The organism is Polaromonas sp. (assembly GCF_029945685.1).
In the GTDB taxonomy this organism is placed as follows: domain Bacteria; phylum Pseudomonadota; class Gammaproteobacteria; order Burkholderiales; family Burkholderiaceae_C; genus Polaromonas.
Genome location: NZ_JAQSDA010000009.1, coordinates 115011 through 170303 on the forward strand (window position 1 = coordinate 115011; position 55293 = coordinate 170303).

The 55293-nt window shown below is 60.7% G+C and carries 62 protein-coding genes (2 of these 62 running past the window's edge); 49 read left to right on the forward strand and 13 right to left on the reverse strand.

Annotated features, from left to right (window positions below; genetic code table 11):
* Both PSV26_RS07280 and PSV26_RS22665 read right to left on the reverse strand, forming a co-directional pair.
* Positions 1 to 135, reverse strand: the beginning of a protein-coding gene (locus tag PSV26_RS07280; protein WP_300569318.1) for a nucleotide kinase domain-containing protein. 1011 nt of this gene lie to the left of the window's left edge; the window shows 135 of its 1146 coding nt (coding positions 1–135); the start codon lies at positions 133 to 135; the stop codon falls past the left edge of the window.
* Complete coding sequence (locus PSV26_RS22665) at positions 132 to 464, reverse strand: helix-turn-helix transcriptional regulator (protein WP_366945975.1); 333 nt, start codon at positions 462 to 464, stop codon at positions 132 to 134. Before PSV26_RS22665 ends, PSV26_RS07280 begins: the two co-directional genes overlap by 4 nt.
* 961 nt (positions 465 to 1425) lie before the next feature.
* Between PSV26_RS22665 and PSV26_RS07285 the strand changes: the two genes are divergently transcribed.
* From PSV26_RS07285 to PSV26_RS07295, 3 genes are all read left to right on the forward strand, one after another.
* Positions 1426 to 2040 (forward strand): hypothetical protein, encoded by a 615-nt coding sequence (locus tag PSV26_RS07285; protein ID WP_300569321.1) that lies wholly within the window; start codon positions 1426 to 1428, stop codon positions 2038 to 2040.
* 243 nt (positions 2041 to 2283) lie between these two features.
* Positions 2284 to 2733: a hotdog domain-containing protein gene (locus PSV26_RS07290; RefSeq protein WP_300569324.1), complete on the forward strand. Its 450-nt coding sequence runs from the start codon at positions 2284 to 2286 to the stop codon at positions 2731 to 2733.
* A 580-nt stretch (positions 2734 to 3313) separates the two neighbouring features.
* Positions 3314 to 3619 (forward strand): DUF736 domain-containing protein, encoded by a 306-nt coding sequence (locus PSV26_RS07295; RefSeq protein WP_077595453.1) that lies wholly within the window; start codon positions 3314 to 3316, stop codon positions 3617 to 3619.
* A 52-nt stretch (positions 3620 to 3671) separates the two neighbouring features.
* Here PSV26_RS07295 and PSV26_RS07300 read toward each other — a convergent pair whose 3' ends face one another.
* Entirely contained in the window at positions 3672 to 4340 is a 669-nt protein-coding gene (locus PSV26_RS07300) for a hypothetical protein (RefSeq protein WP_300569329.1), read from the reverse strand.
* Positions 4341 to 4904: 564 nt separating this feature from the next.
* Between PSV26_RS07300 and PSV26_RS07305 the strand changes: the two genes are divergently transcribed.
* A complete protein-coding gene (locus tag PSV26_RS07305; protein ID WP_300569332.1) occupies positions 4905 to 5252 on the forward strand; it encodes a DUF2958 domain-containing protein in 348 nt (115 codons plus the stop codon).
* A gap of 45 nt (positions 5253 to 5297) precedes the next feature.
* On the opposite strand, the gene PSV26_RS07310 is transcribed toward PSV26_RS07305, so the two are convergent.
* Positions 5298 to 5588, reverse strand: coding sequence for a helix-turn-helix transcriptional regulator (locus PSV26_RS07310; protein ID WP_300569334.1), 291 nt, complete (start codon positions 5586 to 5588; stop codon positions 5298 to 5300).
* A 176-nt stretch (positions 5589 to 5764) separates the two neighbouring features.
* Between PSV26_RS07310 and PSV26_RS07315 the strand changes: the two genes are divergently transcribed.
* The 38 genes from PSV26_RS07315 (at position 5765) to PSV26_RS07500 (ending at position 40651) form a co-directional block, all read left to right on the forward strand.
* Entirely contained in the window at positions 5765 to 6106 is a 342-nt protein-coding gene (locus PSV26_RS07315) for a DUF2958 domain-containing protein (protein ID WP_300569336.1), read from the forward strand.
* A gap of 102 nt (positions 6107 to 6208) precedes the next feature.
* Positions 6209 to 6454, forward strand: coding sequence for a DUF6499 domain-containing protein (locus PSV26_RS07320; protein WP_300569339.1), 246 nt, complete (start codon positions 6209 to 6211; stop codon positions 6452 to 6454).
* 139 nt (positions 6455 to 6593) lie between these two features.
* Complete coding sequence (locus PSV26_RS07325; protein WP_300569341.1) at positions 6594 to 7007, forward strand: DUF2285 domain-containing protein; 414 nt, start codon at positions 6594 to 6596, stop codon at positions 7005 to 7007.
* A gap of 92 nt (positions 7008 to 7099) precedes the next feature.
* Complete coding sequence (locus PSV26_RS07330) at positions 7100 to 7405, forward strand: helix-turn-helix domain-containing protein (RefSeq protein WP_300569344.1); 306 nt, start codon at positions 7100 to 7102, stop codon at positions 7403 to 7405.
* A 25-nt stretch (positions 7406 to 7430) separates the two neighbouring features.
* Positions 7431 to 8282, forward strand: coding sequence for a replication initiator protein A (locus PSV26_RS07335; RefSeq protein WP_300569347.1), 852 nt, complete (start codon positions 7431 to 7433; stop codon positions 8280 to 8282).
* On the forward strand, positions 8279 to 8599 hold the full coding sequence (locus tag PSV26_RS07340; RefSeq protein ID WP_300569350.1) for a hypothetical protein: 321 nt from the start codon (positions 8279 to 8281) through the stop codon (positions 8597 to 8599). Before PSV26_RS07335 ends, PSV26_RS07340 begins: the two co-directional genes overlap by 4 nt.
* 20 nt (positions 8600 to 8619) lie before the next feature.
* Complete coding sequence (parA, locus tag PSV26_RS07345; RefSeq protein ID WP_300569353.1) at positions 8620 to 9369, forward strand: ParA family partition ATPase; 750 nt, start codon at positions 8620 to 8622, stop codon at positions 9367 to 9369.
* Complete coding sequence (locus tag PSV26_RS07350; RefSeq protein WP_300569356.1) at positions 9366 to 9629, forward strand: chromosome partitioning protein ParB; 264 nt, start codon at positions 9366 to 9368, stop codon at positions 9627 to 9629. The genes parA and PSV26_RS07350 overlap by 4 nt, the downstream gene beginning before the upstream one ends.
* Positions 9630 to 9694: 65 nt before the next feature.
* On the forward strand, positions 9695 to 10144 hold the full coding sequence (locus PSV26_RS07355; protein WP_300569358.1) for a DUF2840 domain-containing protein: 450 nt from the start codon (positions 9695 to 9697) through the stop codon (positions 10142 to 10144).
* Positions 10141 to 10674 (forward strand): S26 family signal peptidase, encoded by a 534-nt coding sequence (locus PSV26_RS07360; RefSeq protein WP_300569360.1) that lies wholly within the window; start codon positions 10141 to 10143, stop codon positions 10672 to 10674. Before PSV26_RS07355 ends, PSV26_RS07360 begins: the two co-directional genes overlap by 4 nt.
* Positions 10675 to 11046: 372 nt before the next feature.
* Positions 11047 to 12993 (forward strand): DUF3363 domain-containing protein, encoded by a 1947-nt coding sequence (locus tag PSV26_RS07365; protein ID WP_300569362.1) that lies wholly within the window; start codon positions 11047 to 11049, stop codon positions 12991 to 12993.
* A 491-nt stretch (positions 12994 to 13484) separates the two neighbouring features.
* Positions 13485 to 14108, forward strand: a complete 624-nt coding sequence (locus PSV26_RS07370) for a biliverdin-producing heme oxygenase (RefSeq protein ID WP_300569365.1) — start codon at positions 13485 to 13487, stop codon at positions 14106 to 14108.
* Between the two features lie 456 nt (positions 14109 to 14564).
* Positions 14565 to 15758, forward strand: a complete 1194-nt coding sequence (locus tag PSV26_RS07375) for a transporter substrate-binding protein (protein ID WP_300569368.1) — start codon at positions 14565 to 14567, stop codon at positions 15756 to 15758.
* Between the two features lie 398 nt (positions 15759 to 16156).
* On the forward strand, positions 16157 to 17338 hold the full coding sequence (urtA, locus tag PSV26_RS07380) for an urea ABC transporter substrate-binding protein (protein WP_300569370.1): 1182 nt from the start codon (positions 16157 to 16159) through the stop codon (positions 17336 to 17338).
* Between the two features lie 60 nt (positions 17339 to 17398).
* Positions 17399 to 18301 (forward strand): urea ABC transporter permease subunit UrtB, encoded by a 903-nt coding sequence (gene urtB / locus PSV26_RS07385; protein ID WP_300569373.1) that lies wholly within the window; start codon positions 17399 to 17401, stop codon positions 18299 to 18301.
* A gap of 2 nt (positions 18302 to 18303) precedes the next feature.
* Complete coding sequence (gene urtC, locus PSV26_RS07390; RefSeq protein WP_300569376.1) at positions 18304 to 19365, forward strand: urea ABC transporter permease subunit UrtC; 1062 nt, start codon at positions 18304 to 18306, stop codon at positions 19363 to 19365.
* A 17-nt stretch (positions 19366 to 19382) separates the two neighbouring features.
* Positions 19383 to 20150, forward strand: coding sequence for an urea ABC transporter ATP-binding protein UrtD (gene urtD, locus PSV26_RS07395; RefSeq protein ID WP_300569547.1), 768 nt, complete (start codon positions 19383 to 19385; stop codon positions 20148 to 20150).
* Positions 20151 to 20159: 9 nt separating this feature from the next.
* Positions 20160 to 20849: an urea ABC transporter ATP-binding subunit UrtE gene (gene urtE / locus PSV26_RS07400; protein WP_300569378.1), complete on the forward strand. Its 690-nt coding sequence runs from the start codon at positions 20160 to 20162 to the stop codon at positions 20847 to 20849.
* 27 nt (positions 20850 to 20876) lie between these two features.
* Entirely contained in the window at positions 20877 to 21914 is a 1038-nt protein-coding gene (locus PSV26_RS07405) for an aliphatic amidase (protein ID WP_300569380.1), read from the forward strand.
* A gap of 15 nt (positions 21915 to 21929) precedes the next feature.
* Entirely contained in the window at positions 21930 to 22736 is an 807-nt protein-coding gene (locus PSV26_RS07410) for a CbbQ/NirQ/NorQ/GpvN family protein (protein ID WP_300569383.1), read from the forward strand.
* An 80-nt stretch (positions 22737 to 22816) separates the two neighbouring features.
* Positions 22817 to 24340, forward strand: coding sequence for a VWA domain-containing protein (locus PSV26_RS07415; RefSeq protein ID WP_300569386.1), 1524 nt, complete (start codon positions 22817 to 22819; stop codon positions 24338 to 24340).
* Between the two features lie 61 nt (positions 24341 to 24401).
* Positions 24402 to 25556 carry a transporter substrate-binding domain-containing protein gene (locus tag PSV26_RS07420; protein ID WP_300569388.1) on the forward strand — a complete coding sequence of 385 codons (1155 nt, stop codon included), beginning with the start codon at positions 24402 to 24404 and terminating at the stop codon, positions 25554 to 25556.
* Positions 25557 to 25558: 2 nt separating this feature from the next.
* The gene (locus PSV26_RS07425; protein ID WP_300569391.1) at positions 25559 to 26200 is read left to right on the forward strand and encodes an ANTAR domain-containing protein; all 642 of its coding nucleotides are present in this window, start codon (positions 25559 to 25561) and stop codon (positions 26198 to 26200) included.
* Between the two features lie 200 nt (positions 26201 to 26400).
* Positions 26401 to 27270 (forward strand): LysR family transcriptional regulator, encoded by an 870-nt coding sequence (locus tag PSV26_RS07430; protein WP_300569393.1) that lies wholly within the window; start codon positions 26401 to 26403, stop codon positions 27268 to 27270.
* A 274-nt stretch (positions 27271 to 27544) separates the two neighbouring features.
* A complete protein-coding gene (locus PSV26_RS07435; protein WP_300569396.1) occupies positions 27545 to 29548 on the forward strand; it encodes a conjugal transfer protein TraG in 2004 nt (667 codons plus the stop codon).
* Positions 29545 to 30012, forward strand: coding sequence for a CopG family transcriptional regulator (locus PSV26_RS07440; protein WP_300569399.1), 468 nt, complete (start codon positions 29545 to 29547; stop codon positions 30010 to 30012). Before PSV26_RS07435 ends, PSV26_RS07440 begins: the two co-directional genes overlap by 4 nt.
* On the forward strand, positions 30005 to 31015 hold the full coding sequence (trbB, locus tag PSV26_RS07445) for a P-type conjugative transfer ATPase TrbB (RefSeq protein ID WP_300569550.1): 1011 nt from the start codon (positions 30005 to 30007) through the stop codon (positions 31013 to 31015). The genes PSV26_RS07440 and trbB overlap by 8 nt, the downstream gene beginning before the upstream one ends.
* Positions 31012 to 31344 (forward strand): TrbC/VirB2 family protein, encoded by a 333-nt coding sequence (locus tag PSV26_RS07450; RefSeq protein WP_300569402.1) that lies wholly within the window; start codon positions 31012 to 31014, stop codon positions 31342 to 31344. Before trbB ends, PSV26_RS07450 begins: the two co-directional genes overlap by 4 nt.
* A complete protein-coding gene (locus PSV26_RS07455; protein WP_300569405.1) occupies positions 31341 to 31613 on the forward strand; it encodes a VirB3 family type IV secretion system protein in 273 nt (90 codons plus the stop codon). The genes PSV26_RS07450 and PSV26_RS07455 overlap by 4 nt, the downstream gene beginning before the upstream one ends.
* Positions 31614 to 31620: 7 nt before the next feature.
* Positions 31621 to 34059 carry a conjugal transfer protein TrbE gene (gene trbE / locus PSV26_RS07460; protein ID WP_300569408.1) on the forward strand — a complete coding sequence of 813 codons (2439 nt, stop codon included), beginning with the start codon at positions 31621 to 31623 and terminating at the stop codon, positions 34057 to 34059.
* Positions 34056 to 34784: a P-type conjugative transfer protein TrbJ gene (trbJ, locus tag PSV26_RS07465; protein WP_300569411.1), complete on the forward strand. Its 729-nt coding sequence runs from the start codon at positions 34056 to 34058 to the stop codon at positions 34782 to 34784. The genes trbE and trbJ overlap by 4 nt, the downstream gene beginning before the upstream one ends.
* An 11-nt stretch (positions 34785 to 34795) precedes the next feature.
* Positions 34796 to 35062 (forward strand): EexN family lipoprotein, encoded by a 267-nt coding sequence (locus tag PSV26_RS07470; RefSeq protein ID WP_300569414.1) that lies wholly within the window; start codon positions 34796 to 34798, stop codon positions 35060 to 35062.
* Positions 35063 to 35065: 3 nt separating this feature from the next.
* Positions 35066 to 36433: a P-type conjugative transfer protein TrbL gene (trbL, locus tag PSV26_RS07475; protein ID WP_300569417.1), complete on the forward strand. Its 1368-nt coding sequence runs from the start codon at positions 35066 to 35068 to the stop codon at positions 36431 to 36433.
* Positions 36434 to 36442: 9 nt separating this feature from the next.
* Positions 36443 to 37156 carry a conjugal transfer protein TrbF gene (trbF, locus tag PSV26_RS07480; protein ID WP_300569420.1) on the forward strand — a complete coding sequence of 238 codons (714 nt, stop codon included), beginning with the start codon at positions 36443 to 36445 and terminating at the stop codon, positions 37154 to 37156.
* Positions 37153 to 38163, forward strand: a complete 1011-nt coding sequence (gene trbG, locus PSV26_RS07485) for a P-type conjugative transfer protein TrbG (protein WP_300569423.1) — start codon at positions 37153 to 37155, stop codon at positions 38161 to 38163. The genes trbF and trbG overlap by 4 nt, the downstream gene beginning before the upstream one ends.
* Positions 38164 to 38165: 2 nt before the next feature.
* On the forward strand, positions 38166 to 39446 hold the full coding sequence (locus PSV26_RS07490; RefSeq protein WP_300569426.1) for a TrbI/VirB10 family protein: 1281 nt from the start codon (positions 38166 to 38168) through the stop codon (positions 39444 to 39446).
* Positions 39443 to 39700 (forward strand): DUF2274 domain-containing protein, encoded by a 258-nt coding sequence (locus PSV26_RS07495; protein ID WP_300569429.1) that lies wholly within the window; start codon positions 39443 to 39445, stop codon positions 39698 to 39700. Before PSV26_RS07490 ends, PSV26_RS07495 begins: the two co-directional genes overlap by 4 nt.
* 48 nt (positions 39701 to 39748) lie before the next feature.
* Positions 39749 to 40651, forward strand: coding sequence for a nucleotidyl transferase AbiEii/AbiGii toxin family protein (locus PSV26_RS07500; protein ID WP_300569432.1), 903 nt, complete (start codon positions 39749 to 39751; stop codon positions 40649 to 40651).
* On the opposite strand, the gene PSV26_RS07505 is transcribed toward PSV26_RS07500, so the two are convergent.
* Positions 40628 to 41518, reverse strand: a complete 891-nt coding sequence (locus PSV26_RS07505; protein WP_300569435.1) for a hypothetical protein — start codon at positions 41516 to 41518, stop codon at positions 40628 to 40630. The two genes, PSV26_RS07500 and PSV26_RS07505, sit on opposite strands and share 24 nt — an antisense overlap.
* A 532-nt stretch (positions 41519 to 42050) precedes the next feature.
* On the opposite strand from PSV26_RS07505, the gene PSV26_RS07510 reads away from it, so the two are divergent.
* Together PSV26_RS07510 and PSV26_RS07515 are read left to right on the forward strand one after the other, a co-directional pair.
* Positions 42051 to 43217, forward strand: coding sequence for a hypothetical protein (locus PSV26_RS07510; protein WP_300569438.1), 1167 nt, complete (start codon positions 42051 to 42053; stop codon positions 43215 to 43217).
* A 233-nt stretch (positions 43218 to 43450) separates the two neighbouring features.
* Complete coding sequence (locus tag PSV26_RS07515; protein ID WP_300569441.1) at positions 43451 to 44794, forward strand: hypothetical protein; 1344 nt, start codon at positions 43451 to 43453, stop codon at positions 44792 to 44794.
* On the opposite strand, the gene PSV26_RS07520 is transcribed toward PSV26_RS07515, so the two are convergent.
* Together PSV26_RS07520 and PSV26_RS07525 are read right to left on the reverse strand one after the other, a co-directional pair.
* The gene (locus tag PSV26_RS07520) at positions 44781 to 45959 is read right to left on the reverse strand and encodes a GNAT family N-acetyltransferase (protein WP_300569444.1); all 1179 of its coding nucleotides are present in this window, start codon (positions 45957 to 45959) and stop codon (positions 44781 to 44783) included. The genes PSV26_RS07515 and PSV26_RS07520 overlap by 14 nt on opposite strands.
* A gap of 7 nt (positions 45960 to 45966) precedes the next feature.
* Positions 45967 to 46197 (reverse strand): hypothetical protein, encoded by a 231-nt coding sequence (locus tag PSV26_RS07525; protein ID WP_300569447.1) that lies wholly within the window; start codon positions 46195 to 46197, stop codon positions 45967 to 45969.
* 1248 nt (positions 46198 to 47445) lie between these two features.
* Here PSV26_RS07525 and PSV26_RS07530 point away from each other — a divergent pair.
* Positions 47446 to 47793 carry a metalloregulator ArsR/SmtB family transcription factor gene (locus PSV26_RS07530; RefSeq protein ID WP_300519719.1) on the forward strand — a complete coding sequence of 116 codons (348 nt, stop codon included), beginning with the start codon at positions 47446 to 47448 and terminating at the stop codon, positions 47791 to 47793.
* A gap of 9 nt (positions 47794 to 47802) precedes the next feature.
* On the opposite strand, the gene PSV26_RS07535 is transcribed toward PSV26_RS07530, so the two are convergent.
* The 4 genes from PSV26_RS07535 to PSV26_RS07550 all read right to left on the reverse strand — a co-directional run bounded on the left by PSV26_RS07535 (position 47803) and on the right by PSV26_RS07550 (position 51140).
* Entirely contained in the window at positions 47803 to 48327 is a 525-nt protein-coding gene (locus PSV26_RS07535) for a DsrE family protein (RefSeq protein ID WP_300519722.1), read from the reverse strand.
* A 13-nt stretch (positions 48328 to 48340) separates the two neighbouring features.
* Positions 48341 to 49618 (reverse strand): NAD(P)/FAD-dependent oxidoreductase, encoded by a 1278-nt coding sequence (locus tag PSV26_RS07540; RefSeq protein ID WP_300569450.1) that lies wholly within the window; start codon positions 49616 to 49618, stop codon positions 48341 to 48343.
* Positions 49619 to 49632: 14 nt separating this feature from the next.
* Positions 49633 to 49953, reverse strand: a complete 321-nt coding sequence (locus PSV26_RS07545) for a c-type cytochrome (protein ID WP_300519725.1) — start codon at positions 49951 to 49953, stop codon at positions 49633 to 49635.
* A gap of 92 nt (positions 49954 to 50045) precedes the next feature.
* Positions 50046 to 51140: a YeeE/YedE family protein gene (locus PSV26_RS07550; RefSeq protein ID WP_300569453.1), complete on the reverse strand. Its 1095-nt coding sequence runs from the start codon at positions 51138 to 51140 to the stop codon at positions 50046 to 50048.
* Between the two features lie 235 nt (positions 51141 to 51375).
* On the opposite strand from PSV26_RS07550, the gene PSV26_RS07555 reads away from it, so the two are divergent.
* Together PSV26_RS07555 and PSV26_RS07560 are read left to right on the forward strand one after the other, a co-directional pair.
* A complete protein-coding gene (locus PSV26_RS07555) occupies positions 51376 to 52239 on the forward strand; it encodes an MBL fold metallo-hydrolase (RefSeq protein WP_300519847.1) in 864 nt (287 codons plus the stop codon).
* Entirely contained in the window at positions 52239 to 52751 is a 513-nt protein-coding gene (locus tag PSV26_RS07560) for a thioredoxin fold domain-containing protein (protein WP_300569456.1), read from the forward strand. Before PSV26_RS07555 ends, PSV26_RS07560 begins: the two co-directional genes overlap by 1 nt.
* Positions 52752 to 52876: 125 nt before the next feature.
* On the opposite strand, the gene PSV26_RS07565 is transcribed toward PSV26_RS07560, so the two are convergent.
* The gene (locus tag PSV26_RS07565) at positions 52877 to 53815 is read right to left on the reverse strand and encodes an MBL fold metallo-hydrolase (protein ID WP_300519731.1); all 939 of its coding nucleotides are present in this window, start codon (positions 53813 to 53815) and stop codon (positions 52877 to 52879) included.
* A gap of 91 nt (positions 53816 to 53906) precedes the next feature.
* Positions 53907 to 54116: a hypothetical protein gene (locus PSV26_RS07570; protein WP_300519734.1), complete on the reverse strand. Its 210-nt coding sequence runs from the start codon at positions 54114 to 54116 to the stop codon at positions 53907 to 53909.
* Here PSV26_RS07570 and PSV26_RS07575 point away from each other — a divergent pair.
* Positions 54115 to 54432: a hypothetical protein gene (locus tag PSV26_RS07575; RefSeq protein ID WP_300519737.1), complete on the forward strand. Its 318-nt coding sequence runs from the start codon at positions 54115 to 54117 to the stop codon at positions 54430 to 54432. The genes PSV26_RS07570 and PSV26_RS07575 overlap by 2 nt on opposite strands.
* 316 nt (positions 54433 to 54748) lie before the next feature.
* On the forward strand, positions 54749 to 55293 hold the start of the coding sequence (soxC, locus tag PSV26_RS07580; protein ID WP_300519740.1) for a sulfite dehydrogenase. Its footprint extends 823 nt past the window's final position; the window shows 545 of its 1368 coding nt (coding positions 1–545); its start codon is at positions 54749 to 54751; its stop codon lies off the right edge, out of view.

Consider the following 55293-nt stretch of genomic DNA (forward strand, 5'->3'; position numbering starts at 1 on the left):
AGGCTCGGTACGCTTCACTATTGCGAGAAGGCCTTTCTGCTTCGGAGGTTTGACCGTCGAGTCCGACCGAACCGGCTTCACCGGCGCCTTCTCGGTTGGAATGCCTGCAATCAGGGATTGGTACATGGTCTTCATGATGCGGATCCTTCCGTAAGTACGACGTCTACTCCACCGCTGCCTCGTCTTCGCTGCGGTTTAACCGTAATCGTGATGTTCTGGTCGAGAGCGACGAGAACAGAAAACAGCTTCTCGATCGAAATTCCGCTAAGCCGGTAATTTCTGATCGCGGAAATCCTAGGCTGAGGCATACGGAGTTGCTCAGCTGCCGCGCGCTGAGTCATTCCCGATTTTGTCATCAGCTCATTCACGCACGAAGCCAGACGGACCCGGGGGTCGCCTGGCCAGGGTGGGCTGGCAGTCGAGCCTTCCTGGTGCGCTTTGTCGGGAGGTTTTGTTTTTGACATTTAATACGCAATTTTATCTTCATGAATTATATCAAAAATGTAATCAAATACATTTTGTCATCTGTCAGATGATATCTAAATTGTAATCAATCAAATGGTCGAACTCTGACAGATTTGGCTGACGGGCGCCATGGCACGCTCGCGCATGCTGCAGTTGGATGCCGCAGAAATTGTGTTCAGTGAGATGCAGCCAGCCAGAAGCGTTGATGCGGTTGCGGATTGAAATTCGATGAATCACCTCTGATAGAGAGGAGCGCTTAGTGGGCGTCTGCTCCTTGATTTGCGTCCCGGCGTCTCGCCGTCGGGCTCGCGGGTTGCCCCCCCCCGCGCCTCGTGCCGAGTCGCGGCCATGCGGCGCTGATCCCTGACGCCTCCGGCCCGCTGGGCCTGCGCGCTGCGCTTGCCCTCCAGGGGACTGGCTAAAGCCAATCCCCGCCGCGCAGGCTTGGCGCCCCTCGATACCGCCGACCAGGCGGCGCCTGATCGGTCGGCGCATGGTGCCGGTGCGCGCTGCGCGCGCTTGTTCACTTCCAGCTAGGCGTGCCCACAGCACGCGGGGGCGCTCGCCGCGCGGCCGTGGGTTCGTCGCTCCCCTGGCCGTTGGCCGGGTTTCCGTCTTTCCCCGCCTTCATCGCTGATCCCGCGACCGTAGCCGCCGGTGCCTGGCCGTCAAGGCGCGCAGGGCCGTGTCCTCGCCTGCGGCTGCGGGCCGCACCAACCCTGCGCTTGTTTCCTTGACGGCCCGTCCCCGCCAGCCCGGTTTTTCGCGGGCGATGAACTCAGGAAAGACGGCGGCAACGGCGACCAGCCCAGGTCACTGCGCCGAACCCACCGAAGCCAACACCGGGCTCCGAATCTTGGAATCCGGCTGGTGTGGGAAACCACAGGAGAGCCGCGCATGCAGACACCGACACCTTGAACCCATTCCCTCTTTCTTCCTTTTTTCACTGCCTTGGTCGCCGTGGCGCATCGGCTTGCATTGCGCGTCATTCATGACGCGCACTACGGCTCACCCATCAACATCACCGCCAATCCGCAGGACCGGCTGGAGCAGTACGCCCCGGACGTGGCAGAGGCTCCGGCTGCTGTGGGCATGCGGCAGGTGCGGGAGGCTTGGGCTGACCGCCTGCCCAGCGACCCGGAGGCGTTGTTCACCGAGTTGTTGGCGATGCCGCAGCAGGAACTGCTGTCTCTGCTGGCGGTGTGCGTGGGCTTCACGGTGACGGCCATCGCTTCGCGTGAGGACGAAGCCCCGGCAGCTGCGCTTGCGCAGGCCGTGGGACTGGACATGCACGCGTGGTGGACGCCGACCGCAGCGGGCTACTTCGACCACGTCTCCAAGGCCAAGGCCTTGGAAGGGGCGCAGGCCTTCGCACCGGGTGAAGTGAACCGGCTCGGCAAGCTCAAGAAGGCGCAGATCGCCAGCGAGGCCGAGCGGCTGGCGGCGGGTACAGGCTGGCTGCCCGCTATGTTCCGCGCCCAAGAGGCAGTAGCGGTTGACGTTGCAGGCGCTGAACCGCTTGCTGAGGGGCCGGCTGATGCCGAAGCCCAAGAGGACGCGCACGCAACGGCGTGATCCTCATGCATCCCCGGCCGCGAGGCCGGGGATCTGGAAATTCGGCGCGACGCGCGCGGCAGGTCTGCCGCGCGCGTTTTGACTTCCGGAACAGCCAGTCCTCTGTGCCTTGAAGGACGCCCTACGCCAGCGCTCGCTGCGGTGGGTTGGGAATGCCTACCGGACGCGGGAGCATCGAACAGCACCGATCGCCGGCAATCCAGCGCGCTGATCGAGCTTTCGACAACCCCACCCGGATACCCCATGAACCACCAAGGCGTCAGCGAGATATTTTTTGAAGAGTCCTATACCGTGCCGGCGGACCAGACGGCGAAGTCGCTTTTCTCGCAGCTTCCTCACGGAAGCGGGTATGCGGAGCGACTGATCGAATGTCTTGCCACCGGGTACCTGGTGGCGGTGGTCGAATCCATTTGCATTCGTGAGATGCAGCAGCACGTCGATGCCGCCGCAGAAGTGGTGGTCGGCCGTTCGATCCGTATCGGCCATCGAGGGCCGATCCTGCCGGGGTCGCCGCTCCGGCTGCGCGGATGGCTCGAACGGCTGGGAGAGCGGAGCGCCACCTTCCGCGTCCAGGCTCAGGATGCGCACAAGCTTGTCTGCGAAACCACTGTCACGCTGGTGGCGGTCCAGCGGACACAGATGGAGTCGCGCATCGCGACAAAGATTTTGGCACTCCAATGCCCTGGAACCTAAAAAAGAGGCGCTCCGCCGCTTGCGGAGAGCGGGCCACCATCAGCTCGCTGCACTCGACGGTCGTGCGTGCCGTCCTGAAGCGGGCAAACAGTCCGCCGTGACAGCGGTGGTGCGCAGCGGGCGTTCCACAGCGCGTTTCCTTCCACACTGCAATTGCCGATTTCTTGGCCAGCGCCGATGCGGTGGGATCGTTCTTCCTTGTCTCATTGCTCCGTCACCATGGAACTGGATCGCTGCGGGAGCAGTTCCGGAACGCTGTTGCAGCGGTGGCGGTTCTGGGGCCATGCGTCCTTTCGCGACAGGATCACACCCACAGCGGCCTTGTATTTGTCGTGAATCCTGGCGAGGGCACGGCGGCTCTATGTGCCGCCTCGGGCTTGTTCTCCGCAACCGTCCAGCCCGACAAATTTCCCCGACCTGCGGTCTTCCTCGCGAGGCAAATTTCTCGGGCCTCCCGGTCCTTCACTGCGTTGCGGCCCCTTCGCTTCGCTATGGGATGCGGCGCGCCCGGACCCTCACCCATCGGATCACGCCAAGGCCGCGATGGGCGCGACCTGGTTAACTTCAAAAGGACTTCATCATGGCCAACATCGGCACCTTCACCGCACAGAACGACAGCTACACCGGCACGGTTCGCACCCTGACGCTCAACGTCAAGGTCAAGATCGTGCCCAACAACAAGGAGAGCGAGAACGCTCCGGACTACCGCATCGTCGCTGGCAACTTCGAGATCGGCGCGGCGTGGAAGAAAGTGAGCAAATCGGATCGGCCCTACCTGTCGGCGACCCTGGATGACCCGTCGTTCCCGGCGACCATCTATGCCCGCCTGGTCGAAGGCGAGGATGGCGCGCATAACCTGATCTGGTCGCGCAGCAAGGGCGACTGAGCGTCGCCCTCGGCGCCCCGCCTCGGCGGGGCGCTGTTCCCCTGCCAGGCCGCTACTTCAATAGGTCGGGCAAGCAGTCTGCGAACGCGGGCTGAATCTTGCGCATGGGCTTGGCCACGGCCTCGTCCCACGTCAGGACCGCCAGGGCCATGGCGGTCATCGTGAGCAGCCCATTGGAATTGCGCAGGATCTGCAGGGCCAGGTGGACCGGGAAGCCCTCGGACTGGCGGCGCAGCGGATGGATGCCGCCATGCACAAAGGAGTTCAGGGAATGCCAGGACACGTCCTTGAAGTGCGCCAGCATCTGATGGGCGGCCGCGGGCACGTTTGGTCCGACGCGCTTGCCGATCTGCTCGATCATCTCGCTGGCCGAGGGGAGATTCTTTGCGGCCTGCTCGCTCTGGAGGGTCAGTGGTGCGCTGAGCTTCTCGATGGCCAGATCGCTGGCTGCATATTGCAGCCACATGGCGCGGGTCAAGGCCTCGAACTGAAGCCGCATTAGGCCGACTGCCGACGTGGCCAATCCCATCGCCATCAAGGCGCGCAGGCTGAGCCCATGCTCGAGCGCCACGGAGCACATGCCGAAGGCAGCCTCGCCACGAGGCGAGGGATCGAACTCGGTGCCGTCGAGCAGGTGCAGCAGCGCTTCGTGCAGCTCGTCGGATCGACGGAGCATCACTTCCAGGGGATCGTCCGAGGGTTGTTGTTGGGAAGCTTCCATACAGACATCGTATTCGCTCGGTGCCGCTTCTGCGCGTCAGCAGATGGAACGGGCTGGCACCTGACTAGCGGCTTTGTGGATGTTCCCAAATGAGTAGACCCGTATCTACGTCTGCTCGCCAATCCGCTTTCACGGCTTTGCGGTTCCACGGTTCAACGGCGATTCGTGAAGACGGCTTTGCGCTTCGGAGGGTTTGTTGAATGACGCATTGCGGACTTTACGAGTCTCCGTATATCCGTCACTGACGCGGAGAGTTTCCGTGCGTCTCCGGCGATGCCGGCCGCGCTGTCGTGCTGCGCATCGAGCCGCCGGTGGCGTCTCGCCCCTTCGGGCTTTCATCGCTGACGCCTTCGCACCTGTCGGCGCTGCGCACTGCGTTTGCAGGAGCGAGTGGGCTGGTTTGCTGTTCCCTTTACCGTATCACGCCGTTCTCGCCGTCAAGGTCTGCGCGTGCTGCACACGCTGGCGGCCTCGCGGCCGTCTGTCGAACCCTGACGGCTGCGCTGCGCTGTGCTGTTTCCGGTCTCGGGCAATCCCGCCCTGATTCCTTCCAAGGAGAAGACTATGACGAAGCTCATCACCGACGAACAACGCACGCAGTTGCTGGCCAACGGCCGGCAGTCCCTCGAACAAGAAAACTTCGATCCCGCCCCGGTGGTCAAGCTGTTCACCCCGGACGCCGGAGCGACCTGGCTGTTGACCGAGATCGACCCGGACGACCACGACCATGCGTTCGGGCTGTGCGACCTGGGTTTGGGTTACCCCGAACTGGGGTGGGTCAGTCTCGTAGAGATTGCGACGGTGCGCGGCGGGCTCGGACTTCCCGTTGAACGGGATCTGCACTTCGCACCGCAGAAGCGTCTGAGTGTGTATGCGCGTGAGGCGCGGTTCGCTGGACGGGTCGTGGTCTAGCGTCGGTCTATTGGCCGCCGGCGACTGCTGGCGGCCAGTCGTGCCTTAACCCTCTTCCTTGAGCAGACGTGCTTCGGTTTCCAGCATCAACTCACCTGCGCTGCGGCCCAACGCGCGGGCGATCTTCAAGATCATGGCCAAGGTTGGCATGTGCTCGCCGCGCTCAATCTTCCCCATGTGGGAGCGCTCAATGTCTGCCAAGTGAGCGAGCGTTTCCTGGGCGATGCCATCTTCGGTGCGAAGGGCGCGCACCGCATCGCCAAAGGCCCGTGCCGGGCCTGCTTCAAATGTCGTTGCGCCGGTCGGTCGCCCGCGCTGGATTCCTTGCTTCTGCATACACAGAAGCGTCGTGTTTCAAGTACATTAAAACCACGTTATCTTTAACTCATTAAATTGCGTCCATTCACCAAGCGCGGCAGCACCACAGATCACATTGCGTTCCTGGCCCCATCGCCGTGCCACTTGCGTTATGCGTGAGCCGAATTAGTATGTAACTACCTCACGAAGAAACCATGACATTTCTCACAGAAGAGCAACGAGGTCGGATGCTGGCCAACGGCGCCGCACGGGCGCGTGGGGAGACTCTTGACCCATTGCCCGTGGTCAAGCTCTACACGCTGGACGCTGGAGCCGCCTGGCTGCTGACCGAACTCGATGTCGATGGAGACAAGGCCTACGGCCTGTGCGACGCTGGAACCGGTAGCCCCGAGCTGGGACACGTCAGCCTCTCGGCCCTCGAAGGCGTGCACGGGCCGCGGGGCATGCGCATCGTGGCCGATCCGCACTTCAAGGCGCGCCAGCAGTTGTCTGGCTACCTAGCCGACGCACAGCGCGACGGTTCGATCAACGACTAACGCGAAGCTACAACGTCGCTGATTGCGCAACGGAGGGTCGCCGCAAAAGCTACCCTGTTTCACCTTGCCTGTGGCAGCGTTCCTCTTCCAAAGGAGGACTCTGTGACCAACCCCAATCTCGAAGATCTGCCCAGCGCGCCATGGGGCATCTCTGCCGCCTACCTCTACGTGCTGGATCTCGACGACCCAGCTCTCGCCTGGGAATATTTGCGCCGCCATCCGGGCTACCGCACGGATTGGGCACGCCGCAAGCGCGTGGTGTCTTTTGCCCGGTGGGGGTTGCGACAGCGCCGAAGATCCGGACGTAGACGGGCGCAATGCACAACCGCTCTGGCTGTCGTCTTCTGACGGCCTGCTGCATGTGCGTGCTGCGCATGCAAACAATGCATCAGCCCGCCGCTTCGACCTGTGGCGAATCCCTGGCCGCAAGCGCTTGGTGCTTGACGGTCCCGACCTGGCGCTGACTGCCGACCTCAGCGTCCAGCGGATGCGCTTGTCATTGTCGGGAGCCCTGGCCGACGGGGCTGGCTATGCCAGCGCTGCGCCGATGACACCGCGCCTGCGCGGCCAGCTTGACGGCTTCAACGCGCAGGCGCGCGCCCTGGAAGGCCATGCAACGCAGGCCGATCCTGCACGGCCGGTGACCCGCGCCGTGCTGCTGCACCTGCGCGCGCTGCAGGCGCTTGATGCCTCGCAGGCGGGCGCGTCGCATCGCGACATCGCCCAAGCCCTGTTCGGCATCGAAGCCGTCGTCCTGCGTTGGCATGAAGACGGGGAGTTGCGCGCGCAAGTGCGCCACCTGGTGCGACGGGCCCAGGCGTACATGGCTGGCGGTTACCTGGCCTTGGCCGGCGTATCGCATCCCGCAGGAGGGTGCACCGGAGACGAACCGATGCGCTGAATTTCTCCCTGCCCTGATCGGGCCTGATTCCCGAGACTGCCTCCATCGGGCCGCGAATGGTTTGCGGCCCATCGACAGCGATGGAGGTCGTCATGGCAGTTGGCAGTTCTTTCTCTTCCCGCACGGCGCCCAGGCCTGCGCCGCAACCCTCTGCGGCTTCGGCGGGGCCAGCGGCCCCCGCCAATCCCGAATTCCTGACCACCGACGAAGCCGGCGCGTTCCTGCGGCTGTCGCCGCGTACGCTGGAAAAGCAGCGCGTTCTGGGCGGTGGTCCGCGGTTCCGAAAGTTCGGCGCACGGGTGGTCTACGCGGCTGCCGACCTGCGTGCATGGGCCGACAGCCGCACCTACGGCATGACCTCAGACCCAGGCTACGTGCAGCGCGACTCCGTCCGCTGACTGACCGCTCCGAAGGCAACATCGCATGTCGAAGCGCTTGAGCGAACGCGAACAACTCACGCTGTTCCGCGCGCTGCCGCACGGCGACATGGCGCTGCGCGACTCGCAGGATCTGATGGCTTACCCGTTCTTCTCACTGGCCAAGTCGCCACGCATCGTCCCGATCCGCTTCGACGCCGGCGGCATGTCGCTCACCGTCGAGGGCGTGCCCGAGCACGGTATCGCCACCATCTGGGACGCCGACGTGCTGATCTGGGCCGCCAGCCAGATCATCCAGGCGAAGAAGGAAGGCATTGCGCCTTCGCGCCTGATGGTGGCCACACCCTACGAGATCCTGCGCTTTGCCCGGCGCGGGACCGGCCGCAGCGATTACTTGGCGCTGCGCGCTGCGCTGGACCGGCTTCAGTCCACCACTGTCGCGACGACGCTGCGCCAGCGCGAGCGCCCGAACGGGGCCACGCGAGTGCACCGCTTCTCCTGGATCAACGAGTGGAAGGAGTACATCCGGCCCGACGGCCGCTCCGACGGCATCGAGCTGATCCTGGCCGACTGGTTCTTCACCGGCGTGATGGAAGAAGCGCTCGTGCTCACGCTCGATCCCACGTATTTCCGGCTTTCCGGTGGCATCGAGCGCTGGCTGTACCGGCTGGTGCGCAAGCATGGCGGCCGACAGCCTGCGGGCTGGCGCTTCGAGATGCGCCACCTGCATTTGAAATCCGGGAGCCTGCAGCGCCATTCCGACTTCGCAATCCAGGTGCGCCAGCTTGCGCGGCGCCAGGCGCTGCCTGGCTACCAGTTGTCAATGGAGCGCAGCGGGGGCATCGAATGGCTCGCCTTTCGGCCCGGTTCGGCCGAACCTTCCGAAGGTGACTTATGAAATCCGGGAGCCTGCAGCGCCATTCCGACTTCGCAATCCAGGTGCGCCAGCTTGCGCGGCGCCAGGCGCTGCCTGGCTACCAGTTGTCAATGGAGCGCAGCGGGGGCATCGAATGGCTCGCCTTTCGGCCCGGTTCGGCCGAACCTTCCGAAGGTGACTTATCCACAGCTTCTGTTGAAGAACCTGTGGATGGCTTGGGGATGGGCTCGGTGGATCACCCGCACGACCCTCGGTGGATCGCCCGCAGAAGTATCGGTGGATCGCCCGCACCGATCGACCGGAAAGCCGCGCCCAGCAACGATTTCGGGCCGCCCTAAACATCTAAAGGAATACATAAATGGAAGTCACGCGCGCGCGAACAGAAGCTGCTCAAAAGTCGGGCACTGCCTTGCCTGAGGCAGTCCGAACACCCGAAAACCGTCTTCCAGGAAGACAAGGTCAGCCTGGCAAGGTGATCGCGTTGCTCAACCAAAAAGGCGGTGCGGGCAAGACCACGCTCGCCACGCATCTGGCGGGTGAGCTGGCCATGGCGGGAAGCCGCGTGACGCTGCTCGATGCCGATCCGCAGGGCTCGGCCCTCGACTGGGCGCAACGCCGTCTTCAGAACGGCCAGGGACGGCTCTACGGCGTGTTCGGGCTGGCCAGGGACTCGTTGCACCAAGAAGCGCCGCAGATCGCATTGGAGGCGGACTACGTCGTGATTGACGGCCCGCCGCGGGTCGCGGCCCTCGCGCGCTCCGCGCTGCTGGCCGCCGACCTGGTGCTGATCCCCGTGCAGCCCAGCGCCTACGATGTGTGGGCCAGCCACGAGATGGTTGCGCTCATTGCCGAGGCCCGGGTGTTTAGACCGCAGCTACGCGCGGCCTTCGTGATCAACCGCCGCGTGGTCGGCACGGTCATCGGCCGTGAGGCACGCGCCGCGCTGGCCGATCAACCCTTCGCGGCGCTGCAGGCCGAAGTCTCGCAGCGCATCGTGTTCGCCGACAGCGTGGCCGCAGGCCGGCTCGCATGCGAAGCCGCGCCAAAGTGCGCGGCCGCGCGCGAGATCGCGGCACTGGCACAGGCAGTGCAGGAGATGCTGCGATGACGGCATCCGCGTCATCTGCAGCGCCCAAGCGGGCACCCATCGGCCGCAAGCCGGCGGTCGACCCGGCTTCGACCTGGGTGCGGCAGGCCGATGCACCAGAGGGTGCCCCCAAAGCGTCGATCTACACCGCTCGCCTGACCATCGACGTGACGCCGTCGCTGCGCGGGCGCATCAAGGTCATCGCGTTCGAACGCGGCGACACGGCGGCCGAGATGTTGCGCGAGCTGCTGGAGCGCGAGTACGGCGCAGGTCAGCCATGACGCAGTTGCGACCCGTCACCGTGCAGGCTTGGCCCCAGGCTGTGCTTCCGCCACGGCCTGTCCATATGCGGGTCTCGCTCGCCTTCGTCGAGCATCGCGTGAACGTCTGGCTGCGCTTCGGCCAGCCCGTGCGCGAGTCGGTGCTGGACCGCTGGCGGCGTGTGGCGACATTCGAACCCAACGCAGTCTGTTGCCGTGTGAAGTGGATCGGCAATGACTACGGCACGGCGCTTTGGCAGCTCATGGTGCTGCGGGCGCCAATGCCGTTCGATGGCGCGCAACGCATCGCGGGCGTAGTGCCATCGGCGCGCATCTTGCTGCGCGCCGATGGCGAGCAGCAGGTCAAGGCCGTGCTCGAAGTGGTCGATGCCATCGAGGCGCTGGGCATCGAGCCGACCGCGGCTGCCGCAACGTACTGGCACACGGTCGGCAACCGGCTGGCAGCACGCCTGCCACTGCCGGACTACACCACCGAACGGCATGCGGCGCATCTTGCGCGAGGAGCGCTGAGATGAGTCGACGCGTGCTCTTCGCCGGCATGGGCATCGGCCTGGCTGCGCTGTGCGCGCCGGCCGTCATGACGATGTCGGCGCATGAGCGTGTGTTCGTGGTCTACAACCCGACGGACAGCGTGCCGCGCGGGTGGTACCGGGTCAGCAGCATCGACAACGCAGCCTCGCTGCACGTCGGCAGCATCGTGTTGGCTCGGCTTCCCGCCGGCGTGGCCGCGTTCGCGGGACAGCGCGGCTACCTTCCCAGCGGTGTACCAATTCTCAAGCGCGTTGGCGCCGTGGCGCCGCAAGCAGTGTGCGTTCGGGGACAGACTGTGCTCATTGACGGCGCAGCGGTGGCAACCACTCGAACGCATGACAGTGCGCACCGGCCGCTGCAAGCCTGGTCACCGTGCCGTCGCCTTTCCGATGGCGAACTGTTCTTGCTCAGCGACACGAACCCGGCGTCGTTCGACAGTCGCTACTTCGGCCCCATCGCGGCGTCTGCCGTGCTGGGCATCGCGCGGCCACTGTGGACCTGGAGCACGCCATGAGGCTTGCTCTATCGTGTCATCTAGCATGCCGCCGAACTGCAGCCGGGCATGCGCTCGCGCTGCACTCCGTCCTGCAGGGAGCCCGCTGCCAGCGTGCAGCTCGCGCTGCACCGCCGCTGCCTCACGGGCAGCGTTGCGCACCCGGTGCGCGGCTGGCGGCAGGTCGGAGCCGGGAGCGGGTGCGGAAGGCGGAGACGGAGGGCCAGATAAAAGGGGTGGCACGTCGCGCCCCTCCAAGCCAGTCTGCACGTGGGTTTGCGGCGGCACCGCAAGGGACCCTGCGCGTGCCGCTCAGAGGCTGGAACCCGCATGGCAGCGGGCTCTCCCGCGTGCTGTTTTCTATGCCGTGCGCCACCGTGCGCTGGAGTCTTCATGCCCGGCAATGACGAGGACCGCTTTCGCGTCAAGCCCGCGGCGCCTAAATCCCGTGGTGGACCGCGCTCGCAGCGCTTCGTTTCGCAGGTTCTCAAGCAGGTGTCGATGACGGGCGAAAAGCCCTTGAGTAAAAGCCTCGGCAGACCCGCCAATACGTTCGGCCGAGGTCGCGTCGCGGCCTCCATGGCCGGCCGGCGCTTGGGGCCGAACGCCCGCCGAATGGTCGTCAAGTCTCGCTTCGTCGTGCTCCGGCGCGCCAGTCCGAACTCGGTGGCCGTGCACCTGCGCTACATCGAGCGCGATGGTGTTACTCGCGATGGACAGAAAGGCCATGCCTACGGTGCAGCCACCGATGCGGCCGACCTCAAGACTTTTCAGGAACGTGGGCAGAACGACCGACACCAGTTTCGCTTCATCGTCTCGGCCGAGGACGGCCTAGAACTGGAGGACTTGAGGGGCTTCACCCGCCAACTGATGCGCCGCATGGAGATCGACTTGGAGGCGCGACTGGACTGGGTTGCCGTGGACCATTGGGATACAGACAATCCGCACACGCACATTGTGCTGAACGGCCATACGGGCGGGCCTGCCGGCGGGGAGGACCTCGTGATTGCCCCCGACTACATGGCGCACGGTTTGCGTCAGCGCGCCATCGAGATCGCCACCGAATGGCTGGGGCCGCGCACCGAGGCGGAAATCCGTCAAAGCCTGCTACGGGAGGTTGATCAGCAGAGGCTCACCGGCCTGGACCGGGCGCTGATCCGGCAAGCCGATGCCGATGGCATCGACCTGACCGGCAACCGGCAAGACCGGCAGCGTGAGAACGCTCTGCGAGCACGGCTGCAGCGGCTCGAAGGCATGGGCCTAGCTGAGAGGATGAATGCGAACCGCTGGAAGCTCCAGCCCGGAATGGCGGCCACACTCGACGCCATGGGCCAGCGCGAAGACGCGTTGGAGACGGTACGCCGTGCGCTCAAGGGCCAGCGGCGGGAATGCGTGCTCAATGAGCGTCAAACCACCCCCGTCAGCGGCCGGATTATGGGCAAGGGCCTGGCCGACGAACTGCATGACCGCGGTTACCTGGTGGTCGATGGCATTGACGGACGGGCGCACTACCTGAGGCTGCCAGGCGGTATCGACCTCGCAGAACTGCCCGTACATGGCATCGTGGAGGCGCGGCCGTCGGGGCAGGAGAAGCCTGTGGATCGCCACATCGCAACCATCGCGAGAGACGGCCTCTACAAGACTGCCGACCATGTAGTGCAACTGAAGCAGGCCAATGACCGCGACCCGCAATCCACTGTCGATGCGCACGTGCGTCGGCTCGAAGCGCTGCGCCGCGCCGGCATCGTGGAGCGCATCGCCGATGGCGTCTGGAAGGTGCCGCCGGACTTGCTGCGGAAGGCTCGGCAACATGATGCCCAGAAATCCTCCGGACTCGCGATTGAGCTACGATCGCATCTGTCCATCGATCAACAAATATGCGCCATCGGCGCCACTTGGCTGGACAAGCAGTTGGTGGGCGATGCTGCGGCCTTGGCTGACCAAGGCTTTGGGGATGAGGTGCGCGATGCGATGCGCGACCGGATCGATTTTCTTGTTACGCAAGGACTTGCTGAGTGGCGTGGCAAGCGGGCAGTTCTCGCGATAAATCTATTGGCAACCCTTCGTGGCAAGGACGTGGCTGCAGCTGGCAAGACGCTTGCAGACGAGACCGGACGCATATATCGCGCGACACATGACGGCGGGCAGGCTAGCGGCATCTATAGGAGAAGCATCCAACTCGCAAGCGGCCGATTCGCGATACTTGACGACGGATTGGGCTTCACTCTCGTGCCCTGGAGGCCAGTGGTCGAGCGCAGTTTGGGAAGACAGGTGTCAGCAATCATGCGAGGACAGTCCGTCACTTGGCAGTTGCAACGAGGGCGAAGCATCTCTATTTGATGCGATTGCCAAATGTTGTTCAGCCGCCCACGCAAACATTCAAATATGTGTGAGCGGGTTTATCAGTCGGCCTCAAACAAGTCAATATGCCTATCGGCGCGTTAGGAATATTCCGGTGTCAGCGGCGAGGACTTGTCCGTGCGGTTGACGATAGCGTTGAGAATTATCGCTGTATGAACTGTTTGATTTCCTGGCGGTGGACTGCCAATGCGCTATGTCACCAAGTGCGGCTTGGGCCGCCGTAGTTCAACACCCCCTTTGGGTTATATACTCCATTCCAACGAGAAATCGTTTTCATTTCGACGCCGACTGCCAATGTTGCCAGTCAGGCGTCCGGCAATAACGCCCGACCCGGTTCATAGCCGGTTCGGGCGTTTTTGTTTTCCGGGTACATCCCCCACTTGAGGAGCGAGTGCACGCCATTCAGCAGCTAAGCCTTCTTAGAAGACAGCCCGGAATGAACCGGCGGCGCAATTTTCATAGGCAGTCGAATGCAACCAGGTATTAAAAACACGGCTTCAGAGGAACCCCAGGCACTTTTGACATTGCGCGGTTCGACGCGCAATGAGCAAAAACGCGTCGAAATTTTGATGGGACTGGGCAAGAGTGTCGATCTAGATCGCTATGGTGGTCTTCTTGTCGCAATGACATTGTTCTTGGAGGCTTGGGAGCCTCGGGTCGTGCAGGCCATGCCGCCGGCCTGGCGCGTTTGGTTTGTCTGCCGTCGCAGGTCGGTGCTGCTCAGACGGGACTTGAACGCGCTTTCTCTGTCCGTGTCGCCGCGAAAACCCTTACTTAAGATTGATCTTGCCACGCCGTCCGCCGCATGGGGTTCCTTATATGCCATCGAAGGTTTAACGATGAGAAATCAAGAAATCGCCGCGCGATTGCACGAGGCGCACGGTATCGGCGCTCACAATGGCGGAGCGTACTTCGGCGCCCGGGGCGACGTGACCGGCACCCTGTGGCGTGAATCTTCCAAGGTAATACAGAGCATGTTGGAAGGGCCTAAGTCGCAAGCTGAGGCTTGCGCCGCTGCGGTGCAGACCTTTCACGCGTTAACAAAGGTGTTCCTAGATGTCCCGACCAAGCAGTTTGCGGCGGCCTACAACTGAGGGCCTCCATCCCTGTCGGCAGTAAGGACCCCAGCCACTTGTTCGCAAATTAGAGTCACTTTGCTGGATTTTGTATTCGACGAGCCAACTGGCGTAATTTCTGACGTCGACCCACCATCTAACTCAATTGTGTTTGCTTGCCACATGACTATATTTGTTGGCAATTAGCATTAACTCGCATTGAATGTAATTAACTGCGCGCCACACTTTCCCCACAACGAGAAATCGTTGCCAATCCATCGACACCGACTGCCAGTGCTGCCAGTCAGGTGTTGGGCAAGAAAGCCCGAACCGGTTAACCGCCGGTTCGGGCTTTTTTGTTTTTCGATCGCAAGGAACCACTTAAAAACGGATGCATGTCGCCGAGGGCGAAGCCTTGCCTGGAAGAAAGTAATTGGCAGCGGTTGCTTGTTGCAACAGTCAACTCTCCCAACATCGATCGCAAAAGGTTCAGCCATGACTCAATTTAACCGTCGTCAGCTTGTCAAGGCAGGCGGCACTCTATTTGCTCTTAATGCCGTCGGAAGCGTTACTCGGTTCGCTTCGGCACAACAAACCGTCAAGTTGGGCTTGCTCCACTCGCTATCTGGAACGATCGCTTTGGCCGAAGCATCACTCGTCGATGCCGAGAAGATGGCCATCGACGAAATAAATACTGCGGGTGGCGTTCTCGGCCGCAAGATTGAGGCAGTCATCGAAGACGGTGCAAGCGACAACTCGGTTTTCTCTGAAAAGGCAGTGAAGCTGCTGGAGCGAGATAAGGTCTCCGCGATCATCGGTTGCTATACCTCGGCCTCCCGAAAAGCTGTGCTTCCTGCTCTGCGCAGAGCCAATGGACTGTTGTTTTACCCCACCTACTACGAAGGCCAAGAACTGAGCTGGAACGTGGTCTACACCTCGCAAGAGGCGACACAGTCCGTGGTGGCCGCCGTGGAGTGGTTGGCGAGGGAGAAGGGCAAGACATTCTTTCTGGTCGGTTCCGATTACGTTTATCCGCAAACCTGCAACAAGATTGCCAGGTCGACCGTCATGAGGGCTGGTGGGAGAGTTCTGGGCGAAGAGTATGCGCCGTTGGGGCACACCGATTTTTCCTCGATTATCAACAAAATCAAGGCCGCGAAACCCGACTGCATTTACAGCACGGTGGTCGGCGGCTCCAACGTCGCGTTCTACAAGCAGTTGCGCGAGGCAGGCTTGGACGGAGCAAAACAGGTGCTGCTATCAACCGTGGTCTCAGAGAATGAAATTGAGGGCATTGGCAAAGAAAACGCCGCCGGCTACTACGCCTGCATGGGGTATTTCCAAAGCATCAAGTCAGCTGCCAACGAAAAGTTTGTGAAGGCATTCAAGGCCAAGTACGGCGCTGACCGAGTAATCGGCGACCCGATGGAGGTGGCTTACAACAGCGTTTACCTCTGGAAGATGGCGGCCGAGAAGGCCAAGTCCTTTGAGCCCTCACTGCTACGGACCTCGACCGCGAACCTGGTGCTAGAAGCTCCGGAGGGTAAGGTGCGCGTCCATGCATTCAACCAGCATGTATGGAAAAAAATTCGCATCGCAAAGGCGTTGCCCACTGGCCAATTCGACATCGTTTGGGAGTCACCAGATTTGGTTGAACCGAATCCATTCCACGGACTGACTAAGATTTGAGTAGCTGCTTTTTAGAGGACAGACAGCCCGCGTTGCCAAGCTGAGAAAATTGATTTGATATCGTTCATGCCATATTTTTGTTGAGTTGACAATACGCGCAAAGCCTTATGGAGTGTCTTCGGCGACGCGCTCATACTCCGGCTTAACGAGAAATCGTTGCCAATCCTTCGACGCCGACTGCCAGTGCTGCCAGTCAGGTGTTGGGCAAGAAAGCCCGAACCGGTTAACCGCCGGTTCGGGCTTTTTTGTTTTCCGGTCGCAAAGTGCCATTTTTAAAACGGATGCATGTTGTCCGAGGGCGGAGCTTTGTCTAAAGGTCTTGCGGGGTTGAATTGGCAGCAGTTGCTTGTTGGAAAAGCTGAATCTTCAACAAACGCACTACCGCAAGGAGCTTGATCATGACTCAATTCAACCGCCGCCAGATTGTTAAAACAGGTGGCTCACTACTCGTCCTGGGCGCAACTGGAGGTGCGGCCAACATGGTCGCCGCCCAAGAAACCGTGAAACTGGGCCTGCTGCACTCTCTTTCGGGAACGATTGCTATCGCGGAAGCCTCGCTGGTCGAGGCTGAGAAGATGGCCATTGACGAGATCAATGCCGCAGGTGGCGTTCTCGGCCGCAAGATTGAGCCAGTTATCGAAGACGGTGCCAGCGACAACCCGACCTTCGCTGAAAAGGCTCGCAAGCTGCTCGAACGAGACAAGGTTGTCGCCATCGTCGGCTGCTACACCTCAGCCTCGCGTAAAGCCGTGCTGCCAGTGCTCAATCAGGGCAAGGGCCTGCTGTTTTATCCCACGTACTACGAAGGTCAGGAAGCGGACAAGCGTGTCTTCTACACGTCGCAAGAAGCAACTCAGTCAGTTATTGCGGCTGTCGAATGGTTGGCCAAGGAAAAGGGCAAGACATTCTTCCTGGTCGGATCGGACTACATCTATCCGCGCACGTGCAACAAGATTGCCAAGCCGACCATCACCAAAGCCGGCGGCAAGGTGCTGGGTGAAGAATATGCGCCACTCGGACACACTGAGTTCTCTTCGATCATCAACAAGATCAAGGCCGCCAAACCCGACTGCATCTACAGCACCGTCGTGGGGGGCTCCAACGTAGCGTTCTACAAGCAGCTCCGCGCAGCAGGGCTGGATGGCACCAAACAGGTGTTGCTGTCTACGGTGGTTTCGGAAAACGAGATCGAAGGCATCGGCAAAGACAATGCTGCCGGCTACTACGCCTGCATGGGTTATTTCCAAAGCATCAAGTCGCCCGCCAACGAGAAGTTCGTGAAAGCGTTCAAAGCCAAGTACGGTGCCGACCGCGTGATCGGCGATCCGATGGAGGTTGCCTACAACAGCGTTTACCTCTGGAAGATGGCCGCGGAGAAGGCCAAGTCTTTCGATGTTGACAAAGTTACTGCAGCTGCGGCGGGCATCGAGTGGGAGGCACCAGAAGGCACTCTGCGCGTCCACGCGACCAACCACCATCTGTGGAAGAAGGTGCGGATCGGACGAGCACGTGCGGACGGTCAGTTCGACATCGTCTGGGAATCACCACTGATCCAACCAAACCCCTTCCCCAAACTGTAAGGGCAGCGCAACTACCGGGCGCATTCTGCGCCCGGTTAATTGGATTTTCTGGAGTGGTTCATGAGTTTTGATATAGCGGTGATGCAGATCTTCAACGGAGTGAGTCTCTTCACCATCCTGTTGTTGATGTCAATCGGACTGGCAATTGTCTTCGGCCTGATGGGCGTGATCAACATGGCTCACGGTGAGTTGATGGCACTGGGGGCGTACATGACCTACGTCGCGGCGAAAATGTTTGAACGCTTTGCTCCTGGTTGGATGGACATCTATTTGTTTGTCGCGATTCCATTTGCATTTTTGGTGACCTTCGCGGTTGGCTATCTGCTGGAACGATGCTTCATCCGCTTCTTTTACAACCGGCCCCTGGACACACTACTGGCGACTTGGGGGCTCAGTCTGATGCTGCAGCAGGCTTATCGGACCATCTTTGGTGCCCAGGAAGTTAGCGTTCCCTTGCCGCAATGGTTGGCTGGGGCATGGGAGCCGGTGGTGGGCATTCAGTTACCCCTCACACGAATATTCATCGTCGGCTTAACGGCACTAGTCGCGGCCGGTGTTTACGTGCTTCTTTACCAAACCCGGTGGGGACTGAAGGTAAGGGCAGTGATGCAAAACCGCCAAATCGCTGGCGCGGTGGGCATCGACACACACCGCGTGGACTCGCTAACGCTAGCGCTCGGCTCCGGCCTTGCTGGAATTGCCGGTTGTGTTTTTACGATGATCGGCTCGACCAATCCAGGCACGGGTCAGCTTTACATCGTTGATTCGTTCATCGTGGTTGTCTTCGGTGGCGTACAGAGCCTCGTAGGCACCGCCCTTTCCGGCTTTGCGATCGCGCAATCTCAAACGTGGCTGGAATTCCTGATGAGTGGATCCATGGCCAAGGCCACCATCCTGGTTTTGGTAATTGTGGTCCTATATTTCCGGCCGAATGGTCTGTTCTCCACACGCTCGCGGATCTGAACATGGCTGCAACTCAACGAAACCAACAGCGCCGCTCGGATGCGATCTCCGTCGGACTTGTCATTCTTCTTCTCGCACTCGTTCTTCCAGCAGTACTCGACCCATTCCGCCTCAATTTGATTGGGAAATACCTCGCCTTCTCCTTTGTAGCGATCGGTATCGTGCTGACTTGGGGATACGGTGGAGTGCTCAGTCTAGGCCAAGGCGTGTTCTTTGGCTTGGGTGGTTACATGATGGCCATGTTTTTGAAGCTTGAGGCGTCTGCCCCTGAACTTCCCGACTTCATGGTGTGGAGCAGCATTGAGACGCTGCCGGTCTGGTGGCAACCATTTCACTCATTGGGGTGGACAGTGCTTGGGATCTTGACCATACCAGCTGGGCTGGCCTGGCTGTTTTCCTATGCAATTTTCCGTAGACGCGTCAGTGGCGTTTACTTCGCCATCGTTACGCTTGCGCTGGCACTTACCTTGACAGTTGTTGTGATCGGTCAGCAGGGGGATACGGGCGGAGCGAATGGCATTACAGACTTCCGCACGCTGCTTGGCTGGGACATTCTCAGCGATGACGGCAAGCGGGTGATGTATTTCATCGAGGTTGGCGCCGTATCCCTGGCAATGCTGCTGTCCCTCGCGATCATCCGAAGCCGCTTCGGAAAAATCCTCATTGCAATCCGGGATCGCGAGGACCGGGTCCGCTTCAGCGGGTACAACACCGCGCACATGAAGGCCTTCGTCTTTGCGTTCGCCGCAGTGCTTTCCTCTATCGGCGGAGCTTTCTACAGCCTGCAGGTCGGACTCATCGCGCCAGGCGTTATCGGAGTGGTTGCATCGGTAGAGATGGTCATCTACGCAGCTGTTGGCGGCAGGCTCTCTGTGCCCGGAGCCGTAGTAGGGGCTTTGCTGATCGGCTTCCTAAAGTCATATCTCTCTGAAACCTTCCCGGAAGGCTGGCTTTACTTCTTGGGTGCTGTATTCATCCTGGTCGTATGGGCAATGCCAAATGGACTGGCTGGCCTGGTCAATCGATTGCACTGGTGGCGTAGATCAGATGAGGCGGCACGATGAACACCACACAGCTTGAAATGTCACACCTAGCAAATACATCGGTTCCTGCACAGCGTCAAATTCTGAAGGTTGAAGACCTCACAGTATCCTTCGACGGCTTCAGGGCTGTAGATAACCTCAATTTAACCGTCGATCGCAACGAACTTCGCGTCATTATCGGACCGAATGGGGCCGGGAAAACCACATTGCTTGACATGATCTGCGGGAAGACAAAGCCTACCGCGGGTCGCGTTCTTTTCAATGACATTGAGTTGACCCGGATGAGTGAGCATGAAATTGTGCGGGCCGGCGTTGGCCGGAAATTTCAAACTCCGTCTGTTTATGAGGACCTGTCCGTTCTCGAAAACTTCGAAATTTCCTTGCCTGGTATGCACGGGCTCTTCCAGTCGCTCACCTTCCGCCGCACCGCGCAAGTGCGGGAGAGGATCGAGGAGATTGCCGATCAGGTTTTCCTTAAAGACCAGCTTAATCGTCGTGCCTGCCAGCTCAGCCATGGGCAAAAACAGTGGCTGGAGATCGGCATGTTGCTGATGCAAGAGCCGGAGCTGCTGTTGTTGGACGAACCGGTGGCGGGCATGAGTCCACGTGAGCGCGAACAGACAGGCGATTTGCTAAGCCGCATCGCGACAGGTAAATCCGTTGTCGTGATCGAGCACGACATGGACTTCGTCAAACGCATTGCGCACAAGGTCACGGTGTTGCACCAAGGAAAGCTGCTGAGCGAAGGAAGCGCCAGCGAAGTTCAGTCTGACCGCCGCGTGATTGACGTCTATCTCGGCCACTGAAAGACAACGATGTTCGAAATCGAAAAAATTAATGTGGCTTACGGTGAATCGCACGTGCTTCACGACATCTCGATCCAAGTGGGACCCCAAGAGTCGATTGCAATCATGGGGCGCAACGGCATGGGGAAAACCACGCTACTGAAGTCGTTGATCGGCCTTTTGCCGACCCGGTCTGGTCACATCCGGCTCAACGGCAATGAGCTAACCGGCGCTCCTACCTACAGCCGAGTAAAGCAGGGACTGGCATTTGTGCCTCAAGGCCGCATGGTATTTCCGCTACTGACCGTCGAGCAGAACATCCTGACCGGCGCGGAGCATTCAGGTCATCGCAGCGTGCCTGAATATATCTATCGATTTTTCCCGGTTCTTCAGGAAATGAAAAGCCGAAAAGCAGGAAATCTTTCCGGCGGTCAGCAGCAAATGCTTGCGATCGCACGAGCGCTGATCTCGGACCCGAAGGTGCTGATCCTCGATGAGCCCACTGAGGGAATACAGCCTTCCATCATCAAGGAACTCGCACGGACTCTCAATGTTCTGCGGGCGGAGCGAGGGTTCGCTGTCGTCGTATCTGAGCAAGTTCTGAGCTTTGCGCTGGAGCTTGCGGACCGATTTCTGGTCATCGACCGAGGACGCATCGTTCACGACGAGTTGCGTAGCAGTCTTGACCAGGAAAAAGTCAGATCTTTCCTGACCGTTTGAATTTCAACCACCCCAAGGAGCAAAGTCATGAGACATGGTGATATCTCGAGCAGCAACGATTGCGTAGGTGTAGCGGTCGTGAACTACAAAATGCCACGGCTGCACTCAAAAGCAGAAGTGCTGGAGAACGCACGCAAGATTGGCGAGATGCTGATAGGAATGAAGAAAGGGCTCCCGGGAATGGACCTGGTTATCTTCCCTGAGTACTCCACCCACGGCATCATGTACGACTCCAAGGAGATGTACGACACAGCCGCCACAGTTCCTGGTGAAGAAACTGAAATCTTCGCCGCGGCATGTCGTCAAGCCAAGGTGTGGGGCGTTTTTTCGCTCACTGGTGAACGCCATGAAGAGCATCCCAACAAAGCCCCCTACAACACACTGATCCTGATGAACGATCAAGGTGAAATCGTCCAGAAATACCGAAAAATCATGCCATGGGTGCCGATCGAGGGCTGGTATCCGGGGGATTGCACCTATGTCAGCGAAGGCCCGAAGGGCATGAAGATGAGCCTGATCATTTGCGATGACGGCAACTACCCCGAGATTTGGCGTGATTGCGCTATGCGCGGCGCCGAGTTGATTATTCGCTGCCAGGGTTACATGTATCCGGCCAAGGAACAGCAGATCATGGTGTCGAAGGCGATGGCCTTCATGAACAACACCTACGTCGCAGTCGCGAATGCGTCGGGCTTTGACGGCGTCTACTCGTATTTCGGTCACTCAGCGATCATCGGCTTCGATGGCCGCACGCTGGGCGAGTGCGGTGAGGAGGATATGGGCATCCAGTATGCGGAGCTGTCCAAGGGTTTGATTCGTGATGCACGCAAAAATGGCCAGTCACAGAACCATCTCTTCAAACTGGTGCACCGCGGATACACGGGCTTGATCAACTCAGGGGACGGTGACAAGGGCGTAGCAGCTTGCCCATACAACTTCTATTCGCAATGGATCAATGATCCGGAGGGAACTCGGGAGATGGTTGAGTCATTTACCCGCTCCACTGTAGGAACGCCGGAATGCCCGATTGAAGGCATTCCACACGAAGCTCCTAAGCACCGCTAGTCGCGCCATTTCCATATGTCGAATACCCTCGCCGAGTACCGCATCAACGCCGAGCCGTTTTACCGAGCGGCCGGCAACGAAGTAGCGCTATACGAGAGTGCGTATACGCACCGGATGCCGCTGATCCTGAAAGGACCAACGGGTTGCGGGAAGACTCGGTTCGTCGAGCATATGGCGTGGAAGCTAAAGCGCCCCCTCATCACGCTGGCATGTAACGAAGACATGACAGCCTCTGATTTGGTGGGCCGTTACTTGCTGGATGCTAACGGTACTGCTTGGCATGACGGCCCGCTCACGATGGCGGTGCGCCATGGCGGCATCTGTTACTTGGACGAGGTGGTTGAGGCCCGTCAAGACACCACGGTCGTCATCCACCCGTTAACAGACGCCCGTCGAATCTTGCCACTCGACAAGAAAGGGGAGGTCATTCAGGCGCATCCTGATTTCCAGCTGGTTGTTTCCTACAACCCTGGCTATCAAAGCAGCGCGAAGGACATGAAGCCTTCAACCCGGCAGCGTTTTGCGTCTCTTGAGTTTGACTATCCGCCTGCAGCGTTGGAAGCAGAGATCGTTGCCCACGAGACTGGCATTGGCCAACCTATGGCTATGCAACTGGTGACGATTGCCCACTGTTCACGTGCCCTAAAGAACCGGGGACTTGAAGAAGGTGCCTCGACGCGAATGCTGATCTATGCGGGCATCCTGATTCGAGATGGGGTTTCGCCGAGCGAGAGCTGCGCGATGACGCTCACACACACCTTGTCGGACGACCCTGACATGATATTAGCTCTGCAAGGGTTCGTTGAGGCTCAATTCGGGTGAGTGCACTGTCAATTTTGGCTACCGGCCTCGGGAAGCGTGGAATACATGTCCAGAGTGACGGCGCACACCCTCGAGCGATCTTGACCTCTGACCAACTGGTTCTGCCAGAATTCATGTCCGAGAAGTGGGGTTTGGCTCAGGCGTCAGTCGCGCATGCTTTGGCTCACTGGCGTTACTCTGTCGCGGGTAGACCGGTGCGGGGTCTCAAACCGATGGGGATTGCAATTGTTTCTGCGATCGAAGATGCACGCGTCGAACGTCTGCTACTTCAAAACTTCCCTGGTATGCGCACCAGGTTCCTGAAATACCTGTCGCCCACGCCCGCAGCTGGCGATCTGAGTTTTGCTGCACTCGTAGCGCGTATGGATCGAGTTTTGGCTGACCCGCAAGCCCAAGATGACAATCACTGGGTGAACAAGGCGCGTCGGTTGTTCGAGGAGACCGCTGAGCGGGCTGGGCTGGGTGACTATGACGCCTTCAGGGCAGTAGCCGCGATCCTTGCGAACGATCTTGGGCAGATGCGCGTTCGGTTCGACCCGCAACTGCATGTTGTCCCGGCGGCATATCGCGATGACAACAGCTATTTGTGGGACTTCACTGACGTCGAGCAGACCTCAGACGATGAAGTAACGGTGCGTCGCATGATGAGCAGACCATCAGGAATGTCGGTAGAGCTCGATGGAGACCCACCTTCCGCCGGCGCCTTGAACTTCAGCGAAGCTTGTTTCCAATATCCAGAGTGGGATTACCGTATGGAGCACCTAAAGCCAGAATGGTGCACGGTGATCGAGAAGTCGCCTGACGGGCGTCACGTTCCAAATCCAACCGGTATTAAGCATCATTTCAGCCGACCATTGCAATTCTCGGATAGCCGACGTGTTAGTCGAACGCGACGACTGCGTCGTCAGTGGGATGGTGACGACATCGACTTGAACGCAGCAATTGAGGTGGTTATTGACCGCCGTATGCGTTTACAACCCGAGCCCCGTATGTTCGTTCGCCGTGGACCGGAAAGCGATAAATCATCAACCCTGGTACTGCTTGATTTGTCTGAATCAGCCAATGACAGAGCAGAGGGCAGCCAGATGTCCTTTCTTGATATCGAGAAGCAAGCCGCGCTGCTCATGGCTGGGACTGCTTCTCTTGAAGGCAATCGGATCGCTGTCCATGGGTTTTCGTCAAATACCCGCTCGGAGGTCTACTACACGAAGCTTATTGACTTTGGAGAACTGCCAACGCTTGTGTCTATCACCCGTGTTACTGAAGTTCAGGCCGGTTTCTCCACCCGGATAGGCGCAGCAATTCGGCATGCAACGGCGGAACTGCTGCAGGAGAAGGTCAATATTCGCAATATTCTGCTTGTGACGGATGGAACGCCGGCCGACATCGACGTGCACGACCCGCGTTATTTGGTTGAAGATGCGCGTGCCGCGGTGCTTGATGCCCGCAAGGCTGGAATACGAAGCTTCTGCATCGCAGTGGATCAGGACGGAGATTCCTATGCACAGCGAATTTTCGGTTGGCGCAACTACTGTGTCGCGACCAATCCACATCGTCTGCCGGCGCAAATTCAGCGTACTTGCGCGCGGCTCGCATCTAACTAAGATAGGGTCTTAGTACCAATAGGGCAAATGAAAATGACGATGAAAGTTAAAAGGCCGCACCGTGGCTAATCAGGATCCCATTCGTGTCGGAGTTCTTTACTCGGAAACGGGCGTTACTTCGACCATTGGACTGTCTCAGCTCCAGGGGGCCCTGCTTGCTATTCGTGAGATTAACGACTCTGGGGGGATTGATGGCCGCGAGTTGGTGCCAGTCCGCTATGACGCCCAGTCCAATCCGGCGCGTTATGCGGAGTTAGCTGAACAGCTGATTGTTCAAGACCGCGTCAACGTGATTTTCGGTTGCTACATGTCGAGTAGCCGTAAAGCCGTCATCCCTGTGATTGAAAAGTGGAACAAGCTACTTTTCTATCCGACGCTTTACGAGGGGTTTGAATACTCAGGAAATGTGATTTATACAGGTGCTGCCCCGAATCAGAACAGCGTGCAATTAGCTGAGTTTATGACGGCAAACTTTGGGGCGCGCGTATATCTCATTGGCTCGGATTACATTTATCCGTACGAATCCAATCGCATCATGGGTGAGCTGGTATTGCAGAGGCCTGGTAGTGAAAAGTTGGGGGAGTGTTACCTGCCGTTAGATGCAACGGAGAAGGACTACGGCGTGATCATGGAGGATATTCGCAACAAGCGTCCCGACTTCATTTTTTCCACCGTTGTGGGGGACTCTACGGCCGCGCTTTACAGAGCATACGCCGATGCTGGATTTGAACCACGCTCGATGCCCATCGCCAGCTTGACGACTTCTGAGGCTGAGATATCGCAAATGGGTCGCGGCGTAGCAACTGGTCACTACACTGCCGCGCCGTATTTCCAATCAATTGATTCCGAAGCGAATCGCCATTGCCTCTCGCGCTTGCGCCAGCATTTCGGAGAGGATAGCGTACCCAACCTGTGTTGGGAGGCTTCATACTTTCAGACACATATCTTCGCAAACGCGTTTCGCCAAGCAGGCAGTGACGGCATCGCCGAGTTGATGCCACACATATTGGGAAGCGAATTTGATGCACCTCAGGGTCGAGTCAAAATTGACTCCACCAATCACCACACTTGCCTCTACCCGAGGATCGGACGCGTGGATGCCGAGGGCCAATTTACTATCGTGCGGCAGGCCACTCGCCCAGTCTATCCAGACCCTTATCTAGTCACCCATTCTCTAGGAGATTGGACGGCTAAGTTGGAAACGCTGGAGAGCTGACCGTGGACAGCATCGGCAAGCGCGGCACACTTCGCGTTACTCCGACGCAACTGAAGGAACTGCGCTCGCTAAAGATCGCGGTTATCCATCCAGACGACGGTGATGGCCGTCTGCTAACACAGCAATTACAACGCATTGGATGCCTAGTGCAGGCGTTCTGGCCACCTGTTAGATCACTGCCAGAGAATATTGACATTGCTTTTGTTGCAGTGCGCCCAGAGATCCTGGGCCTCCAGTTTGACTGGACAAATAGTGATGACGCGCCCACTGTTATTGCGGTGGTGAACTACGAAAATCCGACGATAGTGGAGGCAGTGCTCGCGCTCAGGGCGACGGCCGTTCTTCCTTCGCCGATTAGGTCATTTGGATTGATGTCGACTCTCGTCGTAGCTCGCGAGTCGCATAAGGAAAATCGCTCGCTGTGTCGGCGATTGAACAAGATCGAGGCAAAGCTACTCGGTGCCCGACAAATCGCCGATGCAAAGGCGATTCTCATGAGGACTCACAGTTTGTCCGAGACCGAGGCTTACGACTCAATCCGGGACCAGGCGATGAGCCGGCGGGTGACAACCGAAGAAGTTGCGTCCGCCATCGTCAACGCCAGTGAAGTTCTCTCGCTTGGAACGAAGAAAGTCGATAGGTAACTGTGGACCGTAGTCGCTCAAATTTGGCTAATGGATGTCATTGAAGCGGCATTTAACGCCACCACTACAGAGGAGAATATTTTGACTTATTTTGATGTTAATGCAGCTGTCACGGGCTCAAGCTTCACTTATCCCTCAAGTCGCTCGCACAAAACTGGTTACCTGTAACCAGTAAGACCCCGGTGATTGAACTACGGCACTTGCGTTACTTCGTCGCTGTCGCAGAGGAGCTGAATTTCCGTCGTGCCGCCGAACGCATTCATATCGATCAAACCCCGCTATCGAGGACGATTCGCGATCTTGAGGATCGTCTGGGCGTGCGATTGTTCGTTCGCTCCCCGCGTAAGTTGCACCTGACGCCAGCCGGTCTGCGCCTGCTCAAGGAAGTACGGAAACTCTTCATCCGTGTCGAGCGCACCTATCGCGCCGTACGAGAGACGGATGCCCGCTTCCGCGCGCCGCTGCGTATCGGCGTTGCAGACGGCATCGCTCAGCCGAAACTAACTCAATGTTTAGTCAACTGGCGCAAGGTGGCGCCCGAGATCCCTCTGGAACTCACAGAGATGCGCGCTCTGGAGTTGGCCGAAGCATTGCAGCGCGAAGAACTGGATGCAGGATTGTCCTTCGGCGTGCCGGAGGACGACGCGATCACTCAGCAGGAAGCGTGGAGCTACCCGGCAATGGCACTGTTGCCGCTCGGGCATGAACTGGCATCGCGACCAGCGCTTACTCTCGCGGAGCTGCTTGCCTTCCCGTTGCTGTCCTGCCATTCCGACCGACTGCCGGGCCTTTTGGAGCAGATCCGAACCATCGTGCAGCGCCATACGACGACGCCCACGTTCGCAGGCGAAGCCCGTACACTGAGCGGCTACTTCACGCGCATTGCTACCGGCATGGGCGTGGGTGTGACGGACGCAGGCCACGTAGCCGCGCTGTGCCGCTCGGATGTCGTGACCATACCGCTGCACGAAGACGAGCGCATCATCACATTCGTGCTGCACAAGCACCAACGCTTCGGTTTGCCAGAAGTGTTGCAACGTTTTGTTGCGCACACCAAAACTTTGCATTAATCGTTACAGCTCTCGCTCCTGTAGCGCGCCGCATGGCGTGATCGGCCTTGGACAATTCGCGCATTTTCCTTAATGCTGCTACTTGCTGACGACTTAAACGCATTGAAGGCGTGACTTCGTCTTTCGAGGCCGGCTCCTTCCGCCAGCTTACGCCACAACCCCCTCCACCGCGCTCCTACGGGTGTGCGGCTTGGCGACTCGATTCCAAACTTAGACATGCGGTGCCACTGCGGCACATGTGCGCTGGAACCAAGACGATAAGGAGTAGTGAGTCATGCCAACCCGTGGTGCGACCGGCATTTTGTTCGGACAGATTGTTGTGGTGTTGGGCGTCGCTATCGGCGGCGTCTGGGCGGGCACGCAATGGACCGCGCATGCGCTGGGTCACCAGACGCGGCTCGGGCTGCCGTGGTTTGCGTTGTCCGGCGCGCCGGTCTACGAGCCCTGGAAACTGTTCGAGTGGTGGTACTTCTACGGCGCCTACGCACCCAAGATCTTTGAGCTCGGCGGCATCATCGCTGCTTCGAGCGGGATGCTCGCCACCGGCGCGGCCATCGGCATGGCGGTGTGGCGTTCGCGATCAGCCAAGCAGGTCACGACCTATGGTTCCGCTCGATGGGCCGAGCGTGAGGAGATCGTCGAAGCTGGCCTGACCCGGCCTGCCGGCGTGTTCCTTGGCAAGACCGCCCACAAAGACGTCAACTACCTCCGCCACGAAGGCCCGGAGCACGTTATGGCATTTGCCCCTACCCGCTCAGGCAAAGGTGTGGGCTTAGTCGTGCCTTCGCTGCTGTCCTGGCCGGGGTCCGCGGTGATCCACGACATCAAGGGCGAGAACTGGAGCATCACATCGGGATGGCGTGCACGGTTTTCGCATTGCTTGCTTTTCAACCCGACCGATGCGAAGTCGGCAGCCTATAACCCACTGCTCGAAGTGCGGCGCGGCATGCACGAGGTGCGCGACGTACAAAACATCGCCGACATCCTGGTCGATCCAGAAGGAGCGCTGGAACGGCGCAACCATTGGGAGAAAACCAGCCATGCATTGCTGGTTGGCGTCATCCTGCACGTGCTGTACGCGGGCGAGGATAAGACGCTGCGCGGTGTGGCCAACTTCCTGTCCGATCCGACCAGTCCGTTCGAAGTGACGCTGCACCGGATGATGACCACTGGCCATCTCGGCGAAGAAGTCCATCCCGTCGTCGCTTCCGCAGCACGTGAGGTGCTCAACAAAAGCGACAACGAGCGTTCGGGTGTGCTGTCTACCGCCATGAGCTTTCTCGGCCTGTACCGCGATCCCACGGTGGCAGAAGTCACCTCGCGCTGCGACTGGCGGATCGCCGACCTGATCTCGGGCGCGCATCCGGTCTCGCTCTATCTGGTTGTGCCACCCTCGGACATCAGCCGCACCAAGCCGCTGATCCGTTTAATCCTTAACCAGGTTGGCCGGCGCCTGACCGAATCGCTGGATGGCTCGGACGGCATCGCGCGCAAGCACAAGCTGCTCTTGATGCTGGACGAGTTCCCGGCGCTGGGCCGGCTCGACTTTTTCGAGAGCGCCCTCGCCTTCATGGCCGGCTACGGCCTGCGTGCCTTCCTGATCGCGCAGTCGCTCAACCAGATCGACAAGGCCTACGGCCAGAACCATTCGATTCTGGACAACTGCCATGTGCGTATCGCGTTCGCGACAAACGACGAGCGCACGGCCAAGCGCATCTCCGAGGCACTCGGGACGGCCACCGAGTTGCGCGCCCAGCGCAACTACGCTGGCCATCGGCTCGCGCCGTGGCTCGGCCACCTAATGGTGTCACGCCAGGAGACGGCCAGGCCGCTGCTGACACCGGGCGAAGTGATGCAACTGCCGCCCGACGATGCCGTGGTGATGGTGTCGGGCCATCCGCCCATCAAGGCCAAGAAGCTGCGCTACTACCAGGATCGGAACTTCACCCCGCGCGTCCTCCCTGCACCTGCACTGACTGCGGGCATCTACGCAGACCGACCTGCTGCACGGCCTGACGACTGGAGTGGACTGCCACCCATGGCAGCTCTGCCGGCTTCGTCTGTCGTTGACGTCGGCGGCCTCGCCGACGAGGGTGGTCACCAACTCAAGCCCGAGTTGGATCTCGCTGCCGATGCACCAACGCTTCCAGACGCCGATGGCCTGTTGGTGCTCGATGACGAAGACGACGCGCCGCTGCGTCCGCAGGACGTAGACCGGCAACTGATGCGCACCGCGCGTCTGGCCGCACTGGACCCTGACGACGGGATCGCACTATGACCCGTGCCCGCCTGAACATCTTCATTGAGCCGGAACACGCCAAGCGCTTGGACCAGGTTGCGGCGCACAAGGGTGTGTCGAAGTCCGCCGTGATCGCTGCCGCGCTGGCCTCGTTCCTCTCGCCCGATGGGGAAGACCAGCGCGAGGCGGCCATCGCCAAACGCCTGGACCGGCTCTCGCGCCAGTTCGACCGTCTGGAGCGTGACCAGAACGTGTTGATCGAGACGGTGGCGCTCTACGTCCGCTACTTCCTGACGGTCTCGATCCCCGTGCCCGAGGGCCAGCAAGACGCGGCGCGCGCACAGGGCCGCGCCCGCTATATGCAGTTCATCGAGCAGCTCTCGCGCCACATCCAGCGCGGCCGCAGTCTGGTGCGGGAAGTCCATGAGGACATCGGACCTGCAGAAGCTGCCCAAGGGGATTCTGGCACCGAATCTCAGGAGGTTCCTGGTGAAAATGCCTGAGCCGAACGGCGTAGACACCTCGCTGGAGCGACGCATTCGCATGCTGCGCACGGCCATGGGGCCAGAAATCGTGGCAGCGCTCGAAGACCCCGAGGTCGTCGAAGTGTTGCTGAACCCGGACGGCTCGCTCTGGTTGGACCGCCTGGGCACAGGCCGCGAAACCACCGGCGCGGCGCTGCCGCCGGCCGTGGCCGAACGAATCATCCGGCTGGTGGCCGCGCACGTGCGCACCGAGGTGCATGCGGGCGCACCGATCCTGTCGGCAGAGTTGCCCGAAACCGGAGAACGCTTCTTGGGCGTGTTGCCGCCCGTCGTGCGCGCACCGTCCTTTGCGATCCGCAAACGAGCGCTGCGCATCATGACGCTGGCGCACTACGTGGCCGACGGCGTGATGACCGAGGAACAGGCGGCGTTCCTGCGTCGTGCCGTGCGAGAGCGTCTGAACATCGTCGTGGCGGGCGGCACCAGCACGGGTAAGACCACGCTCGCCAATGCCTTGCTGGACGAAATCGCGGAGACGCGTGACCGGGTGCTGATCCTCGAAGACACGGTGGAGCTGCAGTGCCGCTCCGACGACCACGTGGGCATGCGCACCGAGCCGGGTGTGAGCACCATGGCCGACCTGGTGCGCGCCACCTTGCGGCTGCGTCCGGACCGCATCGTCGTCGGCGAGGTGCGCGGCTCCGAGGCACTCGACCTGCTCAAGGCCTGGGGCACCGGACATCCTGGGGGCATCGCAACCGTACATGCCGGTTCGGCTCATGGCGCGCTCACACGGCTGGAGCAACTGGTGCAGGAGGTCAGCGTGACCGTGCCGCGCGCCCTGATCGCTGAGGCGGTCAACGTCATCGTTTTCATCGCCGGCCGCGGCCGGGCGCGTCGCGTGCGCGAGATCGCACGCGTCGTCGGCCATGACAGCCACGGCTACCAGCTCGATACCGAGCTGTCTTCCTTCCCGTCTCTTCCTCCGTCCAACCCTTCCTCCACAGGAGATCCCTCATGAAGACTGCACGCATTCCCGTAAAACCGCTTCTGCACATTGCCGCGACGGCTGCACTGCTGCTGGCCGTGGCGCTGCCCGCGCAAGCGGCCGGCTCGAACATGCCCTGGGAGGCGCCGTTGCAATCGGTGCTCGAATCCATCCAGGGGCCGGTGGCACGGATCATCGCGGTGATCGTCATTATCTCGACGGGTCTGGCGCTGGCCTTTGGCGACACCAGCGGTGGCTTTCGCAAGCTGATCCAGATCGTGTTTGGTCTGTCGATCGCGTTTGCGGCGTCCAGCTTCTTCCTGACCTTCTTCAGCTTCACGGGTGGGGCGGTGCTGGCATGAGCACCGCTACGGGAAACCTGGTCGGCTTTGAAGTGCCGCTACACCGGTCCCTGACCGAACCCATCCTGCTGGGCGGTGCCCCGCGCACGGTGGCGATTGCCAACGGCACGCTTTCCGCTGCCGTCGGCTTGGGCCTGCAGCTCTGGCTGCCCGGCCTCGTGTTGTGGATCGTCGGGCACTCGCTGGCTGTCTGGGGTGCACGCTTGGACCCGCAGTTCATGCAGGTCTTCGCGCGCCACATCAAGCACCGGCAGTTGCTGGACGTGTGAGGTCTCGATGCTAAATCTCACCGAATACCGCAAGCGCCCCGCGTTGCTGGCCGACTGGCTGCCGTGGGCCGGATTGGTGGCGCCAGGCGTCGTGCTCAACAAGGATGGCTCGTTTCAGCGCACGGCGCGGTTCCGCGGGCCGGATCTGGACAGTGCGACGCAGGGCGAACTCGTCGCCACGTCGGCGCGCCTCAACAACGCGCTGCGGCGTCTGGGCTCCGGCTGGGCCTTGTTCGTGGACGCCGAGCGCCGTGAAGCTGCTGGCTATCCAGAATCGGTTTTCCCGGAGCCGCTGTCCTGGCTGGTCGATGAAGAACGCCGCGCCGCGTTCGAAGAGGACGCCAGTCACTTCGAGAGCAGCTACCACCTGACGTTGCTGTACTTGCCGCCCGAGGAATCGACGGCCCGTGCCGCCAGGCTGCTGTACGAGAACAAGCGCACCGAGGGTGTGGACTGGCGCGAACGGCTTGACGCGTTCGTCTCCGAGACCGAACGCCTCTTCGGCTTGCTCGAAGGCGTGATGCCGGAGGCATCGTGGCTCGGCGACACGCAGACCCTCACCTACCTGCATGGCTGCGTGTCCACGCGCCGACATGCGGTCGCCATGCCCGAAGTGGCGATGCATCTGGACGCGCTGCTGGCCGACCAACCATTGGTGGGCGGCTTGGCGCCGATGTTGGGGAATCAGCATCTGCGGGTGCTCTCGGTGCGCGGGTTTCCGGCATCGACCTGGCCGGGGTTGCTGGATGACCTGAACCGTCTGGGCTTTGCCTATCGCTGGAGCACGCGCTTCCTGTGCCTGGACAAGTCCGAGGCGGAGAAAGAACTGCGCCGGCTGCGCCGCCAGTGGTTCGCCAAGCGCAAGAACATCGTCGCGTTGCTGCGCGAGACCATCTTCCAGCAGGAGAGCTTGCTGGTGGACTCGGATGCGTCCAACAAGGCATCGGACGCCGACGCGGCGCTGCAGGAGCTGGGCGGCGACCAGGTGGCCTTCGGCTACGTCACAGCCACAGTGACCGTACTCGACGCCGACGCGACCGCAGCCGACGAAAAGTTGCGGGCGGTGGAACGGGCGATCCAGGGACGGGGCTTCGTGACCATTCCCGAAACCCTGAATGCGGTTGACGCCTGGCTGTCCTCGCTGCCCGGCCATGCCTACGCCAACGTCCGCCAACCTATCGTCTCAACGCTGAACCTGGCGCACATGATGCCGGTGTCGGCCGTGTGGGCTGGGCCGGAGCGCAATGCACATCTCGACGGCCCGCCCTTGATCGTCACCCGCACCGACGGTGCCACGCCGTTCCGGTTGGTCACGCACATCGGCGACGTGGGTCACACCCTGATCGTCGGGCCGACCGGCATGGGCAAGTCGGTGCTGCTCGCCACGCTGGCGATGCAGTTCCGCCGCTACCCGGGCTCGCGGATCTTCGCCTTCGACATGGGGCGCTCGATGCGAGCCACCATCCTCGGGCTTGGCGGCGAGCACTACGACCTCGGAACCGACGGCGCCATTGCGTTCCAACCGCTGGCGCGCATCGACCAGGACGGCTACCGCACCTGGGCGGCCGAGTGGATCGAAGGGCGCTTGATTCAGGAAGGCGTCGCCGTAGGCCCACCCGAGAAGGATGCCGTCTGGTCTGCGCTCAACAGCTTGGCCAGCGCACCGGTGGAACAGCGAACCATGACAGGGCTGTCGGTGCTGCTGCAGTCCAATGCACTACGGCAAGCCCTGAAGCCTTACGTGCTAGGCGGCGCCCAGGGAAAGCTGCTCGATGCCGATTCGGACCGGCTCGGCGCCGCAGCCGTGCAGGGCTTCGAGATGGAAGAGCTGATGCACAGCAAGGCGGCCGTGCTGGCGGTGCTGGGCTACCTGTTCGCTCGCTTCGACGAGCGCTTCGACGGTGCGCCGACGTTGCTGATCCTCGATGAGGCCTGGCTGTTCCTGGACGACCCCGTATTCGCTTCGCGCATCCGTCAATGGCTCAAGACTCTGCGCAAGAAGAACGTCTCCGTGATCTTCGCGACACAGTCGCTTGCGGACATCAAGGACTCGACCATTGCGCCGGCCATCGTGGAGAGCTGCGCGAGCCGCATCTTCCTGCCGAATCCGCAGGCGACCGAGCCGCAGATCCGGTCGATCTACGAAGGCTTCGGTCTCAACGGCCGGCAGATCGAGATCGTCGCGACCGCACAGCCCAAGCGGGACTACTACTACCAGTCGCGGCTGGGCAACCGTGTCTTCGACCTTGGGCTTGGGCCGGTGGCGCTGGCTTTCGCTGGTGCCTCCACACCCGAAGACCAACGGGCCCTGGACGCAGTGTCCGCTGGCACCGCCTCCCCGGACTTCGCCGCGGCCTGGCTGCGTAGTCGCGGCCTCGACTGGGCCGCCAACCTCATCCCGTCGTTTCCGTCCTTTCCCCTATCACCTCAGGAGAACTCACCATGAAGAAACACCTACTCGCCGCCGCTGCGGCGTCGCTTATGGCGCTTGTGCCCGTCGCGCATGCGCAATGGGTCGTGATCGACCCGACGAATCTGGCGCAGAACATCATGACCGCCGCCAACACCCTTGAGCAGATCAACAACCAGATCAAGCAATTGCAGAACCAGGCGCAGTCGCTGATGAACCAGGCGCGCAATCTAGCCAGCCTGGATTTCAGCGCACTCAATGAGCTGCGCGCTACCCTGTCGGCCACGAATCAGCTGATCCAACAAGGCCAGGGCCTTGCTTTCAACGTTGCGCAGATGGAGACGGATTTCCGTCGGCTGTACCCCGAGTCGTATTCGGCTTCGATCTCTGGCACGCAGATGGCGACCGATGCGCGCACGCGCTGGGCCCATTCGCTCGAAGCACTGCGCACCGCGACCAAGGTGCAGTCGCAAGCGGTGCAGAACTTCACATCGGACGAGCGGACCTTGACGGACTTGGTGAACCGCAGCCAGTCCGCCACTGGCGCATTGCAAGCGATGCAGGCGACTAACCAACTGCTGGCCTTGCAGTCGCGCCAGGCCATGCAGGCCCAGCAACTGCAGATCACGCAGGACCGTGCCGCGGCGTTGGAGCAAGCGCGGCAGGTGGCGGTGCAGGAGCGTGCGCGCGAAGTGCGTCGGCGCTTCCAGGGCGACGGCACGCCGTACACGCCCCACACGGTCAACTTTTACGGCAACTGAGGGGAGGGCGCATGCGGAAACTCTTGATCGTGGTGCTGGCAGCGCTTCAGGCTGCTTGTGGCAAGCCCACACCCTTCGAGTCGGTCGAATCGCTGGTGGCCAATCCCGAGCGCCTGAAGGAGTTGCGCGCGCAGTGCAAGGCGGACCGGACCAGGATCGGCGATGCCCAGTGCAATGCCGTGGCTGAGGCCACGCGTCGGCGCTTCTTCGACAGCGGCGGGCCGAAACACACGCCGCCGCCGACACCCGCAACCTCTGCGCCGGCAGCCAGGGACTGAGCGATGAATGACCTATCAGTCATCGACCGGTTCCTCGATGTCTTCTCCCGCTACATCGATTCCGGATTCGGCCTGCTTGGAGGCGAGGTTGGGTTTCTGACAGCCACGCTGGTCGTGATCGACATGACCCTGGCAGGTCTCTTCTGGGCGATGAGCAATGCGAGCGGCGGCGGTGGCGACGATGTGATCGGCAAGCTGGTCAAGAAGGTGCTGTACGTCGGCGCCTTCGCCTTCATCCTGAACAACTTCAACAGCCTGTCAGGGATCGTGTTCCGGTCGTTCGCTGGGCTTGGATTGATGGCGTCCGGCTCGTCGATGACCCAGGGTGAGCTGCTGCAGCCGGGTCGCCTGGCGCGGGTGGGCGTGGAAGCCGGCGCGCCGATCATGAAGCAGATCAGCGAGCTGACGGGCTTTCCGGAGGTGTTCGCCAATCTCGATGTCATCACCGTGCTGTTCCTGGCCTGGCTGGTGCTAATCGTGAGCTTCTTCGTCCTCGCGGTGCAGCTCTTCGTGACGCTGATCGAGTTCAAGCTGACCACGCTCGCGGGCTTCGTGCTTGTGCCGTTCGCGCTGTGGAACAAGACAGCGTTCCTGGCCGAGCGGGTACTAGGCAACGTGGTCTCTTCAGGCATCAAGGTGTTGGTGCTTGCGGTGATCGTCGGGATCGGCACTGGCCTGTTCGCCGAGTTCACGGTGCCGCCCGGCACCGAGCCGTCCATCGACCATGCGCTGGTCATCATGCTGGCCGCGCTGGCGATGCTGGGTTTGGGGATCTTCGGGCCGGGCATTGCCACCGGGCTGGTGTCGGGTGCGCCGCAGCTTGGCGCGGGTGCGGCAGCTGGCACGGCGCTGGGTGCTGCCGGACTGGCTGTTGCCGGCGGCGCGGCCGTGGCGGGAGCCGCCTCGGCTGTGGCCGCAGGAGCACGCATGGCGCCGAGTGCCGCGCGTGCCGCCATCGGCGGAGGTGCCGCCGCGGCACGGTCTGCCAGTTCGATGGCCAGCGCCGCGAAATCGGCCTATCAGGCAGGCGCCGGCGCTTCGGGCGCAGGCGGCATGCGCGCGGCCGGTGCCGGCATGGCCAACGCCGCGCGCAGCGGCGCCATTGCCGCCGGACAGCGCGTAGCGGCCGGCGCCAAGGCAGTCAAGGACAGCGTGGCGAGCTTCGTTGCGGATGCCGCGGCTCCAGCAGCTTCGAAAGCGGCCGAAGTCAACGGATCCAGCACACCGTCGGCTGAGCCCACTTGGGCCAAGCAGATGCGCCGCAAACAACAGATGACGCATGCGGCCACGACGGCCGCGCACGCATTGCGTTCAGGCGATGCCGGGGGCAGTGGCGCCAGCCCGAGCCTGCGCGATGACTCAAATTCTTAGGAGAACCTGATGCTATTTAGACGACCCCAAGTGCGGTACTCGGCGACGCCCGAGCCCGTGACCCCGTACCAGGCCGCCGCACAGGCCTGGGACCTGCGCATCGGCAGCGCGCGCCTGCAGGCCAAGAACTGGCGGCTGATGGCTTTCGGTTGCCTGTCCCTCGCGTTGCTGATGGCCGGCGGCCTCCTGTGGCGCTCGGCCCAGTCCATCGTGACGCCGTTCGTCATCGAGGTGGACAACGCCGGCCAGGTGCGTGCCGTGGGCGAGGCCGCCACACCCTACAAGCCCAACGACGCGCAGATCGCGCACCACCTGGCACGCTTCGTCGCCGACGTGCGCTCGCTGTCCATCGACCCGATCGTGGTGCGGCAGAACTGGCTTGAAGCCTACGAATACACGACGGACCGTGGCGCCGCGACGCTGAACGACTACGCGCGGGCGAACGACCCCTTCTCGCGCATCGGGCAAAGCTCAGTGGCCGTGGAGGTCACAAGCGTGGTGCGGGCCAGCGACACGTCCTTCCAGGTGCGCTGGATCGAGCGCAGCTATGCCAACGGCTCGCCCTCAGGGATGGAGCGCTGGACGGCTGTGTTGTCCGTCGTGCTGCAGCCGCCCCGCACCGAACAGCGCCTGCGCAAGAACCCGCTGGGTATCTATGTCAACGGCCTGTCTTGGAGCCGTGAACTCGAAGCCACTGATGCAATGAAAGGAACAAAGCAGTGAACACACATTTCCCCAGATCCGTACTTCCGTTGGTCCTGCTGGCCCTTACTGGCTGCGCTACCCAGGGCAAGCCGCCACCGACGATCTCGCTGGACGAGCCCCTTGCCGTTGCCGCGCAGCAGCTGCCAGAACCGCCGAAGCCTATCGAGGTGGTTGAGGTGCCGAAGCCATTGCCGTTGCCTGAGCAATTGAAGGCGTTGCCGAGCGAGGCCGAGGCGAAACTGGCGCCGGAATCCGCGGACGAAAAAGTTCGCGTGTCCCGCGCCAACGCGGAGGCACGGATCGCGCCGACACGCGAAGGGTATGTCAATGCGATCCAGGTCTGGCCCTACGCCGACGGTGCCCTCTATCAGGTCTACACCAGCCCGGGACGTGTGACCGTCATCGCCTTGCAGCAGGGCGAAGAGCTGGTGACGGTCTCCGCCGGCGACACAGTGCGCTGGATCGTAGGTGATACGGCCAGCGGCTCGGGCGCGACACTGCGCGTGAATGTCCTGGTAAAGCCCACACGCATCGGCTTGAAAACCAACCTGGTGGTGACGACCAACCGTCGTACCTATCTGCTCGAACTCTCTTCCACGCCGCAGGCCTGGATGGCTTCTGTGTCCTGGGACTACGCGAAGGACCGAATGCTGGCCCTGCAGAAGCAGGCGCAGCAGGCTCAGGCGAGCGCGCCTGTCGAGACCGGTATGACGCTGGAGCAGATCAGGTTCCGCTATGCCGTCAGCGGTGACAGTCCGCCATGGAAGCCGCTGCGCGCCTTTGACGACGGCGAACGGGTCTACATCCAGTTCCCAGGTGGCATCGCGCAGGGGGAGCTGCCGCCGTTGTTCGTGATCGGCGCGCGGGGCGATGGGCAACTGGTGAACTACCGCTTTCGGTCGCCGTATTACGTTGTGGACCGCCTGTTCGGTGCAGCCGAGCTGCGGCTGGGCGGCGACAAGGCGCAGGTGGTGCGCATCGAACGCACCGATGGTGTCAGTGCGGGCGCTACGCGGAGGAACTGAGCATGAACACGTCCCCCGAGGCAGCACCCGCCGCGGTCCCGAAGGTCGAGCCCGAATCCGTGGCCTTGCGCGCTTCGCCTCGCCCTGTCACGCGCCTAAACCGCCGTATGCTGGCGCTTGGTGCCGGCGTCCTGGCCGTCGCCGTGCTTGGCGGCACCCTGTGGTCCCTGCAGTCGAACAAGCGCCAACGCAATCCGGCCACTGAGCTGTACAACGTCGACCGCGTCTCGCGCGCCGAAAACCTGGATCAGTTGCCGAAGGACTATGCGGGTATTCCGCCCGCCGTGAAGCATGGGCCGCCAGTGCTGGGCGAGCCGCTCCCCGGCGATTTGGGCCCGGCCATCGTCAAGGCTCAGCAGCCGATGGAGACGCGGCCGCCGGGCGGTGGCATCGACCCGGCGCAGGCCGAACGGCTGGCGGCCGAAGAAGCGGCCAGATCGTCTGTGTTTTTCCGAAGCGGTGCCAGCAACGGCGGACCTAAGCCGGGCGCAGCGCAGGCCGCCGTTGATCCTTCGGCATTCTCTTCAGGCAATCAGCCGTTCAATCCGATGGGGACGACCGCCCCTGCAGCGCAGTCCTCCGATCCGACGGCCGCGCAGAACCGGCAGGATCAGAAGGAGGCGTTCATCGCGAAGGCGGGCGAGGCTGTCACCCGCAATTCCAGCAGCTTGCAATTGCCGGCGTCGCCGTATCAGGTGATGGCAGGCACGATCATCCCGGCGGCATTGGTGACAGGGATCAACTCCGACCTGCCTGGCCAGGTCATCGCCAACGTGTCCGAGGCGGTCTACGACACCGCCACGGGGCGTCATCTGCTGATTCCGCAGGGTTCGCGCCTGATCGGCCGCTACGACAGCCAAGTGGCCTTCGGACAGCGGCGCGTGCTGCTGGTATGGACCAGGCTGATCCTGCCGGACACGTCGTCGGTTGCACTCGACCGTCTGCCCGGCATCGATCCTGCCGGCTACGCCGGGCTCGAAGATGGCGTCGATTGGCATTGGGACCGCATCCTGGCCGGCGCTGCACTGTCCACGCTGTTGGGCATCGGGGCCGAGTTGGCGGCACCGGAGAGCCGCACCGATGGCAGCCGTATCGTCATCGCGGGACGTGAGAGCGCACAGGAGACGGTGAACCAGGTCGGCCAGGAGATCACGAAGCGCAACGTGAGCATCCAGCCGACGTTGACGATCCGGCCGGGCTTCCCGATGCGGGTGATGGTCAGCAAGGACCTGGTGCTGCGGCCGTATCAGCCCTTGTTCTTTCAGCGGGGATCGTCGCAATGAGCACGAACAAGCTGCGGTTGGGACCTTTGCCGAAGGCCGAGAGCGTCAAGCTCACGGTTCCCCTGCCAGCCGAATTGAAGCAGCGCCTTGACCGGTACGCGCAATTGCACAGCCAGGCGCATGGCGAGCCGGTCGATGCGGTCGCACTGATTCCGCACATGCTGGATGCGTTCATTTCGCGTGACCGAGAGTTCCTCAAGCGCAGCCGCAAGAACGGCACGTTGTCTGCCCCGCCGCCTCCACCAAGCCCCTGAATGCTTCGGCGGCCGGCTTTCGATATCTGCTGTGCTACCGTTCTTGTCATGAAGAAAGCTGATGTGAAAGCGTCCGAGGCTGCCGCGTTGCTGGACAGGATCAAGATCCTTGCAGTTCAGGCGATGTTCTCGGACGATGAGCTGCTAGAGCAACTGGTCCTTAAGGGCGGCAACGCCATGGCCCTGGTGCATCAAATCAGCGCCCGCGCCTCAGTTGACCTGGACTTTTCGTTGAAGCAGGACTTCGGCGATGACGTCGCAGGTGCTGAGGCTCGTATCCACAAGGCTTTGACCGAGACCTTTCGCGCGAGTGGGTACGAGGTATTCGACTTCCGCATGATCGAGAAGCCGCGGGCAATCTCCGAGGACATGCGCCATTTCTGGGGCGGCTACGCCGTCGAATTCAAGCTGGCAAGTGCCGATGTGTTCGCGGAGCATCGCGACGATTTGGAGGTCTTGCGCCGGCGTGCTGTGAACCTCGGGCTGGGCACCAAGTTCCTGATTGACATCAGCCGCTTCGAGTATGTCGACGACAAGCAGCCAGTCGACTTCGAGGGTTACATGATCTACGTGTACTCGCCCGTGATGATTGTCTGTGAGAAGCTCCGGGCGATCTGCCAACAGATGCCCGAATACGGTCCCATCATCAAGCGGGATCGCGCCGGCAGCGCTCGCGCCCGGGACTTCGTTGACATCTTTGTGCTCATGGACGTCCTGAAGCTGGACTTGACGGCGGACAAGGCGATCCAGATCTTGAAGTCGATGTTCGAGGTCAAGAAGGTGCCGCTGGCGTTCTTGGGCAAGGTGCCGGAGGTGTACGAGTTCCACCGGGCCGGTTTCGCCGCAGTGGAGGCGACCGTCACACCGGGGTTCGACCTCCAGGAGTTTCGCTTCTACTTTGACTATGCGTTGGCCCTGATCGACAAACTAAAACCCGCTTGGGATGTGTAGTCGCCAGTCGCTGTCGTAGCGTGTGTCGTTCATCTCGTGCGTCAGATAGAAGTCTTGCTCCATGGGCAGGCGCCGCACCAGGTCGATCTGGCTAGGCTTGTAGTCCGCGCGCTGCAGGTAGTAGCCGACGGCCTGGTGGTAGGGATAGACAAAACTCAACTTGTGCAGCATCGCCACGAGCTTGTTGATGGACACGCGCTCCTTTGCCAGCTCGTAAGCTTTGGCCACCTCAAAGACGCCGCCCGCATAGACTGGCCGCACTGTGATGTCGATCAAGGTGCGTTCTAGATTTGTCAGCCGGGCTTGGACTTCGGCCCCGCTTTCGTCCGTCATCAGTTCGGTGACGACGCCCAGGTGGCCGGTGTCGGCGCCGTTCAGCAAGTAGATCTTCTTGTCGTCGTATTCCACCCAGTTGCTTGAGGCGCGTGCCGGCTTTTTGAAGGCGTTGTCAATATCCGCTTGGCTGATCTTGTTCTCGCGTTCGCTTATATGGGGAGCGGTCCGCTCGTCCGTGAGATAGATGGACTTGGGTGACTGTTCGGTCAGCCCGTGTGCGCGCATCGCCGTGTAGTGGCTGAAGTGCAGGTCTTTTTTCAGGCCCAACAAGATGGCGAGCAAAGGGGCCTGGTCCCAGACGTAGCACTTCTCAGCCCGCTGAGGGAAGCGAAATCCATACTCCTTGAGCTTCGAATGCTTCTCCAGAAATTCGATAAATCGTTCGGCAGTTGTGTTTTGTGCGAGCCGCCAGAAGTCCCGCTGTTCCGCGAGGATTGCGTAAATCTCTTTGGGCTTCAGGACGTGGTCGGGAAGCGCGTCAAAGTGCCGAACGATGTCCGGCTTTGCGATCTGGATTCGAGTGCGATTCATCCGACGGGGTGAGCCCGCGAATCGATATGATCGGCGTACTTGGCAGCATGCATGCTGCCAAGTATGCCATTGATGAAGCAATGGCTACAAGCCATTTGCCTTTGAAACGATAGGGGGAATGTGAGATTGCTGCGCTGTGCTATGCAGCGTTAACGCTGCATAGCATAACAGAGACATTGCAGGCAGTCAAATCGCGTCTTCGCCCAGGAGCCCGGCCGAAGACGTGTTTACAGGGAGTCCGCTGACTGCTAGGCTGGGGCATATATGCCCCAGCCTAGCAGTCAAGCCATAGCCCTGCGCTTGTAGTTTTTCTCTGAAGAAGCTATGCTATGAAGCGCATGCGCTTCATAGCACCATGCCTCAATGTGTTTGGGCGGAGGATGGAAGAGCTTGGCTTGGGCGTTTGGCCCCAAAAATGGCCGCAGCATGAGCGCGAGTATTGAGGCCCCAAGCGCTCTCAAATTGATTTCTCGTTCAGGGAAGAGAAGGCGATGCGCAGCCACCGCCTTGGTCGGACTGGAAGCCAATCCACATGATATTTTCATCGAATACGCGCACAGACGCCGCCATCAAACGGGAACGGGAGACCGATTTCGAGTTCCTGGATCGGTCATCTCGACCTGAAATCGGGCGTGTACGAGACCTCGTTGCTGAAGCGCTTGGACGATATCCGAGACACGAGGTAGACGAGCTGGCTGCCCGTGTATGCGCACGGGACGATCATGCATTTCGATCCGCGACCTTCGAGTTGCTGCTGCACGACGCGCTTGTCCGTGTTGGATACGCACTTCAGTCTCATCCTGCGTTGCCCAATGGCACGGCGGCCCGGCCTGACTTCCTTGTAACCGACGAGGCAGGCAGCAGCTTCTACCTGGAGGCAGTTTTGGCTTCATCAAAGGATGGGTCGAATCCTGCCGCGGAAGCCATCAAGGCCACGACCATCGACGCGCTGTCGCAAGCGCCGCATAAGAACTTCTATATCGACGTTGACGGTGACGGCGATCCGACGTCACAGCCGTCTTGCAAAGCGCTGATTCGCTCGATTCATGAGTGGCTTGACGCGATGAATGTCGATGAAGTGTCCAACACCGTTGCCGAGCGCGGCTTTGAAGCAGCTCCAACGATGACTTGGGAGCATGAGAGTTGGAAGCTGACTCTGCGGCCCATTCCAGTCAAGCCCGAAAGGCGAGGTGGCTTGCGGACGCTTGTTGGCATGCAAGGCGGGGGCGCGGGGATCATCGATGACTGGACGCCCCTGCGCAATGGGTTGAAGAAAAAGGGCGGCAAGTACGGAACCTTGGACAAGCCGTTCATCGTGGCAGTCAACGCCAACGCCTTCAATCTGGACCCCATCGACGAAATGCAGGCGTTGTTCGGCCAGGAGCAGTATGTCGAGTACGTGGGTCGCTCGGATCTGGGAGGGCACATGCGGCGCATCCCCAACGGGGCCTGGATAGGGCCGGAGGGGCCGCAGGGGCGTCGCGTTAGCGGCGCCTGGTTTTTCAATGACCTCACCCCTTATTCAATTGCATCACGTCGATGCACGCTTTACGCGAACCCCGCGGCCCATCACGCGATTCCTGAATCAATGCTCCGGTTTCCAAACGCAAAAGTCGTCGATGGCCGCATGGTGCGCCAAGACGGAGTGGGCCTGGCCTCTCTCTTCGGTATTCCCGAGGGGTGGCCAGAGCGGGGGTGAGGCTGAGGGCGTCTTTGATTTGCGGGACAAAATGGGTGCCATGTCAAACATTGCTGATCCTGAAAAGCTGGCGAGCAACTCCTCTTCCCCTGCAGCGCTGATGGCGGTACTCCGGCGCCCAAGCAGGTCCTCTCGCTTCTTCAGATAGTCGACAAAGTCTGCAGCGGTACCGCTATGGGTGTCAACAAGAGATGAGCTGACTTGGCTCCTGAAGCACTCCAGCACATCGCGCCATGCAAAAATATGTCATGGACTATTTGGAAACCTTACGCAAGGCCATGACCTTTGCGAAATCAATACCGCATGTCAAGCTTCCGATGGGCCCCGAAGATTTTGGTCGAACCGGGCTGAAGTTCGCGCAGGTCAACCCCCAGCGAACGCTCGGCTTCGCCTTCCCTGGCGTGCGCCTGATGCGCAAGATGGCCGCCCACATGCATTCCAATGATCCGGTGTATATGCGGGCGGCTTCATTCCGAGAATTCGAAAAGAAGGTCGCGAACGCTGCCCTGGATCTCTATGAAGCACGCGATTCACTTGGGAGCGAGCATGTTGCTGCGATAGAGAGTGCGATCAAGCGATGGTTCGAGGAGCGCACGGCGTCAATGCAACTTCTGATTCCGTGCGCGATCCATCCGTCTCGGGCTGAGTCCTTCGCCATTGGCCCCGTCACATTCGTTCATGCGACGGACCTTGCGACCGTGGGAGTTACCGAAACTTCAGATCTCGAACTCATGGAGCGCATGTTCAGGGAGCGTGGCGGATGTTGGATCGCGTCGGTGACTATAGAAGCCGAGCAAACGCGATTGAGGGAACTAGCCGAACTCGCTGTTGATTTGGCGCTCGCGGCGCTCCACATTGCGATGCCAGAGCAGGTGATCATGTGCAGGCTGACAGGGCGAGCAAGGCATAACTGGAGTGGAGTCTGGACGAACCAGAGTGGATGGGTTTCACATGGCGTTGACAACCTTGAACCGGGCAGAACCATGTCGCCGGAGTTCTTCTCCGCTGCACTGGTGCAGATTGAACCAGTCCTGAATGAACTCGGCACGAAGATCTCATCGTTTATCAACGTGCGGAGACCGATGCCGCGGGTGGAAACTGCATGGTGTGATGCCCTTTACTGGTATCTGGAGGCAATTCAAGACGACGTCGATACGACCGCCATCGCTAAGTTCGAGATCTGCCTTGAGAACATCGCTGAAGCCGGAAGTCTTCACAAGAGTAGCAGCAAGATTAGAGCTCTGCTGCGAATTTTCTTGAGGGTGTCAGGTGGCCAGCCGATCTTGGAAGGTGGAACCTTAAGCGCAGCAGATTTCGTGTCGGAATTGGTCACCGGGCGATCCCGAATCCTGCACGGCACATCATCAACACTCAGTAGCCGCCTTCAACTTGACAGAGGCGAGGCGGGAGAAGTGGCGCGTCGGCTCTTGATGATTACTGGTCTAGGCATGAAACAATTTCTCGAAACTCACCCTGCAGAAGCCAGCATGGGGGACTATGCCAAGTGGGCAGACCGTCTCGTTAACACCGATGTCGAATCATCCAATGCCGGCGAGAACGCGGCTAGTTCGACCTGAATCCGGAGCGAGTTGCAAATTCCTGTTGCTGCGCTGTGCCGCGCCGCAGAATGAAAGCGTGCATTGCCAGTGAAATTGGAGCGGAGAGGGAGAAGTCGCCGTATCGGTCCAAGAAGGAGATCCAGCGTCGCGACATCACCCCTTGGCGGCGGTATCGCGGCGAAATCCACGCCCACATCATCTCCCACCGATTTTCATCCTCGTGGAACCAAAAAGCGCAGGCGCCAACAATTGTCCCAGACTCATCGTTCGCGGAAAAAAGGTGGCCTTGCCAATGCGCGTCCGTGCACTTGCGCCGATCCGTCCCCGCCCATTGGATAAAGTCATATCCAAAATCGCGCTTGAATCTCGACGCACGTTCGTACATCTCACGATGCATCCACATTGGAGATGTGGTGAGAACCAGTTCCGGGTCCGGTGTCTCGGACAGACGCTCTGCGAAGTCTCGGCGCGGCGCGGGGTCAGCAAGCCGCCGGAATCTAGCGTGCTGCGTTCGATGCTCGTCGCGCGATTGCAGATCGCCAGTCGTGTACTGATAGCCGCAGTAGTCGCAGGTGACGAAGCGGCGCGGCGCGGAGGCGCGATAGCTGACGCTCCTGGCTTCCAAGCGATAGGCCTGGCCGTCGCATGTAATGAGTTTGACCCGGACGCCTCTAGCACTTCTGATGATCTGCTCTTGCCAAGGGTTTCGCGCTCGGACGTCGGTAGCAGTCAACTCCAACTGGTAGCGATTGCGGGTGCGCTCGTAGGCCAGGATATCGAATTCGCTACTTGTGATCATTGGCTGCGCCTTGATTCTGTCCCCTAGCGCGCTGGTCAGTGGCTGTGGATCGACCTCAAAGCCGATCCGTTCAAGTCTGATGAACAGAGATGCGGCCTGAGCCAGCGAAAGTGCCGGCATCATCAAATACTCCGAAGTGACGTACTTCGGGCGCGACAGCACCTGTTCCATCTGCAAATCCCAGTGCGGAAACATTCGCTCGAACGGAAAATTGATCAACCGTCGATCAAAGTGGACCGCGTAGTCTTCGATCTGTGATGTGTAAAGCCAACCGCGTTCCACGATCGACGGAAGTTCTGTAGGAGGACGAATTGCTACGCGGGCGCGCCAAGGCTCACCTAGGCGCGTAAAAATCTCTTCGAGAAGATCGGGCTCGATCGACATTCAGCGTTCAGCGAGCATTTCCTGCCGCGATTGCGGGCAGGGCGGGGTCAATCCCCGCGAAGTTCGCCGTCAGCAGGGGAGCGAGTACGCGACTGGGCTTGTCCATATTGGAGAACGTTTGTTCTATGCGCTCGCATTGGGCATAGTCCGTGCCCGCGATCCGCTTTGCATCGTCCGAGACGCCGGCGTTCCCAAGCAGCCAGGTTAGAAATCCTGCGTAGTCCGTCACTGTGGTCATATCAGCCTTAAAGATTGCGTCGATTGGGGCTGTGTGGCCGGTCTTGGTAGCCCGCTGGGACAGCAATAGGCCGATTCTCGTCCAAGGCGTTCGCTACAGGAAAAGGGCCAGCAAATTGCTGGCCCTTTTCTCATCTTGCAACCTCAAGGGGCATAAGGATAGACCGAGTGAACTTCACCTGCTGACGCGACGGCCAGACATGCAGACAGAGCCACTGCACGCAGAGGAAGGCGGAAGCATGCTTCCAGTTTTGAATCGAATGAAGCGTTAAAACGGATCATAGGAACCTCCTTCTTTGTAACTGTGGTCTGTTGATTGGATGGCTGGGGGTTATCGCGCTGCCGCTTTTCAGCGGCTTGCGGCTTCTGACGTTGGATCGTGCGATAGTCGCATCGGTATGGTTGATGAGCCTGCCGCGCACATTGACCCTGTCTGAATTGGCCGTCGGCCCCAGCCTTATACCTCCTGAACAAAGCGAGGGCAGAATTATATCCAAGCTAGCCGTTCTATGGACGGATCTGTGCGGGCTTTGCAGACGTTCCCAGTGTCGACACGGGCGACCAGTGCCCCGCATCAGGTAGACGGCTGGACTGGCCCAAGGTCTTAGGAGTACAGGGTTTTACCGCCGCAGCTTTGGTCCTCTGTCCTCTAATCTCCGACGGGGGAATTTGGGGTGGCTTGACCGGCCCGTTGGCGCGCCAGAACGAATGCTGGATAATCTTGTTGGGTGGCTGAGATGTCGGTGGTTAGAAGCTTCGATTTCCGGTCCGCTTTCGGTCGGTTTGGTGTACCCCAACGTGTACCCTCGCGATAGGACGAATTGGTGAAGGTGAGTGGTGGTGCGGGCTGTGGCGCGTTATTCGATCCAGCCCCAGGCCACCAGAACAGTTTCCTCGTTAACCAACTGACCAGCGAGGCAGTTACCAAAATGCGGCCCCTTAAAGGCCGCATTTTTGCTTTCTGGCGCAGTTTTTGACCTCCACCTCAAAACGGACACTCTCCGGGGCTCCAGCGGGTTATTCCGGGTTATGCCGGCACACCTCAAACAAATTCAGGTTGATGGATGTCGCGCCGGTAGATGTCAACCTCAGGGCGTACAGGAAGCGGGGCAACACGCCGGCATGATGAAGTGCGTGCGACGACGTGGATCAGGCGCTGACCGTTGGCCCTGGTCGCGACCGTGCCGAATAAGTGTATATTCGAAATTATTGAACAATACCGGCATCCTTCGGGGCTGACTCGACATCTATGGATAAGCTTGCTAGCAGAATAAATCCACCTTCAATCACCGAGTCTGATCAGGTTTTTGAGTCTGCTGCCGAACTTTTTCGGGCCATGTCAGCGCCCATGCGGCTGAAGATCATCAGCAGTCTGTGCAACGGCGAGAAAAACGTCAGCCAGCTGCTCATGGAAATCGACACCACCCAGCCCAATATGTCCCAGCACCTCAACACGCTTTATCAGAGCGGCGTCATCGGCAAGCGCCGCGAGGGCGTGCAGATTTTTTACCGGATCATCAACGATCGCGTCGTGACCCTGTGCCGGGCCATCTGCACCCAGATTGCGATCGAGACGGAGTACGAAAACGGCCGCTGAGCCCCTGCATCAGGGCTTGATGTAGACGAAACCTTCCCGGGCTTGCAGGTTGGCGGCTTCTGCAACGCCGGAAGGAACCACTTTGGCTTCCATGAGCAGTTTGTCCGGCGAAATATTGCGCGTTGTCAGCGTGTTGTTGCAGACCCGGAATTCGACACCACGACCGGCCAGTGTGCTGACGATGGAACTGAACTCGCGCCCACGACTGTCCTTGGCGTCCTGCAGCATGAAATCAATACCCGGACCGTTGGTGACCACCACAATCCTGGCTTTGGGATCCGCGTTCAAATGGTTCTGGATGTTGTTCAGTGCTGCGGCAGCAGTTTCGACGCCCGTGGTGAGGTGATACACCGCCTTGACGGGCTGGGACGCCTGAACGCCCTGGGCGTTGGCGGTGGCGCAGCCCGTGAGAGTGCTTGCTGAAAACGCCACGATGGCCATTGAAAGAATAAGTCTGTGCATGAGTCGTCCCCAAAAAAAATGAACCCCGGCAAGTGCCGGGGAAGGTGGAAGGTGAAGGGTGAGGGCAAACAAGTTGCCAAGCTCCTTACAGCAGTGTATCGGCCCAGATGTTCTGCGCCCAGTTCCAGGCGTACACGCCTTCCAGCTCATTGGGCGCGGCAGAGACCCCTCCCGACCCGGCCACCGTCTTGAACGTTTTTTCGGCGGCCACATACTGGTGGACAGACGCCACATGAACGACCAGTTTGTCGTTGACGAAGCTGTAGCAGGTGTTGGTCAGTACCGGCTGCGGGTTGATTTCCAGGCCCGAGAGCTGGGCGACCACGGCAGCGGCAACGACTTTTCCATGCGAGTTGGCCATGTGGCCGGACTTGGGCATCAGTGGCGCGGAAAGTGTTGAATCGCCAATGATGTGGACGTCTTTGGCGGCGGTGGATTCAAACGTCAGGTAGTTGACATCGCACCAGCGCTTGTTGGCATTGGCCAGGCCTGACCGCACGGCAATGGCGCCAGCACTCATGTCCGGCAGTACGTTGAGCACCTGGGCCCTGACGTCGTCCTGAACATCGAACTTGACCGTGTTTGTCCGCACATCGACTGCAATGGCTTTGTGTCCGCCTCGGTACTCCAGCATGCCCTGGTAGTTCTCGGCCCAGAACTTCTTGAACAACGGGCCCTTGGAGGTGACGTCCGGATTGGCATCCAGAATCAGGACTTTTGATTTTGGCTTGGCTTTCTTGAAGTAGCTGGCCACCTGGCTCGCGCGCTCATAGGGCCCTGGCGGGCAGCGGTAGGGGGCCAGGGGAATGGTGATGGCATACACACCGCCGTCGGGCATGGCTTCGAGCTGGCGACGCAGCGCCAGGGTTTCCGGGCCCGCTTTCCAAGCCTGCAAAATTTGCCCCGACGCACTGGCGGCCTGCAGCCCTTCGATGCTGTTCCACATCAGGTCGATACCGGGAGACAGGATCAGCTTGTCATAACCGATGGTGGCGCCACCTGCCAGCGTCACGGTCTTCCTGGCGGCATCAATGGTGCTGACCATGTCCCTGACAACGGTGACACCGTGTCTGCCGCTGAGTTTGTCGTAGGGTGTGGTGATCTCGCCCATGGTCCTGGAGCCGCCGACCACCAGATTGGAGATCGGGCAGGAAACGAAGTTGGAGTTGGGCTCGACCATCACCACATCGATCTTGTAGTCTGACAACAGGCGAACATACTTGGCCGCTGTCGCGCCGCCGTAGCCGCCGCCAATGACGAGCACCTTGGCCCGGTTGGGGATGGTGCCCGTGGTGGCACAGCCCACCATGCTGCCCAGCGTGCCGAGAGCCAGCGATGCCTGGACAAAATTGCGTCTTTTCATGTTGTTGCTCCGGCTCAGCGCTTGGTCGCGGCGAAATAGGTGGCAATGCTGTCGATCTGCTGATCGGTAAAGCCCTTGCTGAGCTGGTGCATTACCGTGGCCGGTCGCGAGCCATCCTTGAAGGCCTTGAATTGCATGACCATGTAGCTTTTGGGCATGCCAACCAGAGAAGGAATGGCCGAGCCATCCACCGTGCGGCCATCGGTGCCATGGCAGTTGGCGCAGGTCGCGGCGAGGGCGCGCGTGTGCAGGATGGCACTTGCATCCTGAGCCAACGTGGCGCTTGCCGCGCCTCCCATGAGCAAAGCTGCCGCAAGTTGAATCCTCGTGCGCATGGCCGGTCTCCTCGGTTAGATATCAATCAACATGAATATAGCGAAAGCATCACCCGATGTACCGCGGGTAAACACGCACTGCCTCAGGCGTATCAGGGCGCAGTGAGCGCGGGCTGTTCCGGGGCCGTGTGCTGGCCGCTGGGCTTGCCGTCCAGCAGGCGATCCGTCAGGCCTGCGCCGGCCCACATGCCGACCAGGGCGATCCAGGCCGTCAATGCGAAAATGGATCCACCGGTGATGCCCGCACCGATGGCGCAGCCGCCTGCCAGCATGGACCCGAAACCCATGAGTACGGCGCCCGCGATATAGCGGCGCATGCCGTAGCCGTCGGTGAACCCTTCCAGTTTCAGGTCCTTTCCGACCCAGGCGCCAATGAACGAACCCAGGAACACGCCCGGTAGCAGTCCAAAGTCAAACCCGATGGCTGGGGCCGGCGAAGACAGCACCCGCATCAGCCATTCGGCGGAAGGGCCACTGAAGGTCAGGCCCTGAATCTGCACCACCTGAAAAGAGCTCGCAGACACCATGTAGGTGTAGCCCCATGCGGCCGCCACCATCAGGCCTGCGCCGATGCCGCCAATCCATTTCCACAGGCCCCAGCCGCTACGTACCGCGAAGAAAAGCGCAGCCGCCAGCCACACCAGGCCGAAAAGAAGTCCGCCCCAGTGGCCTGCGCCGGTGATGGCCAGCAGGTCACGTGAGGGACCGCCGTCCACGGTCCACCAGGCGCTGATGGCGTTGCGCAGGGGGGCCAGCGATCCGGAGAGCGAGGCTTGCGCGGTGACTGCAAAGATCAGGCCTGACAGCAATGCCCGCAAATTGCCGTTCGCGGACAAAACCAGCAAACGACTGGCGCAGCCCCTGGTCATGATCATGCCGGCGCCAAACAGCAGGCCGCCGACCAGCGCCCCCGAGAGGCTACCGCGCGTGGCGATCTGGCGCGCGGTGCTCACGTCCAGTGACTGCGTCAGGATGAGCAGTTGAACGCCGACCACGGCGCTTGAAAACGCAAGCAGCCAAACGGAAAGCTTCTCACCGAATGTCCGATGCCAGAACTCGATGGCGGCCGCCCGCAGACAAAACTTCGACCGCTGGGCAAAAAAGCCAAAAAGGACGCCGATGACCAGTCCTCCAGCTGCCAGCGCCGCGCTTTCCCCGTAGCGCTCAAGAAGGGTTGCCAGGTTCATGACGGTTTCCAATAGTTCAGTATTAGCTTATATTCATGGTAAGTTCAGTGAGGCGATTGCCTTTTGATCTTGCTCAAGCTCCCGGCGTCGATCCGGGCGGGCGAGCCAGGCGATCGATACACTCCTGCTGGGGACACGCATGGCGATGACGAGAATTTTTTTGTGGTGGCGCGGCCTGGTCGCGCTGTTGGCTGCGGTGGGCGCCTTGACAGCCCATGCTGACGCAGGGGTTGCCATGGCTGCGCACCAGGTGTCACCCTCTGCGTGGTATGTCGAGGGCGTTTCGGCCCTGGGCTCGCCGGCCAACCAGAACTTCATTTCCAACGCCGGGTTCGTGGTAACGCCGGCAGGCGTCGTGGTGATTGATGCGCTGGGATCGCCTGCATTGGCGAGTCGCCTGATCGCAGAGATTCGCAAGGTAACGCCGCAACCAGTCACGCACGTGATCGTCACGCACTACCATGCCGACCACATCTATGGTCTGCAGACCTTCAAGGAGCTGGGGGCGCGCATCATTGCGCATCGGGGGGCGCAGGCCTATCTGAATTCCGAGACGGCCCGCTTGCGGCTGGAGACCTCGCGACAGGAACTTGCGCCCTGGATCGATGCGCAGACGCGCCTGGTGGAGGCCGACGAGTGGATCGACAATGACAAGGAGCTGGTGGTGGGCGGCGTGCGCTTCCAGATCAAACACGTGGGTCCGTCGCATACCCCGGAGGACCTGGCGGTCTTCCTGCCCTCGGAAAAAGTGCTTTTTGCTGGCGACCTGGTCTTTCGCAGCCGTATTCCGTACGTCGGTCAGGCTGACAGCCGGCATTGGATCGTCGCGCTCGACAATCTACTCGCGTTTGACACGGCCGTCATCGTGCCCGGCCATGGGCCCCTGTCGTCCGAGGCCCGCAAGGATATGCAGCTGACACGCGACTACCTCGTCTACCTTCGCAAGGCGATGGGGGAGGCCGCACGGAATCTGGAACCCTTTGACGAAGCCTACAAGGCGACCGACTGGACGCAGTTTGAACACCTGCCGCTGTTCCGTGTCGCCAACCGCATGAATGCCTACAACACCTATCTGTTGCTGGAACAGGAGACCAAGTGATGAACAAGTCCCTGTTGACGTCCGGTGCCACGGATTCCGGGCGCTTTCCTCTCGCACGCCGGCGTCTGCTGCTGGCCGGCGCAGCAGTTTTCGCCTGCGGCGCCAGTGTGGCCGCGCCGGCGGTTTTGCCCGCTTCCGCGTCGCTGCCCGATGAACTTGAGCAGGCCCTGAAGAAAGGCATGCCCCTGGTGGTGATGGTCAGCCTGGACGGCTGCCCGTTCTGCAAAGTGGCGCGCGAGAGTTATCTCGTTCCACTTCGGGAACAACAGGGCGTGGTGGTGGTGCAGCTTGACATGCGCAGCCGCCAGCGGGTCAAGGATTTCAAGGGGGCCATGCTCACCCATGATGAGCTGATTCGCAGCTGGGGCATCAAGGTCGCGCCCACGGTGCTGTTTTTTGGACGTGGCGGCGCGGAAATTGCCGAGCGCATGGTCGGGGGTTATATTCCCGACTTTTACGGCGCCTATCTGGATGAGCGCCTGCGCCTGGCGCAAGTTGCGCTGCGGTCCTGACCGGAAGCCGGCGCGCTCTCAGCATGGCAGGCGCGGGGAATGGCAGCCGGCTGCGCAGGTTTCAGGCGCCGGGCGACCGCACTTCGGCGATGCCCTCAACTCCACCAGCGGCTTGGAACAATTGACTACTCCCGCTCCAGTTCCAGATAGGTGCGGCTGCCGTTGCCTGGCAACAGCTCGCCGGCATTGAGCAGTCGCATGAAGGGCAGCGCATTGAATGATTTGACCGCGGCGCTCACGTCCGTTCCCTCATCCACCGCTTTCCTCATGTGGGCGCGCAAGGCCAGCAGGTAGTCCCGCGTGTCGGCGGCCGCGGTAGCGAGATCGGTCACCTCGCCGTGGCCTGGCACGATGCGCTGCGGCTTGAGGTCCTCAACGACCTTGAACATTGCCAGCCAGGCGCTGGTGTTGCTCACGGGAATGACGCCAAGCAGGCGGTCGACGTACACAATGTCGCCGCTGAACAGGACATTCCTGGAGGGCAGCCACACCATCATGTCGCCGGGCGTGTGGCCGCCGCCGCGGTGGCGCAGCTCCAGCGTGATGCCGCCCAGTTCCAGTTGCGCATCATTGCCGTCAATGAGCCGGGTCGGCAACGTGGGCATGGTGCCGGCGGCGCGTTCCTTGAGGGTTGCCGTCAGGGCTGCCAGGTGGTCGCCACCACGCGCGAGCATGTCGGCCCGTGCGCTGGCGTGGGCGATGATCTCGGCGCCTTGCTCCTTGAAGTAGCCATTGCCCAGCCAGCGGTGGTCCTGTCCGCCGGTGTTGATGACCCATTGGATGGGCTGCGGCGTGACGCGGCGCACGGCCTCATGAATCTTGCGGGCCGACTGATACGTGGCGCCACTGTCGATCAGCACCGCGCCCGCTGGCGTCACGATCAGGCCGATGTTCGCGTTCAGGCCTTCGTTGTCATGGCTTCGCGGGCCCTTGTCGCCGACGTAGGCATAAACACCGTCGGACACCGGTTTGAAGTTGACGTCAACGGCATGGGCTGCCGGCGCGAGGGTGAGCAGGCCCATGAGAACCAGGCGCCGGATGTCAGTCCGCAATTTTTTAGTCATATCGGCCGTTGGCCCTTGTTGTATAAGCGCACATAGCTATAATAATAATAGCAATCGTGAAGTTGCACCGATGTGTATCGTAGCGCAGCCGTCACGGCGTCAGCGCCATGAACAATGTCGGACGAACCCTGACCGGCCGCTGTGCACATTCGGTCAGCAGGCGTCCTTCAGGTGCATCCAAGCCTGACGGCTGTCCATCGGTCAGGATCAGCACAGCTCTTGGCGACCCGTGTGCTTTCCACGCCGCGGCATCCTCCGACGTTTGCGTGGCGTTGCGCCTTGCTGTACGCTTGTATTTCATGAGTCCATCCACCTTCCCCCTGCTTCTCTTGCTGGTCGGTGCATCTGCCGGCGCGCAAGTACCGGCCCTGTATGAGGGCGCTGATCTCAAGCTGGGAGAGCGACTGATCGCGGAGCACAAGTGCGCGGCCTGTCATCGGCAGAAAGTGGGTGGCGATGGCAGTTCCGTTTACCGACCCGCCGGGCGTGTCAATACACCAGGCGTTTTGCGCGGGATGGTGGAGTCGTGCAACACCGAGCTCAATCTTGGGCTGTTTCCCGAGGAGGTGACGGCCATCTCGGCCGTCTTGAATCGGGACCACTACCGATTCAAATAAGGGTCCTGCAGCCCCGGAGATGGTGAAAACCCTTGCGGCGATCCCTGGATTATCATTTATATTCGTGCATCCGGATATTCGGAATCTAAGAATACTGGCTGCCCGCTTCAGGACGGGTTTCGGGCTTTGCATGGATGGCGATCCGGTTTTGACGGAATGCCCGCGATCCAATTGCCGCGGTTGGCAGAGAGTGCTGCAGACCCGTGCGAACGGCTTCCAGGCATGCCGGCCGGGCAAAAGGGTGAAGGCGGGGTGGCCCCGCAGACCGGGATGGAAATGCGGGCTGGAGCCCGGCTATTGATCAAAAGGAAGCTGTGTGAACCAAGACGACTTGAGCTCAGGAAGAATCCTGAAGGCCCCCGAGAGCTTTTTGAGCCGTGACGGCATCAAAACCGTTGCTGCAGAGGCCCGCCACGGGCGTCGCGACTTCATCCGCAGCGCCTTTGCCGCGGCAGCGGCGGGGCTGGCCGTGCCGGTTGCGCTGGCCCAGGGAAATCCGGTGCCAGCTGAAGGCGGCGATCCCAACATCCTGAACCTGCCTGAGCACAGCAAGGGCCTGGGCCAGCCCGTGGCTGCCGACGGTGGTTATGGCAAGCCTTCAAAATACGAGGTGAATGTCCAGCGCCGTCAGAGCCCGGGACTGACCCAGACCTCGCAGGCGTCGGTGTCGTTTGCGCCATTGCAGTCACTGTTTGGCATCGTCACTCCGAGCGGCCTGCACTTCGAGCGGCACCATCAGGGCTGGTGGGATATTGATCCGTCCAAGCACCGTCTCATGATCAACGGCATGGTCAGGTCGCCCAGGGTGTTCACGCTGGACGAAATCATGCGCCTGCCTTCCGTGTCGCGCTTTCACTTTAT

Excerpts from the sequence above, each read along its gene's own strand:
- PSV26_RS07315 (WP_300569336.1), top strand. The coding sequence starts at position 5,765 with ATGACATTTCTCACAGAAGAGCAACGAGGTCGGATGCTGGCCAACGGC.
- urtB (WP_300569373.1), top strand. The coding sequence starts at position 17,399 with ATGAGTTTTGATATAGCGGTGATGCAGATCTTCAACGGAGTGAGTCTC.
- PSV26_RS07545 (WP_300519725.1), bottom strand. The coding sequence starts at position 49,953 with ATGCGCACGAGGATTCAACTTGCGGCAGCTTTGCTCATGGGAGGCGCG.
- PSV26_RS07575 (WP_300519737.1), top strand. The coding sequence starts at position 54,115 with ATGAGTCCATCCACCTTCCCCCTGCTTCTCTTGCTGGTCGGTGCATCT.
- PSV26_RS07295 (WP_077595453.1), top strand. The coding sequence starts at position 3,314 with ATGGCCAACATCGGCACCTTCACCGCACAGAACGACAGCTACACCGGC.
- PSV26_RS07350 (WP_300569356.1), top strand. The coding sequence starts at position 9,366 with ATGACGGCATCCGCGTCATCTGCAGCGCCCAAGCGGGCACCCATCGGC.
- PSV26_RS07435 (WP_300569396.1), top strand. The coding sequence starts at position 27,545 with ATGCCAACCCGTGGTGCGACCGGCATTTTGTTCGGACAGATTGTTGTG.
- PSV26_RS07520 (WP_300569444.1), bottom strand. The coding sequence starts at position 45,959 with ATGTCGATCGAGCCCGATCTTCTCGAAGAGATTTTTACGCGCCTAGGT.
- PSV26_RS07515 (WP_300569441.1), top strand. The coding sequence starts at position 43,451 with ATGCAAAAATATGTCATGGACTATTTGGAAACCTTACGCAAGGCCATG.
- PSV26_RS07455 (WP_300569405.1), top strand. The coding sequence starts at position 31,341 with ATGAGCACCGCTACGGGAAACCTGGTCGGCTTTGAAGTGCCGCTACAC.
- urtC (WP_300569376.1), top strand. The coding sequence starts at position 18,304 with ATGGCTGCAACTCAACGAAACCAACAGCGCCGCTCGGATGCGATCTCC.
- PSV26_RS07370 (WP_300569365.1), top strand. The coding sequence starts at position 13,485 with ATGCAACCAGGTATTAAAAACACGGCTTCAGAGGAACCCCAGGCACTT.
- PSV26_RS07495 (WP_300569429.1), top strand. The coding sequence starts at position 39,443 with ATGAGCACGAACAAGCTGCGGTTGGGACCTTTGCCGAAGGCCGAGAGC.
- PSV26_RS22665 (WP_366945975.1), bottom strand. The coding sequence starts at position 464 with ATGTCAAAAACAAAACCTCCCGACAAAGCGCACCAGGAAGGCTCGACT.
- urtA (WP_300569370.1), top strand. The coding sequence starts at position 16,157 with ATGACTCAATTCAACCGCCGCCAGATTGTTAAAACAGGTGGCTCACTA.
- PSV26_RS07305 (WP_300569332.1), top strand. The coding sequence starts at position 4,905 with ATGACGAAGCTCATCACCGACGAACAACGCACGCAGTTGCTGGCCAAC.
- PSV26_RS07530 (WP_300519719.1), top strand. The coding sequence starts at position 47,446 with ATGGATAAGCTTGCTAGCAGAATAAATCCACCTTCAATCACCGAGTCT.
- PSV26_RS07290 (WP_300569324.1), top strand. The coding sequence starts at position 2,284 with ATGAACCACCAAGGCGTCAGCGAGATATTTTTTGAAGAGTCCTATACC.
- PSV26_RS07375 (WP_300569368.1), top strand. The coding sequence starts at position 14,565 with ATGACTCAATTTAACCGTCGTCAGCTTGTCAAGGCAGGCGGCACTCTA.
- PSV26_RS07505 (WP_300569435.1), bottom strand. The coding sequence starts at position 41,518 with ATGAATCGCACTCGAATCCAGATCGCAAAGCCGGACATCGTTCGGCAC.
- PSV26_RS07450 (WP_300569402.1), top strand. The coding sequence starts at position 31,012 with ATGAAGACTGCACGCATTCCCGTAAAACCGCTTCTGCACATTGCCGCG.
- PSV26_RS07355 (WP_300569358.1), top strand. The coding sequence starts at position 9,695 with ATGCGGGTCTCGCTCGCCTTCGTCGAGCATCGCGTGAACGTCTGGCTG.
- PSV26_RS07340 (WP_300569350.1), top strand. The coding sequence starts at position 8,279 with ATGAAATCCGGGAGCCTGCAGCGCCATTCCGACTTCGCAATCCAGGTG.
- trbE (WP_300569408.1), top strand. The coding sequence starts at position 31,621 with ATGCTAAATCTCACCGAATACCGCAAGCGCCCCGCGTTGCTGGCCGAC.
- PSV26_RS07410 (WP_300569383.1), top strand. The coding sequence starts at position 21,930 with ATGTCGAATACCCTCGCCGAGTACCGCATCAACGCCGAGCCGTTTTAC.
- PSV26_RS07510 (WP_300569438.1), top strand. The coding sequence starts at position 42,051 with ATGATATTTTCATCGAATACGCGCACAGACGCCGCCATCAAACGGGAA.
- PSV26_RS07490 (WP_300569426.1), top strand. The coding sequence starts at position 38,166 with ATGAACACGTCCCCCGAGGCAGCACCCGCCGCGGTCCCGAAGGTCGAG.
- PSV26_RS07500 (WP_300569432.1), top strand. The coding sequence starts at position 39,749 with ATGAAGAAAGCTGATGTGAAAGCGTCCGAGGCTGCCGCGTTGCTGGAC.
- trbJ (WP_300569411.1), top strand. The coding sequence starts at position 34,056 with ATGAAGAAACACCTACTCGCCGCCGCTGCGGCGTCGCTTATGGCGCTT.
- PSV26_RS07550 (WP_300569453.1), bottom strand. The coding sequence starts at position 51,140 with ATGAACCTGGCAACCCTTCTTGAGCGCTACGGGGAAAGCGCGGCGCTG.
- trbL (WP_300569417.1), top strand. The coding sequence starts at position 35,066 with ATGAATGACCTATCAGTCATCGACCGGTTCCTCGATGTCTTCTCCCGC.
- PSV26_RS07300 (WP_300569329.1), bottom strand. The coding sequence starts at position 4,340 with ATGGAAGCTTCCCAACAACAACCCTCGGACGATCCCCTGGAAGTGATG.
- PSV26_RS07560 (WP_300569456.1), top strand. The coding sequence starts at position 52,239 with ATGAACAAGTCCCTGTTGACGTCCGGTGCCACGGATTCCGGGCGCTTT.
- trbB (WP_300569550.1), top strand. The coding sequence starts at position 30,005 with ATGCCTGAGCCGAACGGCGTAGACACCTCGCTGGAGCGACGCATTCGC.
- PSV26_RS07335 (WP_300569347.1), top strand. The coding sequence starts at position 7,431 with ATGTCGAAGCGCTTGAGCGAACGCGAACAACTCACGCTGTTCCGCGCG.
- PSV26_RS07405 (WP_300569380.1), top strand. The coding sequence starts at position 20,877 with ATGAGACATGGTGATATCTCGAGCAGCAACGATTGCGTAGGTGTAGCG.
- PSV26_RS07525 (WP_300569447.1), bottom strand. The coding sequence starts at position 46,197 with ATGACCACAGTGACGGACTACGCAGGATTTCTAACCTGGCTGCTTGGG.
- PSV26_RS07570 (WP_300519734.1), bottom strand. The coding sequence starts at position 54,116 with ATGAAATACAAGCGTACAGCAAGGCGCAACGCCACGCAAACGTCGGAG.
- PSV26_RS07540 (WP_300569450.1), bottom strand. The coding sequence starts at position 49,618 with ATGAAAAGACGCAATTTTGTCCAGGCATCGCTGGCTCTCGGCACGCTG.
- PSV26_RS07310 (WP_300569334.1), bottom strand. The coding sequence starts at position 5,588 with ATGCAGAAGCAAGGAATCCAGCGCGGGCGACCGACCGGCGCAACGACA.
- trbF (WP_300569420.1), top strand. The coding sequence starts at position 36,443 with ATGCTATTTAGACGACCCCAAGTGCGGTACTCGGCGACGCCCGAGCCC.
- PSV26_RS07555 (WP_300519847.1), top strand. The coding sequence starts at position 51,376 with ATGGCTGCGCACCAGGTGTCACCCTCTGCGTGGTATGTCGAGGGCGTT.
- PSV26_RS07325 (WP_300569341.1), top strand. The coding sequence starts at position 6,594 with ATGCGCTTGTCATTGTCGGGAGCCCTGGCCGACGGGGCTGGCTATGCC.
- PSV26_RS07365 (WP_300569362.1), top strand. The coding sequence starts at position 11,047 with ATGCCCGGCAATGACGAGGACCGCTTTCGCGTCAAGCCCGCGGCGCCT.
- PSV26_RS07565 (WP_300519731.1), bottom strand. The coding sequence starts at position 53,815 with ATGACTAAAAAATTGCGGACTGACATCCGGCGCCTGGTTCTCATGGGC.
- PSV26_RS07440 (WP_300569399.1), top strand. The coding sequence starts at position 29,545 with ATGACCCGTGCCCGCCTGAACATCTTCATTGAGCCGGAACACGCCAAG.
- PSV26_RS07470 (WP_300569414.1), top strand. The coding sequence starts at position 34,796 with ATGCGGAAACTCTTGATCGTGGTGCTGGCAGCGCTTCAGGCTGCTTGT.
- PSV26_RS07360 (WP_300569360.1), top strand. The coding sequence starts at position 10,141 with ATGAGTCGACGCGTGCTCTTCGCCGGCATGGGCATCGGCCTGGCTGCG.
- urtD (WP_300569547.1), top strand. The coding sequence starts at position 19,383 with ATGTCACACCTAGCAAATACATCGGTTCCTGCACAGCGTCAAATTCTG.
- PSV26_RS07330 (WP_300569344.1), top strand. The coding sequence starts at position 7,100 with ATGGCAGTTGGCAGTTCTTTCTCTTCCCGCACGGCGCCCAGGCCTGCG.
- parA (WP_300569353.1), top strand. The coding sequence starts at position 8,620 with ATGGAAGTCACGCGCGCGCGAACAGAAGCTGCTCAAAAGTCGGGCACT.
- urtE (WP_300569378.1), top strand. The coding sequence starts at position 20,160 with ATGTTCGAAATCGAAAAAATTAATGTGGCTTACGGTGAATCGCACGTG.